Origin of the sequence: Fodinibius halophilus, assembly GCF_011059105.1 — a bacterium.
GTDB classification, from domain to species: Bacteria; Bacteroidota; Rhodothermia; order Balneolales; family Balneolaceae; genus Fodinibius; species Fodinibius halophilus.
This window is the reverse complement of the sequence record NZ_JAALLS010000003.1, coordinates 1-57,671: the sequence shown is the minus strand read 5'-3', so window position 1 is coordinate 57,671 and position 57,671 is coordinate 1. Positions and strand designations below refer to the sequence as shown.

At 42.0% G+C, this 57,671-nt stretch carries 51 protein-coding genes (1 of these 51 running past the window's edge); 37 read left to right on the top strand and 14 right to left on the bottom strand.

What is annotated here, in order from left to right:
- The 18 genes from fliF to fliR all read left to right on the top strand — a co-directional run.
- A protein-coding gene (gene fliF / locus G3569_RS03475) for a flagellar basal-body MS-ring/collar protein FliF (RefSeq protein ID WP_165266129.1) crosses the window boundary here: on the top strand, window positions 1-1,161 show its 3' portion. Its footprint begins 477 nt before the window's first position; only the last 1,161 of its 1,638 coding nucleotides appear in the window; its start codon lies off the left edge, out of view; its stop codon occupies window positions 1,159-1,161.
- 6 nt (window positions 1,162-1,167) lie between these two features.
- On the top strand, window positions 1,168-2,208 hold the full coding sequence (fliG, locus tag G3569_RS03470) for a flagellar motor switch protein FliG (protein WP_165266127.1): 1,041 nt from the start codon (window positions 1,168-1,170) through the stop codon (window positions 2,206-2,208).
- 3 nt (window positions 2,209-2,211) lie between these two features.
- On the top strand, window positions 2,212-2,928 hold the full coding sequence (locus tag G3569_RS03465; RefSeq protein ID WP_165266125.1) for a FliH/SctL family protein: 717 nt from the start codon (window positions 2,212-2,214) through the stop codon (window positions 2,926-2,928).
- A complete protein-coding gene (locus tag G3569_RS03460; protein WP_165266124.1) occupies window positions 2,919-4,253 on the top strand; it encodes a FliI/YscN family ATPase in 1,335 nt (444 codons plus the stop codon). The genes G3569_RS03465 and G3569_RS03460 overlap by 10 nt, the downstream gene beginning before the upstream one ends.
- A 17-nt stretch (window positions 4,254-4,270) precedes the next feature.
- Complete coding sequence (gene fliJ / locus G3569_RS03455; protein WP_165266122.1) at window positions 4,271-4,699, top strand: flagellar export protein FliJ; 429 nt, start codon at window positions 4,271-4,273, stop codon at window positions 4,697-4,699.
- A gap of 8 nt (window positions 4,700-4,707) precedes the next feature.
- Entirely contained in the window at window positions 4,708-5,337 is a 630-nt protein-coding gene (locus G3569_RS03450) for a hypothetical protein (RefSeq protein WP_165266120.1), read from the top strand.
- A gap of 2 nt (window positions 5,338-5,339) precedes the next feature.
- On the top strand, window positions 5,340-7,742 hold the full coding sequence (locus G3569_RS03445) for a hypothetical protein (protein WP_165266118.1): 2,403 nt from the start codon (window positions 5,340-5,342) through the stop codon (window positions 7,740-7,742).
- A gap of 22 nt (window positions 7,743-7,764) precedes the next feature.
- Window positions 7,765-8,445 (top strand): flagellar hook assembly protein FlgD, encoded by a 681-nt coding sequence (locus G3569_RS03440; RefSeq protein WP_165266116.1) that lies wholly within the window; start codon window positions 7,765-7,767, stop codon window positions 8,443-8,445.
- An 89-nt stretch (window positions 8,446-8,534) separates the two neighbouring features.
- The gene (gene flgF, locus G3569_RS03435) at window positions 8,535-10,163 is read left to right on the top strand and encodes a flagellar basal-body rod protein FlgF (RefSeq protein WP_165266114.1); all 1,629 of its coding nucleotides are present in this window, start codon (window positions 8,535-8,537) and stop codon (window positions 10,161-10,163) included.
- 283 nt (window positions 10,164-10,446) lie between these two features.
- Window positions 10,447-11,334 (top strand): motility protein A, encoded by an 888-nt coding sequence (locus G3569_RS03430; RefSeq protein ID WP_165266112.1) that lies wholly within the window; start codon window positions 10,447-10,449, stop codon window positions 11,332-11,334.
- Window positions 11,289-11,987 (top strand): OmpA/MotB family protein, encoded by a 699-nt coding sequence (locus G3569_RS03425; protein ID WP_165266110.1) that lies wholly within the window; start codon window positions 11,289-11,291, stop codon window positions 11,985-11,987. Before G3569_RS03430 ends, G3569_RS03425 begins: the two co-directional genes overlap by 46 nt.
- A gap of 56 nt (window positions 11,988-12,043) precedes the next feature.
- Window positions 12,044-12,541, top strand: coding sequence for a flagellar basal body-associated FliL family protein (locus tag G3569_RS03420; RefSeq protein WP_165266108.1), 498 nt, complete (start codon window positions 12,044-12,046; stop codon window positions 12,539-12,541).
- 31 nt (window positions 12,542-12,572) lie between these two features.
- Window positions 12,573-13,508 (top strand): flagellar motor switch protein FliM, encoded by a 936-nt coding sequence (locus tag G3569_RS03415; protein ID WP_165266106.1) that lies wholly within the window; start codon window positions 12,573-12,575, stop codon window positions 13,506-13,508.
- Window positions 13,509-13,515: 7 nt separating this feature from the next.
- Entirely contained in the window at window positions 13,516-14,505 is a 990-nt protein-coding gene (fliN, locus tag G3569_RS03410) for a flagellar motor switch protein FliN (protein ID WP_205720013.1), read from the top strand.
- Entirely contained in the window at window positions 14,492-15,049 is a 558-nt protein-coding gene (locus tag G3569_RS03405; protein WP_165266104.1) for a flagellar biosynthetic protein FliO, read from the top strand. The genes fliN and G3569_RS03405 overlap by 14 nt, the downstream gene beginning before the upstream one ends.
- Entirely contained in the window at window positions 15,046-15,804 is a 759-nt protein-coding gene (gene fliP, locus G3569_RS03400; protein ID WP_165266102.1) for a flagellar type III secretion system pore protein FliP, read from the top strand. The genes G3569_RS03405 and fliP overlap by 4 nt, the downstream gene beginning before the upstream one ends.
- Window positions 15,805-15,818: 14 nt before the next feature.
- The gene (locus G3569_RS03395) at window positions 15,819-16,088 is read left to right on the top strand and encodes a flagellar biosynthetic protein FliQ (protein ID WP_165266100.1); all 270 of its coding nucleotides are present in this window, start codon (window positions 15,819-15,821) and stop codon (window positions 16,086-16,088) included.
- A gap of 23 nt (window positions 16,089-16,111) precedes the next feature.
- Window positions 16,112-16,888 carry a flagellar biosynthetic protein FliR gene (gene fliR, locus G3569_RS03390; protein ID WP_165266098.1) on the top strand — a complete coding sequence of 259 codons (777 nt, stop codon included), beginning with the start codon at window positions 16,112-16,114 and terminating at the stop codon, window positions 16,886-16,888.
- A gap of 897 nt (window positions 16,889-17,785) precedes the next feature.
- Here the strand turns inward: fliR and G3569_RS03385 are convergent.
- From G3569_RS03385 to flhB, 9 genes are all read right to left on the bottom strand, one after another.
- On the bottom strand, window positions 17,786-18,544 hold the full coding sequence (locus G3569_RS03385) for a DUF3738 domain-containing protein (protein WP_165266096.1): 759 nt from the start codon (window positions 18,542-18,544) through the stop codon (window positions 17,786-17,788).
- Between the two features lies 1 nt (window position 18,545).
- Window positions 18,546-19,739: a DUF4934 domain-containing protein gene (locus G3569_RS03380; protein ID WP_165266094.1), complete on the bottom strand. Its 1,194-nt coding sequence runs from the start codon at window positions 19,737-19,739 to the stop codon at window positions 18,546-18,548.
- A 485-nt stretch (window positions 19,740-20,224) separates the two neighbouring features.
- Window positions 20,225-20,488 (bottom strand): hypothetical protein, encoded by a 264-nt coding sequence (locus G3569_RS03375; RefSeq protein ID WP_165266092.1) that lies wholly within the window; start codon window positions 20,486-20,488, stop codon window positions 20,225-20,227.
- 103 nt (window positions 20,489-20,591) lie between these two features.
- Window positions 20,592-20,831: a response regulator transcription factor gene (locus tag G3569_RS03370; RefSeq protein ID WP_205720012.1), complete on the bottom strand. Its 240-nt coding sequence runs from the start codon at window positions 20,829-20,831 to the stop codon at window positions 20,592-20,594.
- Window positions 20,832-22,448: 1,617 nt separating this feature from the next.
- Window positions 22,449-23,222 (bottom strand): sigma-70 family RNA polymerase sigma factor, encoded by a 774-nt coding sequence (locus G3569_RS03365; RefSeq protein ID WP_165266088.1) that lies wholly within the window; start codon window positions 23,220-23,222, stop codon window positions 22,449-22,451.
- Window positions 23,222-23,476 carry a hypothetical protein gene (locus G3569_RS03360; protein WP_205720011.1) on the bottom strand — a complete coding sequence of 85 codons (255 nt, stop codon included), beginning with the start codon at window positions 23,474-23,476 and terminating at the stop codon, window positions 23,222-23,224. The genes G3569_RS03365 and G3569_RS03360 overlap by 1 nt, the downstream gene beginning before the upstream one ends.
- Before the next feature lie 43 nt (window positions 23,477-23,519).
- Window positions 23,520-24,959 carry a P-loop NTPase family protein gene (locus G3569_RS03355; protein WP_165266085.1) on the bottom strand — a complete coding sequence of 480 codons (1,440 nt, stop codon included), beginning with the start codon at window positions 24,957-24,959 and terminating at the stop codon, window positions 23,520-23,522.
- A complete protein-coding gene (gene flhA, locus G3569_RS03350) occupies window positions 24,956-27,019 on the bottom strand; it encodes a flagellar biosynthesis protein FlhA (protein ID WP_165266083.1) in 2,064 nt (687 codons plus the stop codon). Before flhA ends, G3569_RS03355 begins: the two co-directional genes overlap by 4 nt.
- Before the next feature lie 54 nt (window positions 27,020-27,073).
- A complete protein-coding gene (flhB, locus tag G3569_RS03345) occupies window positions 27,074-28,147 on the bottom strand; it encodes a flagellar biosynthesis protein FlhB (protein WP_165266081.1) in 1,074 nt (357 codons plus the stop codon).
- Window positions 28,148-28,541: 394 nt separating this feature from the next.
- On the opposite strand from flhB, the gene G3569_RS03340 reads away from it, so the two are divergent.
- From G3569_RS03340 to G3569_RS03295, 10 genes are read left to right on the top strand one after another with little or no spacing between them, the layout of a single operon-like run.
- On the top strand, window positions 28,542-29,279 hold the full coding sequence (locus tag G3569_RS03340) for a flagellar hook-basal body protein (RefSeq protein ID WP_165266079.1): 738 nt from the start codon (window positions 28,542-28,544) through the stop codon (window positions 29,277-29,279).
- Between the two features lie 20 nt (window positions 29,280-29,299).
- A complete protein-coding gene (gene flgG / locus G3569_RS03335; protein WP_165266077.1) occupies window positions 29,300-30,094 on the top strand; it encodes a flagellar basal-body rod protein FlgG in 795 nt (264 codons plus the stop codon).
- A gap of 18 nt (window positions 30,095-30,112) precedes the next feature.
- Window positions 30,113-30,853, top strand: a complete 741-nt coding sequence (gene flgA, locus G3569_RS03330; protein WP_165266075.1) for a flagellar basal body P-ring formation chaperone FlgA — start codon at window positions 30,113-30,115, stop codon at window positions 30,851-30,853.
- On the top strand, window positions 30,835-31,458 hold the full coding sequence (locus G3569_RS03325; RefSeq protein WP_165266073.1) for a flagellar basal body L-ring protein FlgH: 624 nt from the start codon (window positions 30,835-30,837) through the stop codon (window positions 31,456-31,458). Before flgA ends, G3569_RS03325 begins: the two co-directional genes overlap by 19 nt.
- Before the next feature lie 17 nt (window positions 31,459-31,475).
- A complete protein-coding gene (locus tag G3569_RS03320; protein ID WP_165266071.1) occupies window positions 31,476-32,621 on the top strand; it encodes a flagellar basal body P-ring protein FlgI in 1,146 nt (381 codons plus the stop codon).
- Between the two features lie 48 nt (window positions 32,622-32,669).
- Window positions 32,670-32,948, top strand: coding sequence for a hypothetical protein (locus G3569_RS03315; protein WP_165266069.1), 279 nt, complete (start codon window positions 32,670-32,672; stop codon window positions 32,946-32,948).
- A gap of 47 nt (window positions 32,949-32,995) precedes the next feature.
- Entirely contained in the window at window positions 32,996-33,487 is a 492-nt protein-coding gene (locus G3569_RS03310) for a hypothetical protein (protein WP_165266067.1), read from the top strand.
- 1 nt (window position 33,488) lies between these two features.
- Window positions 33,489-34,856 carry a flagellar hook-associated protein FlgK gene (gene flgK, locus G3569_RS03305; protein ID WP_165266065.1) on the top strand — a complete coding sequence of 456 codons (1,368 nt, stop codon included), beginning with the start codon at window positions 33,489-33,491 and terminating at the stop codon, window positions 34,854-34,856.
- A gap of 12 nt (window positions 34,857-34,868) precedes the next feature.
- Entirely contained in the window at window positions 34,869-35,753 is an 885-nt protein-coding gene (locus G3569_RS03300) for a flagellin N-terminal helical domain-containing protein (protein ID WP_165266063.1), read from the top strand.
- A gap of 59 nt (window positions 35,754-35,812) precedes the next feature.
- The gene (locus G3569_RS03295; protein ID WP_165266061.1) at window positions 35,813-37,165 is read left to right on the top strand and encodes a tetratricopeptide repeat protein; all 1,353 of its coding nucleotides are present in this window, start codon (window positions 35,813-35,815) and stop codon (window positions 37,163-37,165) included.
- 47 nt (window positions 37,166-37,212) lie between these two features.
- Here G3569_RS03295 and G3569_RS03290 read toward each other — a convergent pair whose 3' ends face one another.
- The 5 genes from G3569_RS03290 to G3569_RS03270 all read right to left on the bottom strand — a co-directional run bounded on the left by G3569_RS03290 (window position 37,213) and on the right by G3569_RS03270 (window position 41,504).
- Window positions 37,213-38,658 (bottom strand): sigma-54-dependent transcriptional regulator, encoded by a 1,446-nt coding sequence (locus tag G3569_RS03290; protein WP_165266059.1) that lies wholly within the window; start codon window positions 38,656-38,658, stop codon window positions 37,213-37,215.
- A gap of 338 nt (window positions 38,659-38,996) precedes the next feature.
- Complete coding sequence (locus G3569_RS03285) at window positions 38,997-39,350, bottom strand: hypothetical protein (RefSeq protein WP_165266057.1); 354 nt, start codon at window positions 39,348-39,350, stop codon at window positions 38,997-38,999.
- A gap of 43 nt (window positions 39,351-39,393) precedes the next feature.
- Window positions 39,394-39,732, bottom strand: a complete 339-nt coding sequence (locus G3569_RS03280; RefSeq protein ID WP_165266055.1) for a hypothetical protein — start codon at window positions 39,730-39,732, stop codon at window positions 39,394-39,396.
- Between the two features lie 5 nt (window positions 39,733-39,737).
- A complete protein-coding gene (gene fliD, locus G3569_RS03275) occupies window positions 39,738-41,144 on the bottom strand; it encodes a flagellar filament capping protein FliD (protein ID WP_165266053.1) in 1,407 nt (468 codons plus the stop codon).
- A 33-nt stretch (window positions 41,145-41,177) separates the two neighbouring features.
- Complete coding sequence (locus G3569_RS03270) at window positions 41,178-41,504, bottom strand: flagellar protein FliS (protein WP_165266052.1); 327 nt, start codon at window positions 41,502-41,504, stop codon at window positions 41,178-41,180.
- Window positions 41,505-42,102: 598 nt separating this feature from the next.
- On the opposite strand from G3569_RS03270, the gene G3569_RS03265 reads away from it, so the two are divergent.
- The 9 genes from G3569_RS03265 to G3569_RS03225 form a co-directional block, all read left to right on the top strand.
- A complete protein-coding gene (locus G3569_RS03265) occupies window positions 42,103-48,309 on the top strand; it encodes an FkbM family methyltransferase (protein ID WP_165266050.1) in 6,207 nt (2,068 codons plus the stop codon).
- Window positions 48,310-48,316: 7 nt separating this feature from the next.
- Window positions 48,317-49,417 (top strand): DegT/DnrJ/EryC1/StrS family aminotransferase, encoded by a 1,101-nt coding sequence (locus G3569_RS03260; protein WP_350356548.1) that lies wholly within the window; start codon window positions 48,317-48,319, stop codon window positions 49,415-49,417.
- Window positions 49,414-50,118, top strand: coding sequence for a WbqC family protein (locus tag G3569_RS03255; protein ID WP_165266046.1), 705 nt, complete (start codon window positions 49,414-49,416; stop codon window positions 50,116-50,118). Before G3569_RS03260 ends, G3569_RS03255 begins: the two co-directional genes overlap by 4 nt.
- Before the next feature lie 2 nt (window positions 50,119-50,120).
- On the top strand, window positions 50,121-52,865 hold the full coding sequence (locus tag G3569_RS03250) for an FkbM family methyltransferase (protein WP_205720010.1): 2,745 nt from the start codon (window positions 50,121-50,123) through the stop codon (window positions 52,863-52,865).
- Between the two features lie 98 nt (window positions 52,866-52,963).
- On the top strand, window positions 52,964-53,623 hold the full coding sequence (locus G3569_RS03245) for an acetyltransferase (protein WP_165266042.1): 660 nt from the start codon (window positions 52,964-52,966) through the stop codon (window positions 53,621-53,623).
- 1 nt (window position 53,624) lies between these two features.
- On the top strand, window positions 53,625-54,557 hold the full coding sequence (locus tag G3569_RS03240; protein ID WP_165266040.1) for a glycoside hydrolase family protein: 933 nt from the start codon (window positions 53,625-53,627) through the stop codon (window positions 54,555-54,557).
- Window positions 54,558-54,568: 11 nt separating this feature from the next.
- Window positions 54,569-55,624 carry a sulfotransferase domain-containing protein gene (locus tag G3569_RS03235; protein WP_165266038.1) on the top strand — a complete coding sequence of 352 codons (1,056 nt, stop codon included), beginning with the start codon at window positions 54,569-54,571 and terminating at the stop codon, window positions 55,622-55,624.
- Between the two features lie 27 nt (window positions 55,625-55,651).
- Entirely contained in the window at window positions 55,652-56,650 is a 999-nt protein-coding gene (locus tag G3569_RS03230) for a hypothetical protein (RefSeq protein ID WP_165266036.1), read from the top strand.
- 215 nt (window positions 56,651-56,865) lie between these two features.
- Window positions 56,866-57,671, top strand: an 806-nt coding sequence (locus G3569_RS03225) for a flagellin (RefSeq protein WP_165266034.1), incomplete at its 3' end; no start/stop codon positions are given.

The following is a 57,671-nucleotide window of genomic DNA, read 5'->3' as shown; positions in this document are numbered from 1 at the left end:
TTTGAAGAAACGACCGTGAAAGCATCGGCATCGGTATTGCTTACTCTTCGAAGCGGAGAAAAGCTTACCAAGCAACGGGTAGATGGTATTACATCATTAATATCAGGAAGTGTTGTAGGTCTTAAGGCCGCTGATGTGACTATTGTAGATCATGCTGGAAATCGTCTTACCACAGATGCGAAAGGGGAAAACGGGGCAGCTGCAGAAGACAGTTGGTTGAAGTCGGAACGGAAAACAGAAAATTATCTTACCGAACGCGGACAGTCGATGTTGGATAGAGTACTAGGCCCCGGCAATAGCATTTTGCGTGTAGCTGTGGAACAGAACTTTGACAGCTTGGTTCGCGAATCCAACAATATTGATCCGGAGAGTCGAACGCTGATTTCTGAGCAGAAGAATGAGGAGGTCCACACTCAGGAAGGCTCTGAGGTTGTTCCAATTGATGAGTTTACGCCCGTTGAAGATCGGGGAGAAACAGCAGTGACATCAACAAATGAGGACGAAGTATCCTCACGAACACGAAATTATGAGGTTAGTAAAACCAAAGAAGTGTATAAGAAAGCCAAAGGCGAAATAAGTAACATCAGTGCCTCGGTGCTATTAAATCATAAAAGGGTAAAAACAGAAACAGAAGAAGGTGAAACCGTTTGGGAAAGCAAACCCTACAGCGAGGAAGAATTAAACGAGTTTAGAGAAGTGTTGAAGTCTGCTTTAGGTCTTCAAGCAAAAAGAGGTGATAATATTACTATAAAGCAGGTTGAATTTTGGAATCCCAATAACTTATCACCCGGTGGCGGTGTACAGAACCCTTGGCCATGGAGCAGAACCTTTAGGTGGGGATTGATACTGATTGCTCTTGGAATTGTTGTTTGGCTGTTGAATAGTCTCCGTAAACAAGCTACCGGTAAGCAAAACCTGATTCTGGGTTCAACGACCGGCGCTGGACCAGAGGTGGTAACAGGCAACTCCAATGAAGAACAGGTTGAAGGTATGAGCAAAGAGGAACTGCAGGATCTTATTGACAGTGAGGAAAATGAAGAAGTACCCGCTCTCGAAGAGAGTAACTATGACCTGGAAGAGATAGTGAATATGGTAGAATTAAAACCTTCCAAGGCAGCGAAAGTGGTACGTGCAATGTTAATTTTGAACGACGAAGAATAGCAAGTTATGGCTAAAGCAAAAAAAGATGGCCCCGTTATTGACGATCCCGACGAGCTAACGGGTGCCCAGAAAGCGGCGATATTTATCACCAATATTGGCACGAAAACGGCCGGTGAAATGATGAAATATCTCAAAGAAGATGAGATTGAATCTATTACACTGGCTATAGCCAACATGGAGAATATTAAGCCTATCGTTGTTGATTCGGTGATGAGTGAGTATTATCGGATCATGACGAGAGATTCATTTATGCTCGAAGGCGGAGCCGACTATGCCAACCAATTATTAGAAGAACTGGGTGACAGTGTAGATTCTGAGAAGGTTCGTCAAAAGTTGAAAGCAACTTCAAACTCAACAGCTTTTGCCGATTTTCAGGAAAGTAAGATTTCACAGATTACCTCCTTCCTTGAAAAGGAACATCCCCAGGTAGTTGCCCTTATTTTTTCACAGCTCGAAGAGCAGAAGACCGCCGAAGTATTGGGACATCTTGATGAAGAACTACAGGCCGAGGTGGTATATCGTCTGTCGTCTATGGAAAAAATATCAACCGAGGTGATTGAAGAGATTGAGGAAGTTATTAAAGAGCAGATGGGAGGTATGTATGCCGCTGGTGACAGGCTTAGGAGTGGAACAGGTGCTGTGGCTCAAATTCTTAATGAAGCTGATATCTCGGTAGAGCGCCATGTGCTAGGCTTTATTGAAGGCAAAGATGCGCAAATGGCCGATGATATTAAGCAACAGATGTTCCTCTTCGAAGATATCGTTCACTTCGACGACCGTACTGTCCAGGTTATTATTAACGAGATGGAAAAAAGCGATCTTGTTATGGGGCTTAAAGGTGTTGATGACGAGGTCAAAAACAAGTTCCTCAATAACATGTCTGACCGTGCCGGCGGTATGCTGCAGGAAGATATGGATGCTTTAGGCCCAGTGCCGCTTAAGGATGTTAAGGAAGCCCAAACACAGATTATAAGGAAGATCAAACAGCTCGAGGAAGATGGCCAGATTACTACGCGGAAAATGTCTGAAGAAGAGATTGTCGAGTAATTTATGGAAGACCAAAAAATATTTAATACCGACCAGGTTAGCTGGTATGAAGATGATGACAATCAGCTGGATTACCAGGTTGCCTTTGAGGAAGCCGAAAGTTTTAAAACAGACCCGTTGGTACAAGAGGGTGTAAACGAAACTGATGAACCCCAGCAGCAACAGGTCGATGTTAAAGAGTTGCTCCGGGAACGTGACCAGAAATGGAAAGAGCGAATAAAAAAATCGCGGGCTGCTGCTTTTTCTAAAGGAGTAGAACAAGGAAAACAACAGGGGTATGAGCAGGCCGAAAAAGAGTTCAAGCAGAAAGAACAGCAGCTTGAAATGATGTTTGAAAAAGCTCATATGGAGTGGCATGCCAGGCACGAAGCGTTAAATCCCGGTTTGCTCGATCTCGTGTTCGAGATTGTGGAAGAGATTGTAGGGTTGCCCGTTGAAAACCCTGCAATAAGAGAATCACTGGAAGAGGAACTCTCAGTGTTATTGCATGGTGCCGAAGAAGAGATTAAGCCTCTTGTTCGTGTAAGCGAAAGTGATTACAAATTTGTAGAAGAATTGGTAGAAAAGTATGCACCCGAAGCCACCTTAACTATTCGGGTTAGTGAAGATTGCAATCCGGGGGAGTTTGAGTTTGAAACGGATAAAAAGATGGTCGTATATCGATTTAAAGAGATGTTAAATGATTTCAGAGAAAACTTATCACTGCCCTCATGGAAATGAATTCTGTCGATCAAATATCAAACCATATTGGACGTATTCGCGAAGAGCTTCGTGACCATCCCCATAAAAGTAAGCGGTATGGCAAAGTAGCCTCTATCGTAGGTACCATTATCGAGTGTACGGGCTTGCATGCCAGTGTGGGAGAAGTTTACGGCATAGAAACGATTATGGGCACTGTTATTCCGGCCGAAGTAGTAGGGCTGAAAGACCATAAAGCATTATTAATGCCTTACGATCAGATCAAAGGAATGCGATCGGGATGTAAGGTGGAATATATGGGGCAATCGCTAACGGTATCGGTAGGTCCGGAAATGTTAGGTCGAGTAGTGGATGCCAACGGCGACCCTATTGACCAAAAGGGACCTATGCTGTGTAGCGATCATCAGCCCGTGCATAATGATCCCCCCTCTCCGGTAGAACGGGAGCCTATTGATGAGATCATGGCTACCGGTATTAGAGCTATAGACGGATTGAACACCATTGGAAAAGGGCAGCGTGTAGGGCTTTTTGCCGGTTCCGGGGTGGGTAAGAGTGTGCTCTTAGGAATGATTGCCAAGCATTCTGATGCGGATATCAATGTTATTGCACTTATTGGTGAGCGTGGGCGTGAGGTACAGGAGTTTTTGGATGAAACACTTGATGACGAGCTGCTGGAACGGTCAATAGTAGTGGCAGAAACATCAGATAAGTCTGCAATGAGCAGAATTAAAGCAGCCTATACAGCTACTTCAATTGCGGAATATTTCCGTGAGCAAGGAAAAAATGTCCTTTTGATGATGGATTCCGTAACGCGTGTGGCAATGGCTCAAAGAGAAGTTGGGCTTGCTACAGGGGAGCCCCCAACAACCAAAGGATACACCCCGAGTGTGTTTTCTATGCTCCCAAAATTCCTGGAACGAGTAGGTAAAACAGGCAGTGGAAGTATCACAGGAATATATACAGTACTGGTGGATAGTGACGATATGAATGAGCCTATTGCTGATGCTGTTAGGTCGATTTTAGATGGCCATATCGTGCTCTCAAGGCGATTAGCCCATAAGAATCACTATCCTGCTATTGATGTTCCAGAAAGTATTTCGCGTGTTATGCCCAGTATTGTAACAAAAGAACAACGCGATTTGGCCGGTCAGGTTCGTGACCTGATAACGACTTACCGAGAGGCTGAAAATCTGATCAATATCGGGGCTTATGTGGAAGGGTCAAATCCCAAAATTGATAAAGCAATTGCGAAAAGAGAAGATTTGGAATCATTTTTGATACAAGATATAACAGAAGTGGACTTCGAAATTGATTTGTGGAACGCAATTAAAAAGATCGTTGAATAGAAGAGGTATTTAAGAATATGAAATTTGATTTTTCCTTAGAGCCGGTATTAAAAGTCCGGAAACATGAAGAAAAGATTCAGAAGCAGAAGCTTGCTGAGAAGTTATCCCAGAAAAAGATTATTGCTAAAAAGAAGCAAGAGCTGAAAGAAAAGTTACAAGCTCACCTGGGTACTGCAGACAGTAAAGATTTTCATAATCTCCATGATCTGAAAAGGCACCGCCGATATATAAACTCTATACATAAAGAGGTAGAAAAGCTGAATGGCAATTTAAGAATTGTTGAAAATGCGATAGAGCAACAGCGAGACAAATTAGCTGAGGTGCACAAGAAGCGACACATTATGGAAAAAATTAAGGAAGAAGAGCATGAGTTATTCCTGGAGAAGCTTTCTAGGCAACAGCGAAAGATGATGGATGAAATCGCTACGCAATCTTATAGTAAATAATTGTACCGATGGTAAAGAAGATACTTAAAATAGCTGCTTTTATTCTTGGGCCGATAATACCGTTGATGGTGGTTATCTATTTCTTGTTCCCCTATATCAATGAGCAGCAGTACGAAGAAATTGCCGAAAAGTATAAGGATACACCGGCAATTATTGATAGCAGTGCTTCCGATAATCCTGTTAGTGCTAATTCGACAAATGACATCAACGATGATATAGATAGTATCGGCAAAGATTCTCAAATGTTAAATGAGAGATCAAAAGCAGATACAACCACTATTGCCTTATTAAAGGGTAAAATTGATTCACTGACTATCGAAAACGATTCTTTGAAGACCCTATTAACTACAAAGGATGATAGTCTTCAGCTGTTACGGCAAGAACTGGCACTGCAAGACAGTATCGCCGAGGCGCAATCAGAAAAATCGGAGGAAGATGCAATAAGTGGCAAAGAGTTTGCAGAAAATGTAAAGAGCTTATTGAGTTTAGACGATGAAAATTTAGCACCTATCATAAATGAATTGAGTGATAATGAGCTGGTTCGCCTTTATCAGGGCGGAAGTTCGCGACAACGGAAAAAATTATTGCGCACATTGCAATCTAAGCGTGCTGCTAAACTTATGACGGAGGTTATGTAATAATGATAAGTAAATTAATTTCACAGTCGGCTAACGGTAAAGAAGCGGCATCACAAACATCAGAAAGTAATGCCGATGGAGGTAAAACCGCATCACCTAAGATGTTTAAGTCGTTGCTGCAGTCTTTACAATCAAATGGTTCGGGCGGCAAGAAGCAGAACCTGTTGAGCGTTGCTGCCAACGGCGATAGTTCTAAACGAAACTCGAAGCAGACCGGTGTACGACATATTCTTGGAGGTTCATTCTCTACTGTTAACACCGAGAGTGGCCCAGCAGATAAAGCACAGTTACTGAAGGGTGGTCCCATAATTACGGCTACCGAGAAACAAGTTCCCGGAAGTGGACAAAAGGTAGAATCCTCAGGTTCTGAGAATACCCCAGAAGGGGGGCAAGGGCAACAGGTGGTGTTAGATAGTGATGGGAAAGCGACGGCGGAAGCCAAAACAGATAGTGAGAATGCCCAGCATACAGGTGATAAAGCCAAAATAAACAACGAGAATACACAGAATACAGAAGGCAAAGCCCAAAAGGCGGACTCCAATAAGAAAGTGAGTGAGCCTGTATCAGAGCTCAAAGAAATTGCAGAAAATAACAAAGAGAAAACAACCGACAGCAGTAAAGCAGAAAATACTACTACTAATAAGGAATTAACCTCGGCAGGTAGCGAAAAAGGAGAATCGCAAAGTAGTACCACAGACAGTGCTAAGAATAGGGTTCAGCAATTAGGAAGTGATACTGGTAAAACAGTAGCAGCAGGAAGTTCGACTGAAAGTAGCAGCTCAAAAGAAACTGCTGAGAAGAAGTCTGCCAAGGTATTGCCGAATAAAGGCGGTGATACCCAAACCTCGCAGGAAGTTTCTGATACTGGCAAAAGTAAATTAAAACAGGCGAGGGCCTCAACCAAGCAAAATGCTACTACAAAGGAAGTAGAAACTCGGGCAGAAGCCAAGCAAGTAGATTCAGAAGCAGAAGCTTCTAAATCGAAAGAGGCTTCCGGTGAGAATAAAGCTGCTTCGAACCGTACTTCTGTTAAGGCAGAAGGTAAAGTGGCAAGCGATATTAAACCACAAAAGGGAACTGAAACTAAAACAAATAATAGTCAGCCGGTTCCACAAAATAATGATTCTGACGAAGCTGGAAAGTCTCCAAAGACAGTAACGACAGCGGCTGAAAAAAGTGACGCAAACCGTATTGCTACGAATGATACGGCCACGTTTAAGAATGACGGGGGACAAAAGAATGCAAAAGTTGTTGAGTCTAATATTGGCTTAACAAAGCAACAGGAGAAGTCTACCGGAGAAAATGGGAAGGTTGTAAATGAGCAGGTTCCCAAGAATACCAAGGAAGAATCATCAGTTGCCGGGAAGGAGCAAAATTTAAAGACTGCTCAAAAAACTCCTTTGGGACAGGACCAGAATATAAAGACTGCTCAAAAAGCTTCAATGGGGCAAGATCAGAATTCCCCAAAAAGTAAGAAAGAATCTACTGCTACAGGGCAAGAGCCTAAACAGGCTGCTGAATCTGGTAACAAAGATAATAAGGTTCAGCTGACTGAGAAGCAGAGAAAGCTGATTAATAACTTTTTTCAGCAAAACACAGCAGGCGGTATTTCTGAAAAAGGATTTGAGATGAAGAGTATGCAGGTAGAGAAAATGAGCAAAAAGGATAAATCCGGCTCTAAAAATTTGAAAAATGAACGTCTTCCTGATCCCGGTAGTACTATGCGAATGGGGATGGGACGAATGGGTAGTTCAGCAGCAGCTGATGCTCCCTCTGCAGTTACGGACCCTTCAACTGTAAGTTCGACTGATTCTTCTTTCTCTTTTGATAGCCAACAGATTATGTGGGAAGAGCAGAAAAGCGGTAAATCGGTAGGTGGGAAGGAAGATGAAGAAGGCAGTAAAAAGGCTGCTAATACTGCGACCATGCGGTTAAACCAGATGCCAATTGCTAATGCATCGCTTCGTAAAAATATTGTATCGGGATTAACGAAAAGCGTAATGAAAGCCGCATCAGAAGCTAAGAAAACCCCACAGCAGTGGCAGAAGCATAATTTTATGCTTGATGACGGTAAAAAAATTCAACTTTCGGTTCGTGAATCGAAAGGGGTATTACAAGTGAGGATGGGATCATTGAATATGGATTTGAGTAAGTTGCTACAGCAAAATTTGCAACAGATTCGTGAACATCTGAAGCAGGAGTTTGGTACTGAGATTGATCTGCAGTTCGAAAGTAATGAAGGTGAAAACTCTTCAGAGTTTTCAGGAGATTCCAGTTCTTCAAATAACAAAAAGGGCTATCAGAATAATTTTTCAAACAATGAATTGACATCAGAAAAGGCCGAGCAGGTAACTCTGAACTCTGTCCGGAATTTTGGTTACAACAAAATGGAATGGACAGCTTAAAAAACAATAGAGGTAAATAGTTATGGATGTAAGTCAATTAGGTGCCCAATCATCATTTATAGGGCAAGAACAATCAGCAGGCGGTAATAAAAAGCTGGGGCAAGACCAGTTCTTGAAACTGTTGGTTGCCCAGATGAAAAACCAAGACCCAATTAATCCAATGGACGGTAAAGAGTTTGCTTCACAGCTGGCAGAGTTTAACTCTGTAGAGCAGCTGGTAGGAGTTAACAAAGGGATCTCATCATTAAAAGATACCCAGGAAATGATGCGGGTTGAAATGACAAACTCTATGGCCGCTTCCCTGACGGGTAAAAATGTGCGGGCCTTAAGTAACAAAGTTAATCTCGATGCCGGTGGCAGTGCGGATGTTAATTTTGAATTGAATAACAATGCAGAGAATGTTGAGATTGTCGTCAAAGATGCATCAGGCAGTACCGTTAGAACAGAAAGTTTGAATGGCGGATCGAGCGGCGAGAATAGTTGGACCTGGGACGGCCGAGATAACGACGGCCGCAGTGTAGCTGAAGGCCAGTACAACGTTGAGATCAAAGCCACTAACGGTGATAATAGTGTGAAATCACGGATGTTTACCGAAGGTACTGCAAATAGAATTCGATTTAGCGGTGATGGTGTACTGATATCAGTTGATGGAGTAGAAGTGCCTATTGGTAATATCGAAACCGTAGGGAACCAGAGTTCTTAATCATAAATGAGTAATACAAATAATCAATTTAATAAATAAGGCAGTGGACGTTTTTAGGCTGCCACTTATAACCAAATAAGGAGTACAATATGTCTTTAATTAAGTCTTTAAATGCAGGGGTAAGTGGTTTGAAGGGATTTCAAACCAAAATGGATACAATCGGTAATAACATTGCGAATGTTGATACGACCGGTTTTAAATCTTCAAATGTTACATTTTCGGAGCTTATGAACGAAAATATTGGAGGGTCCAGTGGGGGAGATTCCGCACCTTCGTTAAGCAACCAAGTAGGGTTGGGCGTTAGTGTTGCTTCTGTAGATCGTGATTTTAGCCAGGGTACTATTCAAAATACCGGAAAAGCTACTGATCTGGCGCTCCAGGGTGATGGATATTTTTTAGTTAACTCCGGAGGTCAGGATCTGATGACCCGAGCCGGTAACTTTACCTTTAATAAGAATGGGAACCTGGTTGATTCCTCTGGTAATTATGTACAGGGGTATAATGCGAACAAGTCCGGTAATATTCTGGGTGGAGGAGCTACTGATAATGTGCAGATTGACTTTGAAAATGCTCTGGCTCCTCAAAAGACCTCGGAAGTGAACTTGGGCGGGAACCTGAATGCCGATACCAGTACCAGACAAACAATTACGGCACAAAGTGCCTTTACGGATAGTAGCGGTGACCTCGCCGAAACGAGTACGGATATTTCAGATCTTAGCCAAACCTCAGGGTTAACCGGTGGTGAGACCGTAACATTGAACATGACTTCAAATGGTGGTTCTACCACTACCTCGGTTAGTTATAGTTACTCATCGGGAGATAGTGTAGGTGATATGCTTAGTGGTCTTAATTCAGCTATTGATTCTGACGCCGACCTTGATGGACAGTTGCGTCTTGTTGACGGTATGCTCGAACTCAAGTCTGATAACCTGGGAGACAGCGATCTGAATATCGATTCGGTATCAGTGAGTGGTGGTTCGGGTACATTCAATTTCCCCGGCTTCCAGATTTCACAGGAAGGGAATACCAAGACGCAGACCATGAGTACCACCGTGTACGATGATCTAGGTCAAGAGCATTCTCTGTTGCTTGATTTTACACAAACTGCCGAGAATACCTGGGAGTATGATGCGCAGTTTGCTGATGGTGAAACTATAAATAGCGGCGCTACCGGGACGGTAACATTTGATGAAATGGGACAAGTCACATCCGGGGATACCTTTAATATCGAGTTTGAGCCCGGAAATGGAGCCGGCACTATGAGCTTTGAAGGTAAGTTAGGCAATAGCGAAGGGACTTCGTTTACCCAATATGCCGGTAGTAATACGGCAAAGGTTCTAAGCCAAGACGGCTATACGCAAGGTTCACTCGTTGATGTGCGTATTAATGGTGAGGGGCGTGTGCAGGGTGTTTATGATAATGGACAGAATAAAGATCTTGCCCAGATTGCTCTTGCTGATGTACAGAACGAAGGCGGCTTGGAAATGGTAGGCGGAGGTCTGTTTCAGGCAACTTCTGCTGCAGGAGAAGTTTTTGTAGACTCAGCAGCTAATTTTTCGAATACGGATATTAGTTCCGGTGCTCTTGAAGGGTCCAATGTAGACCTTGCACAGGAGTTTACTGAGATGATTACTGCCCAGCGTGCTTATCAGTCCAGTGCACGAGTGATAAGTACTTCAGATGAGATGCTTACGGAGGCAGTGAACTTGAAACGATAATTAGCAGACGGTAAAAAATCCCCATAAGCAGGCGCCTCGTTCTTATATTCGATAACCTTGTTATTAGATATAAGTTCGGGGCGTCTCTTTTTTATGTAAAGTAGACTGATAAGTTATAAATCCCGACCTTAACGACTAGCCTGGTTTTAAAATATTGGGTTAGAAATGATGAGTCCCTCCCTTTTTTGTTGACCAAAACTTCGCTCCAAGTACTCTATCTGGGGTATCTCGTGAAAATAAATTTCACTGTTAAGTTTTAGTCGTACATGTCGATAATAAGCACATGTTAGATAGATCAACAAATATCGGTTTTATACTTGGGTTCACTCTGATTATCGGAGCCATTGTATTGCAGGGTGATATTGTCATATTTGCAAGCTTTTCATCTTTTTTGATGGTTTCTGGTGGTATTGTGGCAGCAACCATGATTAACTATAGTTTCGAAGACATAAAGAACAGTTTTGAAACGATTAAAAAGATGATGAGCGCAAAGTCGGTAGACCTGCGAACAGATATGGAGCTTATGCGTATGTTTGCCCGAAAAATTCGGACTGACGGTCTGTTGGCAATTGATTCGGATGTGGCAAATATTGAAGATGAATTTTTGAAAAATGGCATGCAGTTAGCCGTAGATGGATTTAACCAGGAAAGCCTTGCTAACATTCTCAGAGATGAGATACAGGCCCAGGAGCGGCAGCTGAAGGTATCTGTTAAGGTATTAGATTCGATGGCAGAGTACGCACCGGCCTTTGGAATGATTGGAACAGTAATAGGTATGGTGCTGATGCTTCAAAATATATCGGATCCCGAATCGCTGGGAGCCGGCTTGTCAGTGGCATTAATTACAACCTTATATGGAACAGTCTTTGCCAACATGCTGCTGGGGCCTTTGGCCGGCAAGCTACAGTATTTGAGTAAGCTTGATCTGAATAGAAAGGAAATGTTTCGAGTAGGTATTCTTTCAATGGTGGAGGGCGAAAATCCTCGTATCATGGAAAAAAAGATGTTAATACATGTTGATCCTAAGAGCAGAGCCGAGTATAAAAAGTTCCATGAAGAACTCTCGATCGGAAACGACAGAGATAAAAAACTATATGACCAATGGATTGAAATACAGGATGAAGAATGGGAGACCCTGAACAAGAATCTGGAAATGGAAACTGGCTCGTAACCTACAGCGACCTGGTAACACTTTTATTAGTGTTCTTTGTGTTACTGTATGTGCTTACGCCCGGTATCGATCAGTCCACATTCAACAATTTTATTTCTCACTTCCAGTCGTCGGTAAGCGTTATTAATGAAAATAATGCTTCTCGCAAGCAGCAGAGTAATAACACCTTGCGCGAAGAATGGGAGCAGATTAAGAAGTATTTGGAAGAGGAAGGGCTTTCCTCTGAAGTTGAAATACAACGCATAGAAGATGGGGTAAAGATTACGCTCAGCGATTCGCTGACGTTTAACAGTGGTTCGGCCAAGCTGTTGCCGCGGGCAAAAGATGTGATAGGCAAAATTAGTGATGTGATGAACAGAGAAGTACGAGAGGTTAAAACGCAGGGGCACACCGATAATGTGCCTATTGCCAGTAGCTCGATGTATCGTTCGAACTGGCACCTTGGAGCTGCAAGAGCGGTTTCTGTTGTCCAATTTATGAGTAAAGAAGCTCCCCTGGCCCCGGGAAAATTTGAGGCCAGTAGTTTTGGTGAGTATAAACCGGTTACAACAAATGATACCGAAGAAGGCAGGCGAAAAAATAGAAGAGTTGAAATATACGTCAGGTATTATGAAGACGTGCCTTCGAAAATGACGACTGCCACGGGCAGATGATAGAAATTATTGCTGAAATAGATAGCAATATCGTAAATGAGTTAAAATGAATTGTTATGGGTAAAGGTAAAAAAGATAAAAACACTTCTGTTGACAGTAAGAAGCGGAAGGCAAAAGCGTCAAAATTTCGAACAATTGGAAAATATTTCCTGATTGTATTACTAATCGGCGGACAAGCCTTTCTTTCTTACTATATCATTTCAAATAATTATGAAGCCATTTATAGCTATATAGATGGTTTTTTTCCTCCTGAATCTGGGGAATATCAGCTAGAGCAGATTATCGTTAATCCGGCTAATACCAACGGAAAACGGTACTTTTTGGTCAAATTATCCCTTGAACTGGTTAAAAAGGAGGAAGTTATGCTCATCAAAGAGAACAAGTCAAAGATTCGTAACGACCTTATTAAATACCTTTCGGCCCGTTCTGTATCAGAACTGCAGGGCATAGAGGGTAAAGAGGAGTTACGGTTTGAGCTGGTTCAAATAATAAATCAAGCAATTGGCAAGCGTTCGGTACGCAATTTGTATTACTCTAAGTACGTAATGCAATGATATTAATGAATACCCGAGCGGTCCCAATTTTATGGAAACCCAGCAATCTGAGCAAAAGCTTAATAATGTAAAATATGTAGAGTCTTACGACTTTAAGCAGCCCAAGCTTTTTAGTAAGGAGATTATGCGAAATCTTCGCTCTCTCCATGATATGTTTGCTCGTAGTTTAAGCCGGATTTTTGGTAGTGCACTCCGACAAAAGGTAGATGTTTCGCTACAGAAAATTGATCAGCTTTCTGCGAACAAATTTCTCAATAAGATAAAAAGCCCAAGCGCAATATATCTTCTTTCTGTAGAGAAGTTTGCGGGAAATATAATAATGGTTATTCCGCCCGCTTTTTGTATCCACCTGGTCGAGCGACAAAGTGGTGGGTACGGAGGTGATATTTCAGAAAGAAGGACGCTTACCACTATTGAAGAAAAGATCATTTCCCGTATTGTAAACAGGGTCAACGATGAAATAATGGTTGCCTGGGAGCCGTACATGGAATTTGATATCGACTCAGCAACATACGAGAGCAAACCCGAAAATATTCATTTGGCGTCTGTAGATCCGACTATTGTTGTGAAATTGCGTATCGGATTTGAAGACCACAGCATTAAAGTGCATCTCTCTTATCCGTACAGCTTACTCAAAGAGGCTATGAATAATTCGGTCTTGAAAAAAGGGAAGAAGACCGAAACTGAGAAGTTAACGGAAGAACAGTTAGAGTCATATAAGTACACCCTTTCAAACGCTGGTGTAAACATCAAGCCGTTATTAGGCTCTACGAAACTTTCAATTAAGGACATCATGGATCTTGAAGAAGGGGATCTGATCCCTCTTAACCAACGTACCGACCAGCCACTAGAGATCCTTGTCAATAATGTGCATAAAATGTCGGGTTACCCCGGTGTGCTACGTGGCCGACGAGCGGTAAAAATATTTGAAATGATAGAAGAAATTAACGAACAGGAAGTTATATAATTTAATTATGGATATCCCAAAAGATACACTAGAGCAGTATCTACCTACTGTAGAAGAGTTTTTAACCTCATTAATGTTTGAAGAAACAGATATTGAGATTGATGACTTTGAACGGGTAGAAAATGAATCGTCACTCGAAAATTCAGCTGATACTGATATATATCTCTATACACGAGAGGTAAACAGCAGTTCTGATGTGGTCGTAGTACTCGATAAAGAGTGGTTTGGCCTCCTTTCAAGTATTATGCTTGGCGTCGAAGAGAAAGAGAAAAATGAGCAGACGATAGGGCTGTTAGAAGAGTTCTCTGATGACCTCTCGAAGGTTATTATTGAAGAGGCTAAAGAGCGTGATTTAGAATTTGAGTTCAATGAGGTGCAAGTGCTCTCCAAAGAAGAGATGCAAGAAGAGCTCATGCACGAAGAATATTACTGGACCAAAATGGAGATCGAAGGAATTGCTGATGAAGCAGTTCGGGCAGAGTTCTTGCTGGGAGATCCGGCTACCGAAATTGTAAAAGAAGAAATTGAAGAAGAGCCCGAAGAAGAGGCTGATGGAGCAGTAAATGAGATAAGCTCTCTGGAAGACGATGACGAAGATGATAGCGGGCTATCCGAATCAGATTCAGGCTCTCAGTCGAAAAAAGGTCACAAGCAGGAAGTTGTTTCTGCCCGCCATATTGAGTTTGCAGAATTTTCGGAAGAAAATGGAAGCACAAACGAAGGTGCGCACCAAATGGATCTGCTAAAAGATGTAGAGTTGGATGTGTCGGTTGAGTTGGGACGCATTGAGCTGCCATTAGGAAAGGTGTTAGAGTTGGCAAAGGGGTCAGTTATCGAACTCGAGAAGTTAGCCGGTGAGCCGGTAGATGTGTTGGTAAACGGCAACCGTATTGCTTTGGGCGAGGTGGTTGTTATCGATGAACATTTCGGAGTTCGGATATCGAGTCTCGTTACAACTAAAAAACGTTTAGCAAAACTAAAAAATGGATCTTCGTAATAAACTATCGTCTTTAAATGTACCGCCTAAAAAAGTACTGAAGATTGTATTAGGCCTGTCGGCGGTATTATTGTTAATCTGGGTGTTTACCCTTTCATATATCGATTATGACGCTGATCCCAGTGCCTCTAAGTATCTTAAAAGCAAGCAGGCCACCGATACTACTGCAGTTGTAAAAGCAACAGGATTGCCTGCTCACAAGGCTCGTGCCGAAGAGCAGGAATCATCCAGCATTTTTACGAATGGCATGGTCACTTTTACGGTATTGTTACTTATTCTGGTGGGCATATGGTTTTGGATTGACAAAAAAGATAACAACAGCACTACCCAGGTTATACAACGTGAAATCGACAACCAGGTGTTAGGAGAAGGTGCTCAGCTTCAAATTGTAGAGGTCAATAACGAGATCTGGGTGTTAGGGGTTACGTCAAGTTCGGTAAACCTGTTGCATCGCTACTCGCAGGTAGAATGGGTTGAGCAGATGCCTGAACAGGAAACGGCCGGAAACGAAATATTCGCAAAGTTATTCAAAAACAATTTATGATAACGCTAAAGAAATACCCTTGGGCCAAGGTTGTAGCAGTAATAGGGCTATTGCTATTACTGCTGCCTTTGAGCTCATTCGCTCAAGCTGCCGGCTCTACCCCCATAGACCTTGGCATGGAGGATGGAGACCTTTCGGTAGCCGTCCAGGCGCTTATACTGGTAACTATCCTATCTTTCGGGTCTGCATTTATTACGATGATGACCAGCTTTACCCGTATCGTTGTGGTGTTCTTTTTCTTGCGGATGGGGCTCGGTACGCAGCAGTCTCCTCCTAATAAGGTGCTGATTGGGCTGGCACTGTTTCTGACGATATTTATTATGATGCCCACCTTTAAAGCTGTGAATGAAGCGGCTGTGCAGCCGTATTTAAATGATGAAATTACCCAGATGGAGGCTTTAGGTGAGGCTTCGGTACCCATTAAGGAATTTATGGTAAAACAAACACGCGAAAAGGAACTCCTTTTCTTCATGGACTTGGTAGAGGTCGAAACCGTACAGAACTTTGAGGATATTCCATTCTATGTGGTGGTTCCTTCATTTATAATGAGTGAGCTGCGGATTGCTTTCCAGATTGGTTTTATGATTTACCTGCCATTTGTAGTGATAGATCTCGTGGTAGCTTCGGTACTGTTATCAATGGGTATTATGTTTTTGCCTCCCGTATTGGTATCGCTGCCGTTTAAAATTTTGGTGTTTGTTTTGACTGATGGCTGGTATTTGCTGGTCCAGTCCCTAGTAGAAAGCTTTAATTAATAATATAGAATACAATGAATGTTGAAACTGCTTTACATTGGTTACAAGAAATGTTGACAGCTGTTGTTACCCTCTCGGCACCACCGATGATTGGAGCCCTGGTAATAGGATTGGCTGTGGCTATTTTTCAGGCTGCAACATCAATTCAGGAGATGACACTTAGTTATATCCCTAAAATGATGGTTGTTGCGATAATTTTATTTTTCTCTTTTGGTTTTATGTTGCAGTATGCGGTTGGGTTTACCCAGAGTATATTCGAAATGATACCTGAACTTGCTAAATAATAGTAAGTATTTAATTCACTCGCATGTCTCTTTTTTCTACAAGCTACATATTGGCAGTATTCCTTATTTTTGTAAGGGTAGGTAGCTTGATTATGACTGCCCCCTATTTTAATTCGGCGGCTTTTCCCAAGAAGGTTAAAATATTTCTGGCCCTGATAACAAGTTTTTTACTTACCTTTGTAATTCCCTCGGAAAGTGTTATTGGCCAGGTTGAGCCTACGCTATCGTTTTTGGTTACAGCGGTGGTTCTCGAAGCGTTGGTGGGTATTGCTATGGGATTGGTAGGGCAGCTTGTCTTTGCCGGAATTGAGATGGCGGGTCAGCTGATAAGTTTGAAAATAACTCTGAGTTTTGCCCAGATCGTTAATACGATGACGCAGCAGAAGAGTGATCTTGTGGGTAATATATTTGGTATGTTGGCAGTGTTGGTGTTTCTGGCGATGGATGGAGAGAAAATATATATCCAGGGATTGGCAAGAAGTTTTGAGGTGATTCCTCTCAACCAGGCCGAGCTGCAATATGCTGGTCCGTTTATGCTGGAGGTGGCAAATTACCTATTTAGAATTGCCGTTCAGATAGCTGCTCCTTTCTTGATTGTCCTATTTATACTGGACCTTTCTTTGGCCATTTTTGCGCGTGTTATGCCGCAGGCTAATATTATGTTTATTGCCATACCCATAAAGTTACTACTGGGTTTTACCCTCTTGTCTTGGATCTTACCTTACTTGCCGGATGCGTTTAGTTCAACTTTTGACCAGCTGTTCCAGTATTTGGTGAAGGTGTTAGGGGTGATGTCTTAGTAGCTTTCTATTTGTAGTCAATAAGGTATCTGTCCTTGAGATGGGTATTTCGATTGCCATTTGCCGAACGTTGTTAATGGGTAGAGCTATACCGCAAGTAAATGGACTGTAGCGTAGTTTGCTGCTTGTGATTAAGCAGATAGCGCGAGCGCCTCGCTCATGCGATAGATCTAACAGTTCAATACAGGAGGTCCAGGTACGATACTCTATCACGGTCTGACCGTATGCTGAGTTGAAGAAAGGGATCTGCTTTAACTCGCAGGGTTATAAAAAATCCTTAAAGCTGTCTGATATCCTCCTGCCCCTGCTTTGGTTTTTTGATAGTCCCCCTATGCACTAATACTACAAGATGGTACTTTTTCTAGCTTTTCAGATACTTTGCGAATCTCTTAATAGAGACCCTGAAACAAGTACTACTACGCAAAGGTAAAATCTGCTAAAACCTATTGGAGTAGGTATGGCTTCGTAGCACAAGTCCAGGATGAGAAGGTTTTTACGTGGTCAGAAGAGGTTCTTTCTGATGGTGCTTACCAGCTACGGCTTCCCCTCATCAAGTTTGCGGTGTTTGTAGCGGGATAACCGCTTGTAATGATGGTTTGTCAAATGTAAATGTACGATCATCGTCATATAGGATCGCATCTAGCTGTATTCCCTGTGAGGAAGCCACCAGCAGGTTATTGTATCTTTTGAGTGTCAATGGTCAGGAAAAGCTGCTAGGGATGGGAGTTGTAGTATCTATAACAAATACACATCTCAACGGGGTAGGGTAGGTTAATAAATGCGCTGCGTATACGGAAGTTTTAGATATTTAGAGCTTTCCAAGTTTTAATCAACCCCTTTCATATAACAAGAATGATTTAAATTTAAAACACATCGAGGTCTCTTATGCGTCGAGGACTACTTTTCATGTGTAATTCTATCACCATTTTTGAAATTAACAATATAATGTTTTACAGGTACATTTTTCTCTTTAAGTGCTAACCCGTAATCTTGTTGTAATTGTTTGATAATATTATTGAATCCTCCGATTGTGAACAGTGTAAATTTGTATATAGTTTTATTATTCTTTTTAAAAACTACTTTCCGGTCTGACAATTCTCCCAATTTATTCGCAAATTTTTCTAAGTTTGCTTGGATTTCCCATACTCCTCCTTCTAATGAACTTCTATAAAAGATATCTGAATTTGCTGAAGATTTTGCTTTCTGTAATTTCGCATTATCTTCTATATAAAGAATAAAGCGTTGTTGCTTGAGTGTATCTGTATTGACCTTATATTTAAATTCTTCTTGTATTTTTTTAAGGACTTTTTGCTGTACTTTATCAAACGTTGTTTCTCTGCTCCATTTTATGTCAAGTTCATAATGAGATCGAGAATAAGGGTTATTTAACAGTTTAATTGGTTCTTGATAGAGTTCAGATAGAATATAAGAGAAGCTTCCAATTCTCTGTAACATGGTTTCCCCATCTGCTTTACCTCTTCGATTTTGACTAGCCGAGCTTAATTTCGCACTATAATAGTCTCCCTTTAAATTAAAAAATGTAGAATCAGCAGTTAAGTTACTTTCAAAAAAAGTCTTTTCTTGTGCTTTTTTTTCTTTACTGTTGCAATAAAAAATAAATATTGATATAGAAAATAAGACCAGTATTTTTTTCATACTATTGTTGTAGATTGAACTGATATAAAACTAAAATGGGGTTTTGGTTTTCTTTTCCTTCAAGAATGGCATTGTAGATATCACTATCTTGTTTAAAGTTATTAATCGATATTTTTTGATTTAGCATTACTGGGGTATATGTTGATACAAACATCGAATCAATACGTTCAACAGGAGGTGGAAAAAAAGCTTCCTTTCTGCCAAATTTAATATTATCAATTATATAAGCTTTTTTTTGATGTTTTTTGTGCATGTAAAAATATAAATCATCGTTGTAGATAAATAGAAAACTAAAGAATTCAGGGGTATTTATTAACTGTTTCGCTCCTGTTATACTTTTTTTATTTTTAGTGTAATAATGTGCTAGTTCTTGAGAAGATGAAAAATCTATACCTTTTGGTTCTGGCACAGTATATTTGCCAAAATCTAAAGTATGAAGAGGGCGAATGTTTTCGGAACTTATTAAGTAAATGGAGTCAGCATTAAAATCATTGAAAATAACCCCCCTTTCAGTTTTAAATAATCCACTAGGATTTGAAACGGAAACATTAACTCCACCATCTTTCAACTTAAATGGAAAAGCTTTTTGCCTAATACTCATTGTTGAATCTAGCACTAATATCTTGTGGAAGTACTTTTCATCTTCGAAATTTTTGGCTTGGACGTTTTTATAAAAAACATAATTTCCGTTATCTAGATAGGTATATTTATATGCGTGAAAAGGAAGTTTTTTTTCTGCAAGAAGTGTATCAGCTGTCAAGTCATATCTCACAAGATGGTGTTTCTTGTTGTCAAATATTTCAATCCATTCTCCATCTGATAGATAGAAATCACTTACACCTGTATATTCTCCAGGACCATTGCCATGATGCTGTATGTCATTAACAAAGTTACCATCGTTATCAAAAACAAATATTTTGTAAGGATTTTCAACTGAAAGTATATACCAGTATCCTGTTGTGGAATCTTTTTCCAATTTTAGAATATTACCAACCAAAGAAGATTGTGTTGCTTCTAAGGGAATGAATTTGATATTTTTTAAATGTTCGGATGTGATGTTTATACTTCGCTCTGGGTCTATTCGGTGAGCATAAACTCCATCGGCATATTTAACTTCTAATGAATTTTCATTTGAATTATTACAACCTGCTACTAATACAACAATAAGTAGTAAAAATTCTAATTTATTCAACATAAAGAATTTGATGGATTTGAAATACAGTGATGTGATAATCTCAAAAATGGGAAACCAATTTGCTCTTTTAAGAAGAATTTGCAGCTAATACAGGATGATCTGAATCTACCCTATCAGGTTCGGACTCCCCATCTTCAACACAGGTTGCACCAGTACTGTCACAGCAAGCATAATACCCATCACCACACGATGTAGAATGAGTATATTCAACAGTAATGATAAAATAATGTGTTTCGTAATGTGTCTCTGAACAACTCGATGATCCCTGTCCTCCACTTTCACATGGATATAGCGGACTTACTAATCCTGCGAAAAGAATAAAAGAGATTGTACATATAAGTTTTTTGAGCTTCTTCATTGTATTAAGTTTACGTTAGAAATTTAAATAATAATTCAATCTAAAATGTTTATAATTAAGGTGTGTATTTGCTGTAAGAGCATATAAGGCGGATGCACTAAGCATTTTAAATTTTACACTTGATTTTTTAAAACCATCCATCATCTTCACCTTGAGTAATTGTTGGTTCTGAATATTCACATCCAGCACCATTTTCTGTACAGCAAGCATATTTATCCTCGTCAGGACATGAAGTATTATGGTCTTCCGTATATATAGCGATGCCCAAAAAGGTAGTGGTTGCTATATATGAACAAGAGTTTGATCCTTCTCCACCAGCTTTACATGGAAGTACAGGGTTGAATAGCCCAAACATTAATATAGTACTTACTGTGGCAATTAGTTTTTTCATTGTGCATACCTCGTCTTGAGTTTCTATGTAGTTAAAAAATTTGATTAGATTATTAATTACCAAACCCAATTTAACTTGTCAATACGTAACTTTGTACGTGTTTCTATCTTTCATTTACATATTCTTCGCACCATTGAAACAGGTTGCCATTGTGTTTGAGGTTTAGCTTTTTGTTAATATTTTCTCGATGCTTTTCAATAGTACGAGGACTATTGTTTAATATTTTTGCTATCTCTTTACTTGTATATCCCTCCGCTACTTTATCGAGGACTTTAATTTCACTATATGTAAGCTTTTTAAGCGCTTTAACATACTCGGGAGTGTAGTTATTTTTAACATCCATAGCTCTCCAAATGTTTTTAGTTTCGTATAAGAGACTCTGCGTAAGAGGCGTGCAAAGCCACATTAACTTTTAAAATAATAAGTAAATTAAAAAAATAAAATCGGCAGCTAACGGCAAGGCAGGGTATACTTAGTGCGAGTGTTATATTAGCAGGTATTTAATTTCCGAATACTTCTTCTAGATGTTTTTTCTATTAAAAGTTTTTTTACAGTGGCTCGATCACCATAAAAGTTTTCCAATATTCTTTGAGTTTAGTGATGTAGTAAGCTCAACATCTTCTTCGTCCCTAATGGGTAGCTACTACCGATTCGCAGCACCAGTTGCCAGTAGTCTCGAATCTGTTGGTTCGAGAATTTGCCCCAAACTGATTAGGGGAGGTTTGGATAAGCGAAATTACCTATATCCCCAGCAGTCAAGGTTGATTGTACCTGACTACCGTTATGGATCTGTCCGACCGCCAGATCCTGGGATGGTCGTTCTCAGAAGGCATGAATGCTACTAAGAACATTATACTGGTTTGGAAAGAGGGTATTCGGCAACGCTCCATAGGTCGAGAGCTGTTCTTTCACTCTAACCGAGGTATCCAATATGCCTGCCAAGAGTTTAGTAAATTACTGAAAATCCAACCACTGGTCTGCCAAAGCAAGAGCTGCAAGGAAACTGCTGGGACAATGCTCCGTCCGAGGTTTCTTTAAAGCCTATTAATTAGAGCTACTGATAGAACCTAAGCGCTTCGGATACCAAGAATTGCGAGGAGTTATTTTTCAATTTATAGAGATCTGGTATAATCGTCAGTGCTTGCATTCTAAGCTGGACTATTGTAAGCCGGGGAAATGCAAGGTTATTTAACATAATAACAAGAACTGGCTGTATGATCTGGTTTAACTCACTGTCCATTTTTGGGCAGTAATTCCAGTCTCCCGCCGTGATGGGTATTGTTAAATATGAGAGATCTTTTTGCACATCTCAACTCAGTAGGTTAGTCTAATAAAATGCTTTGACTTTTTTTGCCTTATAAATATTTGTCATCGCGCGGTGCCCCGTTTGACGGGTGAGTGGAGTGAAACGAAAGGTGGTGATCTCCCTGGGGTAACTGGCTGATATATTAAGGGTGCCCCTTTAAGTCCTATTACACACCTTCAAGAACCTATTCCCAGAGATCCTGAAACAAGTGACTACTACGCAAAGGTAAAACCTGCTAAAACCTGTGAGAGTAGGTATGGCTTCGCAGCACAAGTTCAGGATGGCAAGATTTTTTAAGTGGCGAATGGGGTGCTTTTTTCATTCGTCGGACGGCGGACCCAGCCGTCCGACGAGGGTGGGGTACTTGCCTTAGAGAACCTGCTCTTGGATATTCTGAAGAGATGCTTCCCAAGGTCTGAGAAGGTAGGTGAGCGGATAGGTGGTCTGAGGTTAGGTGGCATGCCCGGTGGCCACCGGCTAGCTCAATAATCGATCAGGCAGAACATAATAGTGGGGTGATGTCTGCATACTGCCTGCTCAAAAAGATGCTGGCCGGACATATAGAACCATTACCTCCGGTGTGGAAATGTAACATCAGATGGTTTTGCTAAAACCATCTGGCACATACCCGGGGTATAGGCCAAGTGCTGTTTTTTAGCTAACAGTTACCTTTTCGCCAACCAAATCTTCTTTAAGCTGAAGTAAAATTCTTCCGATTATTTGTGAGATACGAGCCTCTGAAAGCTCCAGCAAAAGCGCGACCTCTTGCATCGTCATATCCTCATAATAATAGAGCGTAAGGATAAGTCGATCTCGTTCATTAAGATTTCCGATCTTTTTCTTCAGTATTTGAGTACGCTCTTTGTTGACCAGGTCTTGGTCCGGGAGCTCTACATTCGGATTTTCATGGATATCGTAGAATGATCCGGAATCATCACCGCTGTTACCCAAGCTGCTATCAAGAGAAAGTGCATTGCGAGTTTGCACATTCGAGAGAAGACTACGGTATCGGTCGATACTCATATCCAGGGCATTGGCTACCTCTTCGTCGCTGGGTTGGCGCCCAAGCTGTTGTGATAGCTCTTGTATCGTTCTCTTAACCTCTCCGTAATCTTTACGCTTCTTACGCGGAAGCTGATCAATCTTACGCAAGTAATCGATGATATTACCGCGAATGCGATAGTAAACAAAGGTGTTAAACTTGATATTTCGTTCACAGTCATACGAATCCATGGCCTGTATGAGTCCGCTGATGCCGGCGCTTTCGATATCTTCCTGCTGGGTCAGCGGCTGATCGGGAATATTTATTTTTCCGATAATGCTGCGTATCAGCGGCATAGATTTGCTTATGATTGCATCGCGAAGACCATCCGAAGGGTTCTTGCAAAATAATTCGGCAAGTTCTTGTAGTGTTTTCTCAGACATCATTATTCCCCACTGTTATTTTGTGAATTGTTGCTTTCAGTTGCAGCCGATTTACTTGACACTGCTTTTGAGCTGTTCTCCTGGATGATGTTCAATAAAAACATCGAGATATAAACCAGTGAAAAGAGGATCAAGAAAACCAGAAGGCTTCGATAAAGCGCAATATTTACACTAGCGCCGGAAACCATCAATAACAAAAACTGGATAAGTGATATAACCGTAATAATTCGTAATAGCATAGCGTTCGATAATTTCATTTGTATTAATCCATAGTTAGTTTAAATGCAGAAGCATTTGTGGTTACCGTATTAGTTTTTGAGCAAACTTCTCCGGGTCGAAAGGGAGAAGACTGCCGGCGATAGTAGGACCACTGCTTAGATAGCGCAACCTATAATCTGTATTCGAGATCAGCTGCATGGTTTTGCCCCACTTTATCGATTGATCTATATGTGTTAGTGCTATATGATCTGCTTCTACCTCAACACCCAAAGGATCATTAAAAGCATTTCCATTTACTGCGGTGTTTATTAAATATTGTGTTTCAATTTCCCGGTGAGGGGCTAACGTTTCTTTTATTGCTAAAATCTTTTCCATGCGACGCTGGCCTTCTACTTCAATAGCCGGGGTATCGATAAGGATGTGATCATAGCCATCCCACCTGTTTATTAAATTCTTAACTTCTTTTGCGCCGGACACTTGGTAGTAGTCGATGCCATTATCTCCACAAAATGGAGCCAGTACATTGTAATAGTACTGTTTGTTTGGCATCGGGTTAAAGTTGGCTACAGCAATCTTCTTATTGGTAAAGAATGATGAATGCTGGCATAATTTCATTATCAATTGTGTTTTGCCGGTACCTGATCGTCCGCAAAAGAGTAGTACCTCATTGGGTGCTTTTGCTTTGGAAGCCTCTAACAGATCTTGGATGAGAAGCGCCAGTTTAGAACGAAAAAGTTGGCCTCTGAAATCAGGATCAATACCCTGCTGGCTAAGAGTGTCGAACCAGTTGTTAACTAATTTCTGTGGTACCCCTTTGTGTAACAGTTTGTGGAATAAGGGGTGGTTTGAAAATTGTGCATATCCCGAAGACAAGCTCAGGTGCATTAGTGATTCGAGCCTGTCCAGGCGTTTATGTAAATCCGCATCGCGATTCTTTTCCGCTGATGCTTCAGATTCTTCCGGACCATCATTCGGTAATTTGCTAACAGGCTGATCCATCAACTGATCCGGATCGGTAGACTTCTTGGCCTTTTGCGCATCAGAAGCAGATGGTTCTTGTTTCTTTTTGTCATCTGCTGGTTTGGGCTTGGGCTTGGGCCTGATATCTTTGCGGCTATACAAAGGGGTAGCCTTTTTGGGAGCAGGATCACTCAAACTTTCTTTAAGTTCCTTCTTATCAGGACTAGATTCCCACTCATTCCCGTCATCTATCTGCTCATTGGTTTGTTGTGCTGCATATTTGCGGATAGAGGCTAACTTAGAGTTAATGTCTTTTGATTTTTCATTTGCCGCAGGCTTTGTTGTGCCAGACCGCTCAAATACAACGCCATCTTTAGAGGTTGTTTCTTTTTTTTCGCGACGGCTGCTGTTTTGCTGGTCTTGCTCAGGCGACCCTTGCCCGTTGTCATCCCCCTTCTCGGAGGTGATGCTCTTCAGCTTCGAATAGTCGTCAGCATAAATTTGCCGAGCACTTTCCTTTGCAGCTTCTACCGTTTTATCTAAAAATTTATTCAGTATCATACCGATGCGGGTTCATTTAATTCAGCATGTTGGATGCTCAGTCGATCAAAGGTTTTAAACTGAACATTTTGACTAATGTCATTGTATGACAACACATTTATATCAGGCAAAATTGGTGCCAGAAATTCAAAAAGTGTGTTACGGAGTACCGGTGATGTTAACAGTACCGGATCATATCCCTGGCGAATCATACTTTCGAATATCTTGGATGAACTTTTATACAGCATCTCGACGGTATTAGGATCAAGTCCCAAGGTGTTGGAATTGAGTCCTCCCTGTTGGGCCTTTTCAATAAGGCGTGACTCCAGCGAAGAATCCATCATTACTACAACCACTTCGTTGTCTTCAGAGACAAACTTTTTGGTAATGGTCTCAGACAGTGAAGCACGGCAATACTCCGTCAGAACGTCGACATTCGTTGTTTGATGGCAATAGTCGGCCAGGGTCTCAAGTATGGTAATAAGGTTGTTAATAGGTATACGCTCACGAAGCAATCGCTTGAGCACTTTTTGTATCTGTCCAATCTGCATGCCTTCCGGAACTAATTCTTCTACCAGTGCAGGAGATTTTTCTTCGATATTGTCAACCAGTCGTTTAACCATTTGACGGTCGATCAACTTATGGGCATTCTTTTTCAGAACTTCCATTAAGTGGGTAGTGATAACAGCCCCGGCTTCAATCACGGAAAGGCCAAATTTTTCCGCCTGTGATTTATTTTTTCCGCTTACCCAGATCGCATCCATGCCAAAGGTGGGGTCGGTTGTTTCAATACCTTGAATATTTGCATCAAAATCTGATGGGATAAGGGCCAAATGGTAGTCCGGTAGCAGTTCACCTTCTCCCTGATCAATGCCGCGCATCTTTATTATATAGTGGTTGGCATCCAGCTGAACATTATCTCGAATGCGTACAGAAGGAATAATGATTCCGAGTTCTGCGGCCAGCTGTTTTCTAAGAGACGTAATACGATCTAAGAGGTCGCCGCCTTGTTGTTCCTCGACCATAGAAATAAGGCTGTATCCAATTTCCAGCTCCAGGGTATCGAGCAGCAGGTAATCTTCCACGCGGTCTTCTTCTTGTTGACCTTCGGGAAGTTCATCCTGTTGTTTTTCTTCGAGCTGTCTTTCTTTCTCTTCGGTTTGATGTCTCCTGTATGCAAGAAAGAGAAAAAGACCGGAAATAGACCAAAATGGAACGACAGGGAGGCCTGGCATAAGACCAATAAAGAATACAAAGGCTGAACCCATGGTAAGGGTCTTGGGATCACCCAAAAGCTGATTGGTAAGGTCATCACTTAAATTTCCGTCAGAGGCGGCGCGCGATACGATAATACCGGCAGATGTTGAAATAAGAAGGGCCGGAATCTGAGAGACAAGCCCATCACCAATAGTCATCAGGGTATATAGCTTAGCTGCTTCTCCCATCGGCATACCAAGCTGAACGGTTCCGATAACGAGTCCGCCAACAATATTAATACAAGTAATAAGTAAACCGGCAATAACATCACCGCGCACAAACTTACTGGCACCATCCATTGCACCGTAAAAGTCGGCCTCTTGGGCAATCTCTTCACGTCGTTCTTTTGCTTGCTGGTCGGTAATAAGGCCGGCACTTAAGTCGGCGTCGATAGACATCTGCTTACCGGGCATCGCATCAAGGGTAAAACGTGCTCCTACCTCTGCAATACGGGTTGCACCCTTGGTAATAACTACAAAGTTAATAATAATGAGTACGGCAAAGATGATAATCCCTATCACATAGTTGCCCTGTACAATAAAGCCACCGAACGATTCAATAACCGATCCGGCATAACCTTCACTTAAAATCAATCGGGTAGAGGCAATGTTCAGGGCCAGCCTGAAAAGAGTCAGGATGAGCAGCATTCCGGGAAATACCGAGAATTCCAGTGGTTTGAGGGTATAAAAGGCTACCAGCATAACCACAATAGATAATGAGATATTCAATGCCAGGAAGAAATCCATAAGCATTGGGGGAAACGGAATAATCATTATCAAAAGTATGACAATGATACTCGAAGAAATAAGGACGTCGGTTCTCATGAACCGATCCTTCAGCTGGCTTGTACTTATATTAGCAAAAGGCATTCGTTACTATTAAATGTTATGTTTATTCTTAAGTTTATAGACGTATGCTAAAATTTCGGCTACTGCCCGGTACATATCTTCCGGGATATGTTGGTCAACTTCTGCAGAGGCAAAAAGCGCTTGTGCCACCGGTTTGTTTTCCACAATCGGCACATCCAACTCACGGGCCAATTTTTTAATTTTTTGTGCTTTATAGCGCTGTCCCTTAGCCATAACCAAGGGAGCACTGTTTTCTTCCGGGTCATATTGCAGCGCTACTGCATAGTGCGTGGGGTTAGTCACCACCACATCGGACTCTAATACGGCATGGTCCATACGTTTACTGCGGAGGGCCTGCCCCATCTGCTTCCGTTTTCCCTTCATCTGGGGGTCACCTTCAGATTCTTTACGTTCATCTTTAACTTCTTTCTTACTCATTTTCAGGTCCTCTTTGTGTTGGTACTGCTGGTAAAGTGCATCAACAACGGACAGTACAAATAGAGCTACAAAAACTTTGCCTAAAAAAATGAGAATATAAGATGCGGCCTCTTGGAGGTCGTGTTCCAAGGGCATTACCGAAAATGAAAGGAAGGTGTTAATGTTGTTGGTGACAGTGGATCGTGCGATGGTTACCACTGCGGTGAGCTTTACTACACCCTTTGCCAATTCCATCAATCCTTTCTTCGAAAAAATATTCTTAATCCCCTCAATAGGGTTCAGATTGCTGAATTTGGGTTCTAGGGCTTTTATTGAAAAAGCCATTTTTGTTTGGATAGCGTTTACTAAGAGGGCGGTAACGAGCAATACAATTATCAGGGGAGTCATCGCCTCGAGGCCATAGAATAAAGCCTCTTTTAAATAGGCAAGAGCTTGGTCTTGGTTTTCGATGGGGGCCCCGGAGTTGAGGAAAAAAGTTTCGAAGAGGCGAACAAATTTTCCATATATGAATTCGCCGGAACTCATGATGGTAAATAACGATACAACCATAATTACAACAGAGGAGACCTCTTTACTGACACTGACATTCCCCTCTTCACGAGCTTTTTCAAGCCTCTGTTGTGTGGGGTCTTCCGTTTTTTCTTGAGCCGAGTTTTGATCTGACATAAGGCTATATTACATCAAATACAGTACCACAAGACAAACCCGCCAGTTAAATCCCCCTCTGCACTTGTTTATATAAAGAGGAGGGAGAAAAGCTCCACTCATACGGAAAACATTTCCCGGAATCCGGGAAAAAGACTGTAGATCGGGCAAGAAATGTAAAATAGAGCCAGGGCTTAACCTACTGTAAAATAGAAGATCCCAATACCCCCTTACGGTAGACCTATACTTTATTATATAGGGATATCGGTAGCTTCTGATTCTATACAACAGCTTCTTTTATTTATTAAATCTTTCCGGGAAAAGAGAGGTGGCACAGAATTTGAAGGTATATAGATCTTAATCGGTACTAACCGAAGTTTTACTAACGTAACAAAGAAGTATTGTAGAGGATCTTATGACTGATAGTATACAAGCTCAAATGCAGGCTATGCAGATGCTTAGAAAAGCACAAGATGTTACTGCTAATAATTTAGCAAATATCAATACGCCTGGATTTAAAGGAAGTAAGGTATTTTATCGGATGGTTCAGGAAGAAGTTAATGGTGAATCTGTTACTCGACCGATGCCTCAGCAGCAAGTTGATATGAGTCAAGGTGTACTGGAGCCTACAGGTAACGACCTTGACTTTGGTATAAAAGGAAAAGGCTTTTTTGTAGTTCAGGGTGAGAACAGCCAGAAGTTAACCCGTGATGGCCGAATGCACGTAAGCTCTGACGGTTACCTGGTTGATGGACGCGGCGCAAAGGTTATGGGCGATTCCGGACCTATTTATATGCCCCAGTACTTGCAGGCCGGCGGTAATAATGGAGAACCGGCTAAGGTTGAACTGGCTGATGATGGTACTATTAGGTTGAATAGTGAGGTGTTGGATAAATTGAAGATTGTAAAGGTAGAAGATACCTCTCAGCTGGATCGCCAGGGAAGTAATTACTTTGCAGTACAGCAGAGTGCGATGATTGATGATAATGCCAGCAGAGTAAGGCAAGGGTATTATGAGTCGGGTAATGTAAGCCCGCTTAACGAAATGGTAGATATGATGCAGACTACGAAAATGTTTGAAACGCAGCAACGAGCAATTAGAACTACAGACGAAATGCTTGGACAGGTTACGTCCAAGTTGGGGAAATTTTAATCTAAAATTATTACACCATTATGCCTTTTAGAGCTTTAACAACGGCAGCACTTGGTATGAGTGCCCAACAAAAGTCGGTCGACAACATTGCTAATAACTTAGCAAATGTTGGAACAACAGGATATAAACGAAGCACGATTGCTTTTCAAGATCTATTCTATGAGGATATTTCGGTTTCAAAACCCGGTGGGGCTTCTAACAGAATTTCTGATGACAGCCCGCGATTGCAGATCGGCCATGGTTCACAAGCCGTTTCAACGATCCGGAACTTTATGCAGGGCTCGATGTCGGAAACGGGCAACCCCCTAGATATGGGAATCAGTGGAAATGGATTCTTCCGAGTTGAAATGCCGGATGGATCTATCGGTTATACCCGTGATGGAAACTTCAGCCGTGATTCTTCGGGAATGTTGATAAACAATTCCGGGCTGCCCCTGGCCGAGCAGATCGAAGTGCCAATGGAGGCCCAAGCTATTGAAGTTAGCCAGAGTGGAACCGTTACGGCCCTTATGGGAGATAACCAAAAAGTAGAACTTGGACAGATAGAAATTGCTCGCTTTTCGAACCCGGCCGGCCTACAGGCTAAAGGTGGAAACGTATATAAAGAAACAGAAGCTTCAGGAATGGCATTTGTCGATCGCCCCGGCTCAGAAGGGTTTGGAGTTGTTCGGCAAGGGTTTCTTGAGCAATCTAATGTGGATGTAGTAACAGAGATGGTACAGCTTATTGAAGCCCAGCGGGCGTATGAGACTAACTCGAAAATGGTGAAATCTGCCGAAGATATGATGTCGGTAACCAATTCTATTAAACGTTAATCTTAATATAAGAATACAGTGAATACCCGACTTTTCATATCGATATTGGTTTTTTGTACGGCCGTATTTGTGTCCACGGGTACAGCGAAGCCTTCTGAGAGCTCAGCTATGTTTGTTGAGCGTGATATTGATACGAAGCAGATCATCCTCAAAAAAGCCAAAGAGCAGTTGAGTCAACATTTTTCGGGCGATATATATCGGTTCGAAATTAAAGCCCGCTGGATTCCCCGGCGACTATTAGAGGCGGGCTCCCAGAGTATTATTGGGGTGAAACTGGATGGAAATGTACGCCGTTATACCAACTTCGATGTTTTTTATCAAGGTCGTCAGAAGAAAAGAAGCATACAGATCCAATTAGCAGTAGATGTAGAGAAAAAAGTACCGGTGGTAACGCGTCGCCTGCGATCGGGAAGCAAAATCACAAAACAAGACCTGAAAAAACAATGGGTATCGTTATCCCGGAATAAAGATGAGTTAATAGAGGATATGGATGCCTTGGTCGGTAAAACCTTGCGCAGAACCCTACTGTCTGGACAGCCGGTTCGCCGTACGTTTGTAAGCAGAGAATATATTGTAGAAGCCGGCGACCAGGTCCGGGTCTTGATACAGAAGAAAGGGATCCGGGTTCAGGTAGCGGGAGAAGCCCGCGAAAATGGAGCCAAAGGAGATAAAATCAGAATTTACAGCAAAGAAACGAGAAAAAAATATGTGGGCGAAATTGTTCGTCCGGGACTAATATTATGGAAAAATACACTTTGATATCTAACATAGGATTTGCACTACTTTTAATTTGGGGTGCTACCGTTTCGGTACAGGCGCAAGGCTCAATGTACCAAGATAATAAGGCCCAACAAGTGGGTGATATTATTACGGTCGTACTGCAAGAGAATATATCAGGAAGCACCAGCTCTGATGCGCAAAATGCAAACAATGCGAAAGCCGGAGCCGGGGGATCTATGGGTGGTAACTTTATGCCCTTTCAGCCAACGTTCGGCTCCGATGTAGAGGTGAATTATGATTCTGACGAGCGGAACCAAACAAATCAGGGACAATTATTGAATGGTTATATGAGCGTAGAAATAACCGATATGACGGATGCCGGAAATCTGATTATTAAAGGTAGCCGGTCAACAGAAATTAATGGAGAGAAACATATGATCGATTTAACCGGAATGGTACGCCCCAAAGATATTAATGGCAGAAACCAAGTGCTTTCTTATCGGGTGGGTAACGCAAAGATCAACTACGAAAAAGAAGGTGGGCTCGACCGGATAAAAAAGAAAGAAGGATTTATAAAGAAAGCAGTGTTAACAGGCGTTGGTATTGCCCTAGGTGCTGCAGCCGTGATGAAAGCAATGAACTAATATATACGCATTGTCTTATGAGATTTTATAAACAAAAAGAATATTGTATACAGTTTTTAGTTCCGACTATGCTTTTGACCTTGATGGTCACTGTTGGAATACAGGCCCAAGGCCGCCTCAACAGCCATGTTAAAGTGCAGCATGCTCAGGGTAAAAAGATTGTTGGCTATGGGTTGGTAGCAGGCCTGGACCGAACCGGAGATCGTACGATCAGTAGTCGGGGATCACAGTTTACTGTACAGTCTATTGCCAATATGCTTGAAAATTTTGGAATCAACGTTGATCCTTCGCGGCTTCGTACCCGAAATGTAGCTGCGGTCATGGTTACCGCAGATATGGGGCCTTACCACGCCAGGGGTAGCGAAATTGATGTTACGGTTTCTTCTTTGGGAGATGCCAGTAGTCTTAAAGGAGGAGTATTGCTAGAAACCCCATTATTAGTACCCGGTACTAAGAAGGTGTATGCAAAAGCCCAGGGAGCTCTTGTAGTGGGCGGGGTAAAAAGTGAACTCGGAGCTTCGCGCATTTCGCGCAATGGATCGCTGACGGCAAGGGTGCCCGGCGGGGGAATTGTGGAAGATAATGAAGTATTTGAGTTAAATGCCAATGAGCCTCTTGGGTTGGTATTAGAAAAGCCCGGCTATATTAATGCTCGCCGTATTACAGAAGCTATAAATACGAATTTTGATGAAGAGATTGCTTCCGTTTTTAACCCGGGATTAATAAAGGTTGAATGGCCCGATGCTTTCCAAGAACAGGGTATGAAAAATATTTTTATCAGTACCATTATGGAGCAGAAGGTAGAGCTCCATAAACCGGCGCGTGTTGTTGTTAATGAAAGAACCGGTACCGTTGTTGCAGGTGGAAATGTCACTATTAATAATGCTATGGTTTCGCATGGTAGTGTCCAGGTTCGAACGCAGGTTAATCCGTTGATTAGTCAGCCGCCGGCCCTTAGTGGGGGCGAAACCAAGGTAGTACCGGTACCCCAGGTTGGTATTAGTGAAGAGTCGGCACAAAATGTAGTGCTGGATCCCGATACCAATGTGCAGCAATTGGCAGAAGCATTAAACTCACTGGGATTAAATCCACGAGATATTATCTCCATTTTCCAGGCACTGGATCGCGCAGGAGCCTTACAAGGAGAACTGATCGTAATGTAACCCCGCAAGGATATTTTATAAGGACGAGAATAAAAAGAAATAACAGCTATGGATATAAGTTCAGTTGCAAATTCGTTTCAAGGTGAAATTGGCAGAAACAGTGGAAATGCCAAGAAAGAAGAAGTTGCCACCAATTTCGAAAAAATTTTCGCTCGAAACCTGGTTAAGGAGATGACTAAAGATTCATTTAAGATGGGCGATAACAAAGGTCTGATGGGGCAATCTAATAATTTATATCGCCGGCATATAGTTGATACGCTGGCAACTGAAATTGCTGAACAGCGCAAGCTGGGTATGGCAGACCTTATTAACAAATACAATAAATAAGACAGCTAAAGCAATTAAATGTTAATTAACCTCAGCAGGTAGACAATATGCAAGAAGAAAAACTTAATGCGTTCGGTGAAACGGTAGAAGAACTAGAACGTTTATCACAAAAGTTGATTAAAACCATTGAAAATCAAACGAAGGCTGTAATTGCTTCGAATGATAAGAAAATAGAGGAATTTGCAGAGCGATACACCACTTTGCAGGGGGCTTTTAAAGAGCAAGAGAAGCAATTTATAGACCAGCTGCAAGCGATGGTTCCTTCCAAAGAAGAGAGGCTTAAATTAGAACACCTCAAAGAAACATTTCCTCAATTTGCAGGAATGATTGATCAATGGGAAGAGTCGCTTGGCACTCATACCCGCCTGTTAAAACGTAAGCACCAGAAACTAAACGAGCTTTTGGAGTTTGCACTGAGCCGAAATGTTGAGCTCATGCATTCGATTTATAGTTTGCATAACCAGAAGAACATGCATTATAGCTCAGGCGGTGATAAAAAGGAAATTGCATCCGGAATAGCAGTAAATAAAGAAGCATAATATGAAGTCAATATTTGAAATTGCAAAAAGTGGGCTACGAAGTTCACAACGTTCATTATCGGTAACATCCAATAATATTATTAATGCTGATACGCCGGGATATAGTCGACAGCGTGTCGAAAATGTCCCGAATGGCATGCAGAAAGATGGTCACCATGTTGGACTAGGCGTTAATGTGCAGGAGGTAACGCGACTGCGCGACAGCATTAATGACACCTTGCTAAATAAAAAACAGCAAGACATGGGGTATCTTCAGAAAAAGGGAGATATCTATGAAAAGCTGGAGTCTATTATGGTTTCTGATTCCGGTAAAGATCTGGATAGCCAGGTAAGTGTAATCTTCAATAACTTTTCTGAAATGGCAAGTGACCCCCAGGATGTAAGTGTTCGAAATAACCTGGTGAGTGAAGCTCAGCAATTTTCAGCAAAGATGCGTGGAACCGCCAATAATATTGATGAGACCAGCGACCAGGTTCGTACGTTGGCCGGTAAAACAGTTGATTCTATAAACTCTTTGTTGAGTGATATCAATGAACTGAATACATCGATACAGCAGGGACAATCTAAGGGCCAGCCAGATCATACCAGTTTGGATATGCGGGTAGCAAAGATGAACGAGCTGTCAGAACTTGTTGATTTTGAAAGTCGTCTTACCAAGACCGGTGCTGTTCAAATTCAGATCGGTGGTCATAATGTGGTAGATGAAAACCAATCCTATCAGATAAAATCCGAAGTTGATGATGTTAATAAAAAATATCGGCTGCGGATGGAAAGTGGCCATGTTATTGAGCCTAAGGGCGGACGTATTGGTGGAGAAATTGAGATGTATGAAAAAAATATCCCGGCTCTAAAAGACAAGTTAGATAAGATTGCCAAAACGGTCGTAGAGAAATTCAACGCTCTCCATAGTAACGGCTATGGGCTGGACGATAATGTTCAACGTAATTTCTTTGATGGTTCCGGTACTACGGCACAGACCATTAAGGTAAATCAATCTATAGTTGATAATACCAATAACATAGCCGCTTCGTCGGCTGCCGGCGAAGCCGGAAATGGTGAAATAGCCGCGGAAATTGCCGCTATGCGGAACGAAGAAATCATTGGAGATAATGCTACCAACCAGCGGTTGAATGATTATACGGTGGGCGTAATCAGTGAACCCGGTGTGAAGGTCAATAGTATTGATTCGACCATTGCGGCCCGAGATTCCGAAATTCAGATGCTGAAACAGCAGCAGGAAGAAACGGCCGGGGTAAATGTGGACGAGGAATTAAGTAAAATGATAAAATTTCAAAATGCATACCAAGGGGCAGCAAAGGTTATGAGTTCTGCTCAACGGATGTATGACACATTAATAGGTATTGTTTAATAGATAAATATTATGCGAATTACTCAAAAAACAATTTTCAGCAGCTTTATGCGGGATGTTAATCAGAATCGCAGTGAAATGGCTGAAATACAATCCGCACTATCCAGCGGACGCTCTGTTAGGGCACCGTCACAAGATCCTATTTCGTTTCAGAGCAGTAGAATTGTTGAAGGAAATATTAAAAAAACCAGCCAGTTTCAAAGTAATTTGGAAAGTGGGTTACGCCAGGGCAGGCTTGCCCAGGAAGCTTTGGATGATATTGTTGATAACCTTATGAAGGTTAAAGAAGTGATGGTGAAAGGAGCTTCCAGTTCGGTGGGTGATAGTGAGCGAGATAATATGGCCAATGAAATATCGGGAATCCGAAAGAATATTGTTGATAGTTTAAACAGAGACTATGGAGATCGATATCTATTCGCCGGTACTAACAGTGATGAAAAACCTTTTGATCTTGCTGGATCTACGGTAACAAATAACAGTAATAATAAGCCACCGAAGATTGTAGCCGGTGATGGCGTAAAAATTAATATCAGTATTACCGGTCAAGAGGTCGCCGATGTGAATGGGCAGGATATGTTTACCCTGATGGAAGATATTGAACAGGCTTTTCGGAACAATGACACCGATGGTATTAATGATCTTCTGTCGGAGAGCGATGATATGATTCAGCATGCTACTGACTTAACCTCTCGATTGGGAGATAATATCAATCGCATGAACTTTATGTTTGAGCAGTACGAATCAACAAAAATTACACAAAAGTCTGATGTTAGTGAATTGGTTGATACCAATTATGCCCAGGCTTTTTCAGATCTTCAACGTAATCAGGTTGCATATAAATCGGCAATGGCAGTACATAGCAAGATGTTTGAGAACACATTACTTAATTATATATAATTTAATAATCTAACCGATTAGAACACTTATTTTTTTCGGTTAACTACTGGGAGTGTACTATGAATAATGAACTAGCACCAATATCACCTAAAAATAATAGTGGTATGGAATGGGCAGAAGTTGTTTTGTTTTTGTCTGATATGGCATATCTAGATAACAGGAAACTATCGCATTGGGCCGAACAGTTTTCTCATGTAACGGTAGCGGGTAAAACCGAACGTCCTGAAGGGGTACCGGATGATGTGGATTGGTATCGCTATGATGAGGATAGTGTGCGTTCAGAGGTTTGGAACACGCTGCTCAATCAGGTGTGTAAAACCTGGGTGCTGTTTGTCGAAGATGATGAAACCATACGACTTAGTAGTTTTCCGGATAAACATTCTTTGAGTGATCGTACATGGACTCCAACGCTCATTCGCCAAGCGAAAGAAGATCGTAGTCGTCAGTTTTATCAGATACGCTTAATCAATACCGCCGCCCAAAATGGGGCAAGTATATTTTCAGGTCGCAATCTGCCTGATTGTACGCAGTATATTCGCGGCCATGATATTGAGCTTTCTAATCATCCTATTATAATTGAACGAGAGAGCAATCCCATCAGCCATATCGATATTGATGAAGAGCTTTCGGTTAAAGAATACTCTCCTAAACTATATTTGGTACAGGGAGAACGGTATTTTAATAACAAAAAATATATACGAGCAGCTGCCCAATATCGACAATTGCTGAAGATGGAAAAGCTTCTGCCGTATGATCGCTTGGCAGCCGTTAACGGCCTTGCCAGTTGTTTAACAGAACAGCACAAGTGGACAAATGCTATGACACTGACCGAAGAGTCGCTAAAAGCGGAATCGTTACAGAGTTTGCCATACCTTATTCAGTATAGAATATATGAGCTAAAGAAGGAGTGGAAAAAGGCACACGAAACACTGAGTCAATACTACCGACGGTTTTCGTTATATTCGCGTGCTAATTTTGACCGCAATATTGACGAAGAACAGACCTTGGTTAACTTGGCTAATGTTGCATTAAAGAGTGGAGACAGAAAGGCGGCAGCCAATTATTTTGACAAACTATTCTCTTATAAACGAGGCGATATTGATCGTTCACTGCTTAAAAAAGTATTAGTGATGTCGGTAGAACTGGACGATTACAAGCGGGCTGTGTATCTTTTTGAACGCATGTTCGGAGATAAGCTGCCGGAGAACCTGGATGAAGAAAGCCGTGAAGAGTTGGGAGAGATAATGACCTTGTTTATGAGTAGAAAATGGCATGATTATGTCTCGCAAGTATATACGAAGTTACATAAAGCCCATCCCGAAGATCGAACCTACAAACGAAGACTCATTGTAACCCTCACCAAGACAAACCGACTGGATAAAGCCAAAAGTATGGTCGCTAATATTGTGTAAGCATTCTTATGGGTGATTCGGGTGATCTCGTGACCCGGCCTCCCCCATTATTCTTCTTCGTCTTCAGAATCAGATGTGGCTTTTTTCAACTTATTACGGATGGTACGATCGGTAATACCTAAGATTTTAGCCGCCTCTTTTTGATTTCCTTCGGTATGTTCCAAAGCCTTTTTAATAAGCTGAAGCTCCATATCTTCAATAGACATCAGCGGTAAGTCGGATAGGACCTCGCCACTGACCTCCAGATCTACCTTTGAAAACATATTTTTCTCGATATGGTCCAGCGTAATTACATCGTTATTGGTTGAGAGGATGACCCCGCGGTGTATTTTATTCTCCAACTCGCGAACATTGCCGTGCCATTTCTTATTTTTTAAGAATTCCATAAGCTCATCCGAAACCTCTTTGTTATCTAGCCCATACTGATTGGTATACCGATCTACAAAATGGCTGACCAGCAGGGGGATATCTTCTCTGCGTTCTCGAAGAGGAGGAATAGAGATCGGAAAAACATTAAGCCGGTAGTACAAGTCTTCTCTGAAATTACCGTCTGCAATGGTCTCTGCTATGTTTCTGTTTGAGGTAGCTATAACGCGTACATCGCATTCGATCGTTTTTTGGCCGCCTACTCGTTGAAACTCATTTTCTTGCAGCACACGCAGGAGCTTAGCCTGAATGTTAATATCAATTTCGGTGATCTCATCAAGCAGTATAGTGCCGTTATTGGCTTCTTCAAAGGCTCCTTTCTTGTCAGAAATAGCACCAGTAAAGGCTCCTTTAACATGGCCAAAGAGCGTGCTTTCAACCAGCTCTTTAGGCAGGTTGGCACAGTTTATTTTAACATAATTTTCGTCAGTGCGGTTACTGTTTTGATGGATCAGGTTAGCAAACACCTCTTTCCCCGTTCCGCTTTCTCCCTGGATCATAACCGGGGCATTGCTTTGGGCAATATTAGGAAGAATATCCAGTAATTTCTTGATCTGGGGATCATCTCCGATAAATCGCTTTTCGCCCTGCTTTAGGGCTTCATCGGAATCACCTTCTTCGCCTTCATCCTCCGACTCATCTTGTTGATCTCTTTTTTTGCTGCCGGCCAGGGCTTCAATCTTTTTCCTGTTATGGAAAGATTCACCAGCCTCAAAAAAGCGATTAATCCGAAAGAGAATTTCTTTGGCTTTAAAAGGTTTGGTTATATAATCATATGCGCCTTTCTGCAGGGCTCTTACTGCATGCGTGATGTTGCCAAAGCTGGTCATCATAATCACGCCCGTCTCGGGATAGGTCTCAGTGACATAGGCCAATATCTCATCACCGGTCATCTCATCCATTTTTACATCAGTAAGTACCAGATCAACATCGTGAGTATCTATGTATTCTTTGGCCTCAACCGGTGATTCAAATGCTTTGGTATCATAACCGTTCATGCTCAAGTTTTCATCTAAAAACTCGAGCAACATTGTATCATCTTCAACTATAAGTACTCGCTCTTTCATAAAAGGGTATGGAAATCCGTTAGAAGTAGACTACAAAATATGAGAGGAAAAACCTGAGCCGAAAAGAATGGTTAGCCCCCTGCGTTGGCTAAGTATTCATTAAAAGATTTTCTTCCTTAAAGGTCAAAGATAATACCTCTGAAAAAGAAATAAAATGTATTTTTGCTATATAGGGCTAAAAAACTGCAGGCAATGATGAAAGAGAGGTATAGGTACGCCACTGTCGTAAGCCCATTGGAAAGGGGAATGGGGTTAGGAGGTTATGCGTATATGTGAGCGAAGCATCATAAATCTCCGCCCACACAGTAGTAACTGATTATATACAAAAACAGATGCTGCTATTTCAACATCTTTCCAGCAATATCTTCCCAAACATTGGGGTCGTTAAGCTTCTGACCAATTTCGGTATTTTGAGCTGCTTCAGGAGAAACCTCTTTTGCCTTTTGGTATTCCGAGACCTGTTTATTCATTTCAACCAGTTCGTCGGAGGCTGAGTCATTTAACTTATCAAGCTCAACTTTGGCAAAGAGCTGGTCATTTTTCCGGAATTTATAATCACTTATAGACACCTTGTCGGCTGTATTTGGTGATGATTGTTTAGAGGAGACTCCGGATTGTTTTTGTCCTTTAGAGGTTTCCTCAGTCTTGTTAAAACTGTTACTTGCGCTGCTATTTAGTTTGTTGATATCCATAATCAGTTAAATTAGTTCGTAATTAAAGTTACGAATCATCTGGTTATTTTAAAACTCTATAACCATCTTCTGCTTTTCGCCGTTGAACGGCATCGGTTAGTTTGTCCTGAGATTGTTGTGTTACCTCATCGAGTGTTTTCTGAATCTTCTCACCCTGTCGGTTAAACTTATCAAAAAGTTTCTTTAGTGAAGCTGATTCCTCATCAGAAAGAGCTTCTTTATCCATCGTTGGTACTATCTCGTTTACTTTTTGAACATGCATTCCTCTGTTATCAAAAGCTTCACGTAAGTATTCAACAGAAATGTCATCTTTATGAAGTTTGACTAACATTTCGGTGTTGATTTTAATCATTTCGCGAAGGTGATAAACGAGTGATTCCATATATATTAGAAGTTACTGGTTAAGCTTAGAGAACCCTGTTGACTCTGGATTGACTGAAGTTGTCGCTGGCCCTCCATCTGCATCTGTTGGAGCTCAGCGAATTCTTGTCGCTGACGTTTTTCATATTTTTTCAGGTATTTTTCTTCGGATTCAATGCGATTTTCAAGAAAATCGATCTTTTGGTCCAGCCCACTTTCCAGTGAAGAAATAATTCCACCGGTTTGCGTATAGGTATCGGCCCTGTCATACATCTGTTGAACCGGGGAATCATCAGCAGTAAAGAGGTTCTTAACTTCATCAGCATTGTTGCTTAAGGCGTCTTCCAGCATGCCGCTGTCTTCAACTTTCATGGTACCGTCTTTTTTAAAGCCGATTCCAATATCAGCCAGATTATCATGCTCACCGGCAGCTGCTGAGCCCATATCTCCTAAAGCAAGCTGACGCAGGTTAATGCTTAAATTTCGGATAGATCGCATACCCTGTAGGGGCCCTTTTTTACCGGTATCCCCATTAATAAAGGTCTTGTTCCGGATCTTGCTGTTCATTTCATTATACTTGGTAATGAAACTCTTAATATTGTCTTTAGCAGAATCCAGATCTTTTGTTATCGAAATCTGTTCTTGCGTCCCGGGTTCATCTAAGATAGTAAAGGTCATGCCCGAAACAGCATCGTCAACTTTATTTTGACCTCGAGTAAAGTTGATCCCGTCGATCGTAAATTTAGCATCAAGTTTAGTGGGATCGGTATTGTGCGTCATATTTGTTGTTACCGTCGACAGGGCACCGGTAGCATTAGCAAACTGTACGCGTTCATCATTGCCTGTTTTAGCACTTTTGATAGATAGTTGCACATTACCGCTATCGTCCACCGAAAACACATCACTGTCAGCCTCTTCACCTAACAGGTTATTAATTTCTGTGGAGAAAGATTCAAGAATCTCTTTGTCAGTTTTATTGGTACCGTCATCGTTGGTAACAGAGACCGCAATAGTTTCGGTTTTGTCTCCAATAGTAATATCTACCGATCCATCTCCATCTCCGACCAGTGTAGTGCCCGAACCGTCCATCACATTTGAAAGCATAATATCTTTCTTTGCTTTCTGGTTCACAGTGATGTCATAATCGTTCGGTTGGTCTAAACCGGATATAGAATCAACGCGGATTACGCTTTCATCTGTTACAGATGATTTAAGAGGACTAAAGTGATTTTCTGTTTGGCTGTCCAGTTCTTCAATCTTATTGGTAAAACTGGATACCGCAGAACTTACCTGTCCCAACGCTGATTGTTGGTCGCTGATATCACTCTTTTCAACCTGAAGCTTAAACTTCTTTTGGCTTTCAAGTTGTACCAGCTGTTGAACAAACTTTTCGTATGGGTTCGCTTGATTTAAAAGACTGCTTATTGATTGCATAATCCTATGGGTTAGTTAATTTGGGTGAAACATCTAGGCATTTGCATTTTGTGGGTCAGCTTGTTCGTTGTTGGCAGCTGTATCCCAGGCATCTCGCAGAGGTTCCAATATTTCTCTTATTTCTGAAAATTCTTCTTGTCGTGCCAAATCCTGGCAATATCTATACAGTTCAAAAAGCTCATCGGCCGGCTCGTGATCAAAGTTTAGGCTTTCGATAAGAGTTGAAAGTACTTCCTTTATACGTTCTCTATCTTTTCGGTATGTAGCCTGCAATACTAAATCATACAATTTAACCACCAGTCGTAGTGGTGAGGAATTTAGAACTGCTTGCCGCTCATATACTTTTTGTGGGTTTTGCATGGGTTATTTGATTACAGTAAAAGTTAAATACAGTAATAGGTATCTTGTTTTATCGACGCTTTCCTGAAAAACTTAAAGGCATTAAGGTTAGACTTTTTTAATATTATAGTCGTCTTCAAAAAGCTTGTTTTTTTCAGGAAAATCATCATTTCAGGTATTCCTTTCCTGGTATTTTTGTTACCGGCTAGCAATGCAAATCGCTATCGGTTTACGTTTTCACACAATAATACATTCAAAGAATATGCCAACTCCGGTATTTCGTGTGATTTGCCGGGGCGGTATTAAAGATTGACGCGCGGTTTCAGCCATACAATAAGGTGTATATGGGATGAGACAGCATATTATAGCCCAAATGCGTAGGCAAATGTATTCAGGGTGAGAAGGCCAATGAATATTACGGGAATGCGGATTTTGCGTTCAAGCTTAGCCGGAACTGCCAATTATTCCCAATCAAGAGAAAGAATTTCCGTTGCCGGGAAGAAAATAATGCCCCGAACCCCCAATATGGGGTATAAGTTGGTGATACGAGTTACTGGCACTTTATTTGCGAATTAATAGGGTGCAGCACCGAAAATAAATGTAAATGAACAGTTAGCCTGTGAAAAAACGGATTAAAAAAGCGAGAAAGTATTTAGAATGGAATAAGCCTAAACAGGCCATAGCAGAATTGCGTCCTATACTTAATGGTAAAAATAGACCATTGCCTTGGGTTGCTCATCATTTGATGGGTACTGCTCTGGCACAGAATGGGAATCATAAAGCGTCGATAAAGCATTTAAACGCTGCTGTTGAAAAAGGATCGGAAGCGCCGGAAACTTACCATATGCTTTCGGTGAACTATTTTAATCTGGGGCAGTTTGGCGAAGCCGAAAAATATGCGAATGAAGCCTTGAAACGTAATTCTGAACTATTAAAGGCATGGTTGAACCTGGGGTCGATATATCGGGCACAGGCGAGGCTGGATGATGCCCTGGAATGTTATACAAAGGCTAACCAACTGGATCCCAAAAATGCCGGGGTAGCTTATCGCATTGGGGAAATTTATCGTGACCAAGGAGATCTGGACCAAGCCCTAAAGCTGTTTGATATTACGTTACAACTGGACGAAAACCATAAAAGAGCGATTCTGGAAAAGGCTGAGGTCACGAAAAAGAAAGGTAAGTACGAAGAGGCTGAAGAGTATATAAAGGAAGCAAAAGACCGACATGGCGGCCAGTTACCCATTCTTGTTACTGAGGCAGAAATATACAAGTCAAAAGGAGATTACGATCGGGCGGTTTCACTGTATGAGCAGTTGCTAAGTAAACGTCCTGACCACGGTATACTAAGAGTAAACTATGCGCTGTGCTTGCAGGAGTTAAGCCGTTTTGAAGAGTCGGAAAAAAACTACCGCCGTGCAATTAAAGACCTGCCGGGGAACCAGGGAGCCATCTCTAACTATTTAATGGCCCTGCACTATAATCCCAATAACAGCAGGGAGCACATTTTTGAAGAGCACGAACGTCTTGTGCAGGATTTTATGCCCAAGGATGCACCCACAAGACCTATACCCGTAAATAAGGATATTGAAAAACGTCTGAGAGTGGGATTCGTGTCGGGTGGCTTTCGCCAACACCCTGTGGGCTGGATGATTGCCGGAGCCCTGGAGCAGCTGCCGGAAGAGCAGTTTGAGCTCTTTTGCTACACGACAAATAATAAGTTTGATTTTGTTACTCAGCGCATACACAAGAATATTGATGAATGGCGATCCATTGTTGGCTACGATGCTAGCGTGATTGAAGGGCTGCTTCGTGAAGATGATCTGGATATTTTAGTAGATCTTTCGGGGCATGCCGCAGATAATTGCCTGGATGTAATGGCGCAAGAGCCGGCCCCGGTTATGGTAAAATGGGTAGGAGGCTTGTTTAATACAACAGGATTGCCCGCCTTTGACTACCTGATCAGTGATTGGTATGAAACGCCAAAAGGAGAAGAAGAATATTATACCGAAAAGTTGGTCCGCCTGCCGGATGATTATATTAGTTTTACACCTCCTTCATATGCCCCTGAAGTAAATTCATTACCTGCTTCTGAAAATGGGTATGTAACTTTGGGTTGCTTTAATAACCCGACGAAAGTTAATGATGAGGTATTGAAGCAGTGGGCCGCGATAATGAATGAGATCCCCGATAGCCGTCTGTTATTAAAGAGTAATCAGTATGATACTCAATCTGTAAGAGATCATATCACAGGAGTGTTGACAGAGCACGATATTACTGAGGGTCGGGTACTTTTTAAAGGACATACGCCTCATGATAAGCACTTGGAAGCATATAATGAGGTGGATATTGCACTCGACCCATGGCCCTATTCCGGTGGGTTAACCACATGCGAAGCAATTTATATGGGCGTGCCTGTTGTTACGCTGCCGGGGCCCACTTTTGCCGGACGTCACTCTATGACGCACCTGCTCAACGTTGGTTTAGATGAGTGGGTGGTGGGCAGCTGGGATGCGTATGCTGAAAAAGTTAAGGAGCTGGCAGCAGATCTGCCTGCCTTGGCTAAGACACGAAAAGCATTGCGAGAAAAAATTAGTAATTCACCCGTTTGTGACGGCAAGCGATTTGGCGCGCATCTGGCTGTGGCATTGCGAGAGATGTGGAAGCAGTGGGTAAATGGACAAAATGAGAATAAAGATGAATGGCAAGATCATATAGCAGTAGATGAATTGACTGATGAACAGACCAAACAACTGACCAACGGTCCTGCAGTTACTCCGCCAATTGCGGTAGATGGTAGAGGTAATGAGACTGACAGTGATGCTAAGCAAGAAAAGGTAGATTCTATGGGACAAAAAGAGAATGGACAAGCAGTTGAAAGTGGGACGGTTTCTGATGAGGCATTGGATACCATTTCTAAGACTGCAAAGAATGGAAAAACTAACCTCGAGTCATTGGTTAATGGCACCAATGGTCAGCTAAAGAAAAATGGGAAACGGTCACAAGGTTTTCAGATTGAAACCAAGGATGGCACTACGATATGTACCCCGGCCAGCCTGGATATCCTTACTGCCTATGTACTGTTGGAACAGGATGATTGGTTTGAGAATGAATTAGACTTTGCACGTGAATTTCTGCAGCCCGGCATGACTGTTATTGATGCCGGTGCTGCTTTCGGGGTTTATGCACTGCCAATGGCAAAGAAAGTTGGCAGCGACGGAGCGGTATATGCTTTTGAGCCCGGGGAGGTTGCGCGCCACTATCTTGAAGAAAGTAAAGCAGAGAATAGTTTTGCTCAGCTTCAGGTTATCGAACGTGCGCTTGGGCGCGAAACAGGTACAGCTGAGCTGGAAAAGGCAGATAACCCAGAGTTTAACATCCTTAATACAGAAGGGGAAGATGTTTCTGTTACCACCCTGGATGCTTGGTGGGATTTCGAAGGACGCCCAGGTGTAGATCTGTTCAAAATAGATGTTAATGGCATGGAGTCGGATGTATTGGCAGGAGCAGCAACGATGCTTTCTGAGACTTCCCCTGTTATTATTATTTCTGTTGGAGAGAGCGAAGAACATTTTGCATCTGTCATTCAGCAACTCGAGAAATATGGATACAATCTGTATGAATATATTCCCGGTCCCGGCCTTTTGGCTGCGCATGATCCCGAAGCTGGGATTGATCCGTATATGATGAACTTGATCGCTGTAAAAGGGGATCGAGAGGAAGAGTTAAAAAAGTCAGGGTTTATTTTTGATGCTGATATTTCAGTGGAAGCACCGGAGCAGGTAGCTTGGGAAAAGGTTTTATGCGGTCTCGAATGGGCCGATGAGCAGGTTGCTGAATGGAAAATTAATACTTCTTCTGGTGAGTATGATGAGTACTTGCAGGCGCTAAACTTAATTTGTGCAGCCGAGCAGTTAGAAATTGATGATTCTTCATCACGATCCAGGAAGGCAGCGATGTTATTGGCTGCTGCACAGCAGATTATCACACTCTTTAATAATGGCAAAGCCGGTATTGCTGTAGCAGTGACTTATGTGCGGCTTATGAATATGCTTGGTAAACAGGCCCAGGCTCTGGAAATGATAAGAGAGCTGATGCAGACGATCAATTCCGGAAATGAGATAACGGTAGATCTGCCGTTTTTACCACCTCTGAAGCAACAGGATAGTACCAGTATCCAGACAGACTTTGGTAAATGGTTGACGGTACGCATTGTGGAAGCTTGGGCAGTCTTGAAAGATCCTACTACATTTATGAGTGGCGAGAATAAAATGTTGAGTGTGCTTGAAGGGAACCCTGAAGTGACGGATTGGTTTGAACGTCGTTTGGATCTGTTAGCTCTGAAAAAAGGTAATGAGTTAACTAATGAAAAAAAGGAAAGGATTTTAAAAGATGTAGGGGGCAATGCAAACTTACTTTGGACTGATAGTGCTAAAAAGAATGGAATATCACCCAGTCTAAATGGAGAAAGCAATAAAACTGCCAGCAGTAACCAGAATGTACAGGAACAGATAATACCGGAGGACTTTTGGCAGGCTCCAATTAGTGAACAGAAAGGAGAATGGGCACTGAAAATTGCCGATAAAATAGTTTCCGGCGAGTTTGCCCAATATACAGGCACAATAATTGAAGAATGTCAGGCAAAGATAGATCAGGATGGAACCAATAGTATGGCCTTTTTTCTCATGGTTGAGGCCCTGTTGGCCTCCACCTCTGATCTGTCTGAACCTATTGATGAAGAGTTATTGGCTCAGTTAGAAAAAAGAAGCTGGGAGCATAAAAAGGCTCTTTATTCCTATTTCTATGATTGTGTGGAAAAGAATAACAAAATTGATTCTCCCGAACTCTCCGTAATTGTTGTCAGTAATAACGTTAATGAGGAGGTCATAAAAAACCTTAAAGAGATTGATCGGCAGAGTGATAAGCATACAGAAGTTATTTTTGTGAGTAATGGTCTCGACAAGGAAAAGACAGATTCTATTGCCGATTATGTAGATCTTTTGATTCACCTGGAGCAAAATGCCGGTGCCTGCATGGCACGAAATTTTGGAGCCCTGTTTTCTAAGGGAGACCTCTTCATGTTTGTAGATGATGACGGTATTCCGGAAGAAGGGATGTTGCAAGCCCATAAAGATATTCATGCAGATCATGATCTGTACGTGGCACGAGGAGTTTACCAACCTAAAACAAAGGGCAGTGATACTCCGTGGCACTATTATCTAGGGACGAGTACAAAGTCTGCGGTATGTTTTATAGAGGGGAACACCTCCTTTTCGCCGGCCGCATTTTTTGATGTAGGGGGATGGAACGACAGCCTGCTGGTTTATCATGAAGGTATGGAACTGAGTTATCGTTATGCCCAAAAAGGATATGAAAAAGAAAAGCTGATCTACTTTTCAGATGCTGTTTTGCGACATGATTATATAAAGTCACCCAAAAGCCAGGATCGCAAGGGGAAGTTACTGAGTGTTTCAAAAAAGTTGATCGATGCTATGCATCCCCATATAGAGGATGTGATTAATAGTTGGCCTGAAGTTTCTATAGAGACGAATAACGGCAGGTCAAAAAAAGAGCACAAGCCAAACTACCAGAATCTGGAAAAGGTGATCTATTTGGCGCCCGGGAATTCAGATATGGCCTACGGGTTACATAACAAAAGGGCATCAATGCTGGCAGAGAGAACTCGTGAAGAGGGTATTTCTGCGGACATTTTATACCTCACCGATCAGGATTTCTTAAAACGCATTGTTGAGATAAGTAAAAAAGACGGGTACGCGGTACATGCCGGTACCATGGGGTATCCTTCGTGGGTGGAAGTGGACCGCGTACAAAGTGCTAACCTTTTTGACCTGTTGGATGTTAAGGTGTTTGCCACACTTGGTGATCATCTGTTTGCCGACTTTATGTGGCAGCGTCTCAAGAAGATGGGCTCGAAAACGATCTTTTACGCTCAGGAACAGTCCATGCTCGATGAGCTGGAGGTACTGGGTCCCGGAGGGAATGAGTCATTTTTGATGGATTACTTTCCTGCCATTACCGAGATCGACGAGAAGAAAGCAAGTTTCAGAATGGAAGATCGAGAAATAGATATCCTGGTTCCCTGGTCGCTGAATGGCAACTATGCCAATACTCAGCTGGTGAAGCAGGCTTTGTCTAAGATAGGCGGCAACTTTGCATTGGTAGGAAAACTGCTGCTTAAAAAGATGAAACATATTTATGACGTCTCGGTGCTCTCTGTTTTTCAAGAATGCTATGAGGAGGTTGTAGGTAGTAAACATCAGTTCAACAGGCAGAAAACACAGACTGATTATCAGTGGATGAAAGTCTTACATACGGTAGATCAGCATATACGCCACTGGCGACGATTCGAAATATTGAAACAGCTCGCTGGCTTGCCCAATCAATATAGTATTTGCATTACGGCCAAGCAGGAGCAGGTCAAAGGATTTAAACGAATCTACAATAACAAGAATATTACATGGAAGGGACGCGTGACAGCCGAGCACCTGGACAGGTTGTACTCTAATTCAAAGGTAGTGCTAAATAGTAATCCTACGTATCCCGATTACCTGCACGGACGCGTTAAAAACAGTATGAAATGGGGATGTTGTCTTATTACCGACCGGATACCCGGACTCTCCAAGAGATTTAATCACGGAGAACACCTGTTGTTCCTGAATGATAAGACCGACCTGCCAACAGTGATAAAGGAGAACAGTAAGGCCTTTCAGCAGATTGCTGACCAAGGTAAAGAGACCATGGATAGCACATATACCATGGATGATTTTAGCAAAGCATTGCTAAAAGAGATGGATCAACGAATATAATACAGAGGTGAATAGCACGATGATTCCTATTACAAAACCATTTATGCCGCCACAAAAAGAGTACGAAGAATATCTGAAAGGTATTTGGCAGCGAGAATATCTGACGAATAACGGTCCCCTGGTCCAGGGTTTGGAGAAAGATTTGGAAAACTATTTGAAAGTTGACCATATGCGTTTTGTCTCCAATGGTACCATGGCCTTACAGATTGCAATAAAAGCACTGGGACTCGAAGGTGAGGTCATAACCACTCCGTTTTCGTACGTGGCAACCACCAGCAGTATCGTGTGGGAAGGAGCAAAGCCCGTATTTGTGGATATCGATCCGGAAACATTAAATATCAATCCCGCCGCGATTGAAAAGGCAATAACGCCCAATACAACAGGCATTGTGGCTACCCATGTTTATGGAAACCCCTGTGATATTGAAGCTATAGAAAAGATAGCCAACCAGTATGATTTAAAAGTGATATACGATGCTGCCCATTGTTTTGGAGGGCAGTACAAGGGACAGTCGGTATTCCATTATGGAGATATTAGTGTGGTAAGTTTTCATGCAACCAAACTCTTTCATACCACAGAAGGGGGCGGGCTTGTAACCTGTGACCCGGAATTGGAGCACAAAATATCGAGACTTCGAAATTTTGGCCACGATGGTCCCGGGGAGTTTGACGGTGTAGGAATCAACGGCAAAAACTCGGAATACCATGCCGCAATGGGATTATGTAACCTGAAATATATTGATGAAATAATGGAACGCCGTAAAAACCAGTGGTTGCGATATATTTCTTTGTTAAGAAATGAAAATACCCGTGGTATAAAGCTCAATCCCAAAGCGCATTTTAACTATGCCTATTTTCCGCTGATTTTTGAAAGTGAAGAGCGATTGCTCCACGTTAAACAATCGCTGGAAGAAAATGAGATCTATCCGCGACGTTATTTCTATCCGAGCTTAAATGAGCTGGATTATGTGGAGTATAAACCTGCGCCCCATGCCGAAAGCATATCAAAACGTATTTTGTGTCTTCCCTTGTACCATGGATTAAAAGCAGAAGAGCAAGATCAGATCATTGGAATTATAAATAAGTATGAATTAGCAAAAGTATCGTGAAGCGTATTGCAATAATGCAGCCGTATTTTTTCCCCTATGTAGGGTATTTTCAGCTTGTGAAAGCAGTAGATACCTTCATTTTCTATGATGATGTGAATTTCATCAAAAGGGGATGGATCAATCGGAACAATATATTATTACAGGGAAATAAATTTCTTTTTTCAATACCGTGTGTCAAGCCCAGTCAAAATGATTTGATTAAAGATACTGAGGTAAATCACGGGCACCCGGGACTGCAAAAGATAAAAAAGACGTTTTTCCACGCTTACAATGGACAGGATAACTTTGAGGCCGTAGATGCCCTATTTAAGAAAGTGCTATCTCCCGAAAATAAAACCATTGCAGAGATGGCTATAGAATCGGTGCAGCTAGTAGCTGACTATTTGAATATGGATACTTCTTTTAAGATCTCTTCGAAAGCATATCCCCAAAACAGAGATCTCGATAAAGCAGACCGGCTGATCGATATTGCCCAAAAAGAGGGTGCTGATACGTACATCAATGCGATTGGCGGTAAAGAGTTATATGATAAGGGATACTTCAATGAAAAGGGGATACAACTCTATTTTTTAGACCCTACCCTGACCCCGTACAAGCAGTCATCAGATGAGTTTATCAGTGGTCTGTCTATCTTGGACCTGTTGATACACCTGCCTAAAGAACAAGTTAATGAGAAATTAGATGATTTTACACTCCTTTAACAATGAGCAACTCAGCAATACCAGAGCGTAATATGTATCAAATAGAAACCAAAGATGGTATTATTGTATGTACACCGGATGATATTCAGACGATGACCTCGGTGGTGTTATTAGAGCAAGAGGATTGGTTTGAGCAGGAATTGGATTTTTTACGTGAATATCTGCAGCCGGGCATGAATGTGGTTGACGGTGGTGCCTCTTTTGGGACCTTTTCGTTACCTATGGCCCGAGAAGTGGGAGAGCATGGTATGGTATACGCTTTTGAACCAAGTGCTACCACGCGGAAATATCTCGAAAGCAGCAAGCAGAAGAATAATTTTGACCAGCTTGAAATTGTTGAAAAAGCGTTGGGTGACAAGGTTGGTAAGGGCCGGCTACGCATTGCTGATACGCCAGAACGGAATACAGTTGACAAGAAAGGAAAAGAGGCTATTGCTATGACCACCTTGGATGCATGGTGGAATTATGTAGGGAACTGTTCTGTGGATGTCATTAAGCTGGATGTAAACGGCATGGAGGATAAAGCTCTGAAGGGAGCCCAACAGTTGCTGACCCAAGAACAACCTGTAGTGCTCGTATCATTGGATGCAAAAGAGGATTTACAAGCTGCCATAGAAGAACAGTTGCAGAAAGCAGGTTATCGGTTGTTTGATTATATCCCCGGTCCTGAACTGCTTGTAGATCATGAGGCCAAAGCCGATGAAGATCCCTACTTGATGAATATAGTTGGTATTCACCAAGACCGTGTAGAAGAGTTTAAGAAGAAGGGTTGGATTTTTGATGAGGAGGTTTCGTTTGATATTCCCCGGAAAGACAAATGGAAAGAAGTGCTCGGTGATCTCAGGTGGAGTAAAAATAAGATTGAAGATTGGGAAGATAAGGTAGCTGGTGAGCAGCATAGAGAATACCTGGAAGCATTAAATATTCTTTGTGCCGCCAATCAGATATCTCCGGAAACATCAGCAGATGCTTCTGCCCGCTCTCGTAAAGGGGCTATGATGTTAGATGCTGCACAGCGACTTATTGAAATATTTAATAAGGGAAATGGGACGATCTCTGCTGCAATGAGTTATGCCCGCAGTATGTATGAATTGGGAAAGCGTACCCAGGCTATTGATATGGTAAAGGGATTGATGGAAACAGTAGGTGCTGAGGAAGCGGCTGCAAATTCGTTACCCTTTTTACCTCCACTACCTGAACAGGATGAAACCAAAGTACAAACAGATTTCTCAAAATGGCTTTTTGTGCGTACCGTAGAGGCATGGATCAATATGAAAGATGCCTCTGTGTACATGAGCGGCGAACAGGAAAAAGAGTTGATTAAGGTTCTGAAAGACAATCCTGAAGCGGTTGCGTTGATGGCGAAGAAAAATTACCTGCTTAGTGATGGACAGGAAGAGGGGGTAGCTGTTGGTCAAATAAGCAGAAATCGCTGGTTTTGGAACGAAAAAGAGTCAAACTTATCGGTTAACAGAAATGGCCGTCTGGTGAATGACCGACAGAACTCCGTATTGTCTCATATTTATCTGACCGTTCCGGGAGTAAAAGGAGGGGCGCACGGCATCCATGAAGCTCGGACTCATAAACTCGCTGCTGAAATTGAACGTCAAGGTGTTGGGGTTAGTGTGATTTCCGGCGAAAGTCCTGACTTTGTTCAGAAAGTCGTTGAAGCCTCTCATAATGAAGGGCATGTTTTTTATACCGGTATTATGGGGTTTGATCTTTCGGTAAGCTCTCAGCTTAATGTGACAGGGAACCTGTTTGAGCTATTGGATGTGCCGGTATTTGGATTGTTGGGAGATCACCCCTATACAGAGTTTATGTGGCATAGGATGGAGCAGCTGGGAAATACAACTTTGGTTTCGCCTTTACCTTCTGTGAAAGAGGAATATGATGAGATCTTTTCAGGTGATAATGATGTCGTACTATCGGAACATCCACCACCGCCGTCACCGAAAGATGGAGGTGCGCAGGATATTGTTCCCCTGGCAAAACGCCCAATAGATATGTTGATTCCCTGGGGTATCCATAAGTTTTACCGCGATCAGCGTACGCTGGATGAAAAGCTAAAGGTGATTGGGAAACCTGCACTAAAAATTGGGATGGAGCTTTTTAAATCAGCCCTGCGCAATTACGAAGAATCCATATATCAAATATTTCAACGCACGTATAAGCAAGCGTATGGTTCTCGTTATGCTTTTGATAATCCGAAAACAAATGAGGATAAGTGTTGGTTAAAAGTTCTAAGTTTAGTCGACTGGACTATCCGCAAAAAACGACGCCTGCAGATGCTTAAAATGCTGCCAGCCTTACCGGATGACCTTAATATTACCATTACGGCTCATTCTAAAGTAGGAAAGGTTCTTCCTTTTTTGGATGATATGAAGAATATCAACTGGGTAAATGAAATGGAAATATCTGAGCTTGACCGGTTGTATGCCCGGTCCAAGGTGGTGTTAAATTGCAACCCTACCTATCCGGATACCATTCACGGCAGGGTGCGCAGTGGCATGGCCAACGGCTGTTATGTAGTATCTGATTATAATCCTGCCCTTGAAGAAACCTTTGGCAGCGAGGCGATCGGGCTTATTAATCAGCAAAAAGATTCGCTAATCCAATATTTTACTGATGATTGGGAAAAGGTACAGGCCAAGGCTGAAAGAGGCCGACAGATTGTACTGGATTCATTCACGGTAGAGAAACAGGCACAGCGCCTGATAGAAATAATTACAAACCATATTGAGTAGGCCTTGATTGCTTAAAGAGTGGCAACGGCCGAATATGGTTGGGACTCATATTTGTAATATTTATGAGGATAACTAAAACATTAATTTGAATAATTATTATGGCTAAAGTAGTAGTGTTCGGTTTACAAGATACGGCCGAGCTGGCTCACTATTATCTGCAGAATGATTCATATCATGATGTAGTGGGTTTTACAGTTCACGAGGAGTATATGGGAGATGAGGAATTTAGAGGGCTGCCGGTAGTACCCTTTGAGGAAGTTAATAATTACTTTTCTCCGTCAAAATTCCGTCTTTTTGCCCCTATGACAGCGCGCAATATGAATAGGAATCGGGAGAAGGTATACCTGGAAGGCAAAGAAAAAGGGTATGATTATGTAACCTATTTGAGTTCCCGGGTATCATACTGTGATAACGATATAGGAGAAAACTGTTTTATCCTTGAGGATAACACATTACAACCGTTCACTAAGATCGGAAATAATGTAGTTCTCTGGAGTGGAAATCATATCGGTCATCACGGCGAAATTAAAGACCATGTCTTTTTTACCTCGCACGTAGTAATGTCGGGGCATTGTGTAATCGAATCCAACTGCTTTTTTGGCGTCAATGCTGCTATCAGAGATTACTCGACCATTCGTAAGGGCACGCTCTTGGCAATGGGGGCTAGTCTTGTATCACAAGAAACCGAAGAGTGGGGTATTTATGTAGGTAATCCCGCCAAGCGGAAAGGTTCAAAACCAAGTTACGAAGTGTATTAATATGGAATGGACGAAGAAAGGGCGGATTTTTAATCCCCAAGATAGTGATAGCTGGATTAGCAATTATGCGGCATTGCCTGTGTGTGATCTGATCGATGATTCAACATTGCGAATCTATTTTTCGGATCGGGATGGGCAAGGTCGAAGTATTCCCACTTTTATTGAAGTTGATCCGGCCAAGCCTGAAAATATACGCAGTATTCACAATAAGCGTATTCTTGATTTAGGGGCTCTCGGTACCTTTGATGATAGTGGAATTATGCCTTCCAGTATTGTGGATGACGGCAATCGAAAGCTATTATACTACATTGGTTGGAATCCCCAGGTAACGGTTTCGTACCGCTTATCAATTGGGTTGGCCGTTAGCTATGACGGGGGGATTACATTTGAAAAGTTGTCGGAAGGTCCGGTTGCCGATCGAGCAAACAGCGAACCCTATTTTAATACGGCACCTTTTGTTATGAAAGATGAGGGACAGTGGAAAATGTGGTACGTCTCATGTACCGGTTGGGAAGTTATTAATGAGTGGCCGGAGCCCTATTATGATGTGAAGTATGCTGTTTCTGATGATGGGATTACCTGGAAAAAAACAGGGGTCACCTGTATCGGTTATGACGATTTTACCGATGCGGTAGGCAAGCCTGTAGTGTTTAAGGAGGACGGCATCTACAAAATGTTTTATTCCTATAGAAATGCGGTCAATTACCGAGAAGATCCTGCCAAGAGTTATCGGCTGGGTTATGCAGAGTCGGAAGATGGGGTATGCTGGGCACGCAAAGATGAACAGATGGGAATATCGTTTAGCGATACCGGGTGGGATTCTATTATGCAGGAATACTGCTCAACTTACGTTTTTGACGGTAAACGATACCTGGTGTACAACGGAAACGGTTTTGGAGAAACCGGTTTTGGTTATGCGATCTTGAATCAATAAAAAATAGCAGTATGCGAAAGTATATACATATTGGATATCCCAAAAATCTGTCGACTACACTGCAGCGGGATTTTTTTTGCAAGCATTCTCAAATTCATCATCTAGGTGTTGGTGTAGGTTCCAACATCGGCTATGTCAATGATGAAATTAATATGATTTGTGAAGATTATCTGCTCTATGCTAATGAACGGAAATATGAAAAAGTCCGGGACTACAGTAAGCAGGTTATAAATGATTATATGCAGTCTGTTGAAAAGCAGAGTGAGCACTATAAACAAGTAATTGGGATATCGGGTGAACTGCTATCGTTTAAGTTTTCACCGGATCATGTTGACAGCCACACTAAAGCCCGGCGCCTGAAAGAGATATTTGATACCGATACTACCATCATAATGGTGATTCGCAACCAGGTAGATCTCCTATGCAGTCTCTACCGAGAGGTTATTAAAATCGGCTATCCCCATACCTTCCAGGATTTCATTGAGTATACCTTTTACTACCAGGATCGAAATTTCGCCCTCGACTTCTGTTATGATCAAACCATAAAATTATACAGCCGCCTTTTTGGGAAGGAAAATGTAAAGGTTTTGCCGATTGAGGATGTTCGTGCTGATAATGGAAGTCTTGAAAAAGATGAGCAGGGTAATACTCTTCTTATGAAATGGTTGTGTGATGCGTTGGAGCTAGAATTTGAAGAACCAGGGCTGAGTCACCACAACCGGCCATTAAATGGCCAGGAATTGCAGTACAAAATGCAGTTGAATAAAGAGCGGACGCATGATCTGGGCCGTTCTGTCTATAGCGTTGTAAATGGGCACCGCATGGCTGCATATTTTAATAATGATCTGCAAGTGCCATTACCGAAGAATCTTCATACAGGCCTATTAAATAAACGAAAGTCAATTGATGAAGCGAGAATAGCGGCGCGTGAGCATGCCGGGAATCTGCGATCGATCGACTACTATGCGGATTCGTTTTTTATGGACAAGCTCAAGAAACTTTACCGGGAGGCTAATGAAAATCTTAAGACGCTCGGTATTGAATTGCCTCATTCATATGATTTTTAATTTAGTTAGGTTGATTGCAGTATCAAAATGAAGAAACTACATTTACATATCGGTTCCTACAAAACGGGAACAACCTCTATACAGGATACGCTATTTCAAAATCGGGATACTTTAAACCAACTAGGGTATGATTATCCGGGTGGCGAAGTAAATCATCATTTCTCTTTTTTTGCTACCCAAGCCCCGGTTGAAGATTGGCCCCGTCAATTTAAGTCACTCGATGGCAATAAGCTGCGAAGCCAGATTGCAAATTATGTTTCTGTGTTAGAAAATGATTTTAATGCTGAGTATGAAGAGCAGATTGTTTCCACAGAGTATCTTTTTATTTCTAATAAAGATTATGTTCGCAGCTATATAGATTATCTGAGTCGTTTCTTCGATGAAATTGTTGTTTACGTATTTATAAGAAAACCGTACGATTTTTATCGGTCGGGGCAACAACAGATGATAAAGGCACGATCGTATCTTACATCGCCTCAGAAATTTCGATATCAATTTAGAGAGGTAATTGAAGTATGGGGTTCATTTTGTGATGTCGAGGTTATCGGTTATGAACGCGGAAAAGATTCATCTAAGATTCTCTGTGATAAAATTGGGATCAATTATGATCAACTGACTGTTCCCCAAGAAAAAAGCAATGTCTCGCTGTCGTTGGAACAAATGTTGCTGCTGGAGAAAATTCAAAAGATGTTATACCAAAATCAGGAGAATAAATTCAAATCTCATCTCGATCTTCTGCATCATGTCAATCCCCCCTTTGTAAATAAAGCCGAATTACAACCTGAGGTAAAAGCCTTAATTCAGAAAAACCACCGAGAGAATTTAAAATGGTTGGAAGATAAATATGGAGTCAATTTATTAGACGATAATATTGATACTTCTGCAACTGCAAAAATGCCAGTTTACGATAATGAAAGAGTATCGGTGCGAGAGGTTTTCGACATAAAGGATGAAAAGTTAGTCGAGCGATATGAGGCTTTGGTCATTGATGTTGTACTTAAAAAAATAGTTAAGGATCATAACTAAGGATCCTTATCCTCTCCCTGTTATTTGCTTTCACACCTTTCTATTAAGCTATATTAATTTTTTTTAAGATTATTTATGCTGTTTAGGGGCCGTGAGGGCCTTTTTGGTAAAAAAGTGGAAAATAATTCTTAAGAACGGAATTCCCATAACGATAACTAGCCATGTCACGCAGGTAAAAAAGTGAAAAATTAAATTGTAAATAACGGAGATAAGTTATGGCGAGTTTTGGAGATTTAAACAGAGTAAATACTAACATACAGTCGCTGGATTCCCAGCTGTCGTTGAATAGTATCAACAAGCAGATGTCGGAGAACCAGCTGAAGATGTCGACCGGTAAGCGGATTAACCGCGCGGAAGATGACTCGGCCGGCTTCTCGATTGCTACGAAGTTGCGCAGTCGTGTCGGCGGGCTGAACCAGGCGATGCAGAACGTGGGCGATGCGAAGTCGGTCCTCGATATTGCCGAGTCTAGGTTCGGTAGTATTATGGATAGTCTCGTAGAGATGAAAGGTTTGGCCACCCAGGCGGCCAATGATACCCTCGGCGAAGATGAGCGAGGTTTTATCGGCGAGCAGATTAAAGAGCTCGGCGCCGACATTAATGATATTGCTAACCAGACGGTCTTCCAAGGCTATGATCTGTTGAGTGGCGATGACGCAACGGCGACCAAGTCCGGATCTTTAGAGCTGACCTTCCAGGTTGGTGAGCGAGAATCAGATACGATTACCGCGGATTTGAATGCGGTAAACGTGGGTGAACTCTTTGCTGACGGTACCAATACCGCCCAATTGGGTAACTCCAGTGGCGACGGTGCGGTGGCTGACGGATCAGCTATTGAAGCGACTGCTGCCGGAACATCCGGTGCCACGAACCCGGGTGGGGCGCTCTCCTTTGAGACCTCGAATGGTACAGCGGCGAACTCTTCTGACTTCCGTTCGTTCATAAGTCACGTAGATGATGCGATTACGACGATGTCAGAGAACGTCAACGACATTGGAATTACGCAGTCTTCGCTGTCGGT

What these genes read in the sequence shown, in the direction of transcription:
- G3569_RS03320 (WP_165266071.1), top strand. Translation starts at nt 31,476, where the DNA reads ATGAGATTTTATAAACAAAAAGAATATTGTATACAGTTTTTAGTTCCG.
- G3569_RS03245 (WP_165266042.1), top strand. Translation starts at nt 52,964, where the DNA reads ATGGCTAAAGTAGTAGTGTTCGGTTTACAAGATACGGCCGAGCTGGCT.
- G3569_RS03285 (WP_165266057.1), bottom strand. Translation starts at nt 39,350, where the DNA reads ATGGATATCAACAAACTAAATAGCAGCGCAAGTAACAGTTTTAACAAG.
- G3569_RS03355 (WP_165266085.1), bottom strand. Translation starts at nt 24,959, where the DNA reads ATGATACTGAATAAATTTTTAGATAAAACGGTAGAAGCTGCAAAGGAA.
- G3569_RS03295 (WP_165266061.1), top strand. Translation starts at nt 35,813, where the DNA reads ATGAATAATGAACTAGCACCAATATCACCTAAAAATAATAGTGGTATG.
- G3569_RS03405 (WP_165266104.1), top strand. Translation starts at nt 14,492, where the DNA reads ATGGATCTTCGTAATAAACTATCGTCTTTAAATGTACCGCCTAAAAAA.
- G3569_RS03280 (WP_165266055.1), bottom strand. Translation starts at nt 39,732, where the DNA reads ATGGAATCACTCGTTTATCACCTTCGCGAAATGATTAAAATCAACACC.
- fliG (WP_165266127.1), top strand. Translation starts at nt 1,168, where the DNA reads ATGGCTAAAGCAAAAAAAGATGGCCCCGTTATTGACGATCCCGACGAG.
- G3569_RS03250 (WP_205720010.1), top strand. Translation starts at nt 50,121, where the DNA reads ATGAGCAACTCAGCAATACCAGAGCGTAATATGTATCAAATAGAAACC.
- flgK (WP_165266065.1), top strand. Translation starts at nt 33,489, where the DNA reads ATGAAGTCAATATTTGAAATTGCAAAAAGTGGGCTACGAAGTTCACAA.
- G3569_RS03465 (WP_165266125.1), top strand. Translation starts at nt 2,212, where the DNA reads ATGGAAGACCAAAAAATATTTAATACCGACCAGGTTAGCTGGTATGAA.
- fliJ (WP_165266122.1), top strand. Translation starts at nt 4,271, where the DNA reads ATGAAATTTGATTTTTCCTTAGAGCCGGTATTAAAAGTCCGGAAACAT.
- flhA (WP_165266083.1), bottom strand. Translation starts at nt 27,019, where the DNA reads ATGAGAACCGACGTCCTTATTTCTTCGAGTATCATTGTCATACTTTTG.
- G3569_RS03365 (WP_165266088.1), bottom strand. Translation starts at nt 23,222, where the DNA reads ATGATGTCTGAGAAAACACTACAAGAACTTGCCGAATTATTTTGCAAG.
- G3569_RS03315 (WP_165266069.1), top strand. Translation starts at nt 32,670, where the DNA reads ATGGATATAAGTTCAGTTGCAAATTCGTTTCAAGGTGAAATTGGCAGA.
- G3569_RS03375 (WP_165266092.1), bottom strand. Translation starts at nt 20,488, where the DNA reads ATGAAAAAACTAATTGCCACAGTAAGTACTATATTAATGTTTGGGCTA.
- G3569_RS03430 (WP_165266112.1), top strand. Translation starts at nt 10,447, where the DNA reads ATGTTAGATAGATCAACAAATATCGGTTTTATACTTGGGTTCACTCTG.
- flgG (WP_165266077.1), top strand. Translation starts at nt 29,300, where the DNA reads ATGCCTTTTAGAGCTTTAACAACGGCAGCACTTGGTATGAGTGCCCAA.
- fliN (WP_205720013.1), top strand. Translation starts at nt 13,516, where the DNA reads ATGGATATCCCAAAAGATACACTAGAGCAGTATCTACCTACTGTAGAA.
- flgF (WP_165266114.1), top strand. Translation starts at nt 8,535, where the DNA reads ATGTCTTTAATTAAGTCTTTAAATGCAGGGGTAAGTGGTTTGAAGGGA.
- fliD (WP_165266053.1), bottom strand. Translation starts at nt 41,144, where the DNA reads ATGCAATCAATAAGCAGTCTTTTAAATCAAGCGAACCCATACGAAAAG.
- G3569_RS03325 (WP_165266073.1), top strand. Translation starts at nt 30,835, where the DNA reads ATGGAAAAATACACTTTGATATCTAACATAGGATTTGCACTACTTTTA.
- G3569_RS03290 (WP_165266059.1), bottom strand. Translation starts at nt 38,658, where the DNA reads ATGAAAGAGCGAGTACTTATAGTTGAAGATGATACAATGTTGCTCGAG.
- G3569_RS03300 (WP_165266063.1), top strand. Translation starts at nt 34,869, where the DNA reads ATGCGAATTACTCAAAAAACAATTTTCAGCAGCTTTATGCGGGATGTT.
- G3569_RS03310 (WP_165266067.1), top strand. Translation starts at nt 32,996, where the DNA reads ATGCAAGAAGAAAAACTTAATGCGTTCGGTGAAACGGTAGAAGAACTA.
- G3569_RS03235 (WP_165266038.1), top strand. Translation starts at nt 54,569, where the DNA reads ATGCGAAAGTATATACATATTGGATATCCCAAAAATCTGTCGACTACA.
- G3569_RS03460 (WP_165266124.1), top strand. Translation starts at nt 2,919, where the DNA reads ATGGAAATGAATTCTGTCGATCAAATATCAAACCATATTGGACGTATT.
- G3569_RS03230 (WP_165266036.1), top strand. Translation starts at nt 55,652, where the DNA reads ATGAAGAAACTACATTTACATATCGGTTCCTACAAAACGGGAACAACC.
- G3569_RS03360 (WP_205720011.1), bottom strand. Translation starts at nt 23,476, where the DNA reads ATGAAATTATCGAACGCTATGCTATTACGAATTATTACGGTTATATCA.
- G3569_RS03240 (WP_165266040.1), top strand. Translation starts at nt 53,625, where the DNA reads ATGGAATGGACGAAGAAAGGGCGGATTTTTAATCCCCAAGATAGTGAT.
- G3569_RS03395 (WP_165266100.1), top strand. Translation starts at nt 15,819, where the DNA reads ATGAATGTTGAAACTGCTTTACATTGGTTACAAGAAATGTTGACAGCT.
- G3569_RS03425 (WP_165266110.1), top strand. Translation starts at nt 11,289, where the DNA reads ATGGGAGACCCTGAACAAGAATCTGGAAATGGAAACTGGCTCGTAACC.
- G3569_RS03340 (WP_165266079.1), top strand. Translation starts at nt 28,542, where the DNA reads ATGACTGATAGTATACAAGCTCAAATGCAGGCTATGCAGATGCTTAGA.
- fliR (WP_165266098.1), top strand. Translation starts at nt 16,112, where the DNA reads ATGTCTCTTTTTTCTACAAGCTACATATTGGCAGTATTCCTTATTTTT.
- G3569_RS03440 (WP_165266116.1), top strand. Translation starts at nt 7,765, where the DNA reads ATGGATGTAAGTCAATTAGGTGCCCAATCATCATTTATAGGGCAAGAA.
- fliP (WP_165266102.1), top strand. Translation starts at nt 15,046, where the DNA reads ATGATAACGCTAAAGAAATACCCTTGGGCCAAGGTTGTAGCAGTAATA.
- G3569_RS03420 (WP_165266108.1), top strand. Translation starts at nt 12,044, where the DNA reads ATGGGTAAAGGTAAAAAAGATAAAAACACTTCTGTTGACAGTAAGAAG.
- G3569_RS03385 (WP_165266096.1), bottom strand. Translation starts at nt 18,544, where the DNA reads ATGAAAAAAATACTGGTCTTATTTTCTATATCAATATTTATTTTTTAT.
- flhB (WP_165266081.1), bottom strand. Translation starts at nt 28,147, where the DNA reads ATGTCAGATCAAAACTCGGCTCAAGAAAAAACGGAAGACCCCACACAA.
- G3569_RS03450 (WP_165266120.1), top strand. Translation starts at nt 4,708, where the DNA reads ATGGTAAAGAAGATACTTAAAATAGCTGCTTTTATTCTTGGGCCGATA.
- G3569_RS03445 (WP_165266118.1), top strand. Translation starts at nt 5,340, where the DNA reads ATGATAAGTAAATTAATTTCACAGTCGGCTAACGGTAAAGAAGCGGCA.
- G3569_RS03380 (WP_165266094.1), bottom strand. Translation starts at nt 19,739, where the DNA reads ATGTTGAATAAATTAGAATTTTTACTACTTATTGTTGTATTAGTAGCA.
- G3569_RS03370 (WP_205720012.1), bottom strand. Translation starts at nt 20,831, where the DNA reads ATGGATGTTAAAAATAACTACACTCCCGAGTATGTTAAAGCGCTTAAA.
- G3569_RS03270 (WP_165266052.1), bottom strand. Translation starts at nt 41,504, where the DNA reads ATGCAAAACCCACAAAAAGTATATGAGCGGCAAGCAGTTCTAAATTCC.
- G3569_RS03415 (WP_165266106.1), top strand. Translation starts at nt 12,573, where the DNA reads ATGGAAACCCAGCAATCTGAGCAAAAGCTTAATAATGTAAAATATGTA.